Here is a 41,743-nt window from a genome sequence, read left to right as displayed (position 1 = left end):
CGGCGGGTGGTAGGGCCCGGCCGGCTGCTCGGGGCCGCGCTCACCGGGCAGCGGGGAGGCCGCCATGCCCTCGGTCGTACCGGCGTCGGCCCGCGCACCACGGGTGTCCGTCACGGTTCCCCCCTGGGAACTCGAAGAATCAGGTGTAGAAGCGGAAGAAGCATCGGCGGAGGCCGCCTGCGCGGCGGAGCCACGGCCGCCGTCCGTCTCCGTACCCTTGGAGGTACCGGCCGATCCGGCGCCCGTGGCTCCGCTCACGTGTTCACTCCTCGTACTACTCGGCCGAGGGCGCCTCACCCTCGTCCGTGGCGATCGTGGTGCCCTCGGCGGTCTCGTCGACGACGATCTCGCCGTCGACCTCCTCCGCCTCACGCCCCGCTTCGGCGTTGCGAGCGATGCCGACCACGGCATCGCGCTTGCCCAGGTTGATCAGTTGGACGCCCATGGTGTCACGGCCCGTCTCCCTGACCCCGCTGACGCGCGTACGAATCACACCGCCGCCGAGGGTGATGGCGAGGATCTCGTCGCTCTCCTCGACGATCAGCGCGCCGACGAGCGAGCCCCGGTCCTCCACGATCTTGGCAGCCTTGATGCCCAGACCGCCACGTCCCTGGACGCGGTACTCGTCCACGGCCGTCCGCTTGGCATAACCACCGTCGGTCGCGGTGAACACGAACGTACCCGGACGCACCACGTTCATCGACAGCAGCTCGTCGCCCTCGCGGAAGCTCATGCCCTTCACACCGGAGGTGGCACGGCCCATCGGGCGCAGCGTGTCGTCCGACGCGGTGAACCTGATGGACTGCGCCTTCCGGCTGACGAGGAGCAGGTCGTCGTCGGCGGATACCAGCTCCGCGCCGATCAGCTCGTCGTCCGTGCCGTCCTCGCCCGCCCGCAGGTTGATGGCGATGACACCGCCGGAGCGCGGCGAGTCGTAGTCCTTCAGCGGGGTCTTCTTGACCAGGCCGGCCTTCGTGGCCAGCACCAGGTACGGCGCGGCCTCGTAGTCGCGGATCGCCAGGATCTGCGCGATCGCCTCGTCCGGCTGGAAGGCGAGCAGGTTGGCCACGTGCTGGCCGCGCGCGTCCCGGCCGGCGTCGGGCAGCTCGTACGCCTTGGCCCGGTAGACACGGCCCTTGTTGGTGAAGAACAGCAGCCAGTGGTGCGTGGTGGAGACGAAGAAGTGGTCGACGATGTCGTCCTCCTTCAGCTTCGCGCCCCGCACCCCCTTCCCGCCGCGCTTCTGCGCCCGGTAGTCGTCCGTCTTGGTGCGCTTGATGTAGCCGCCGCGCGTGACGGTGACGACGATGTCCTCCTCGGCGATCAGGTCCTCGATGGACATGTCGCCGTCGTAGGGCACCAGCGTGCTGCGCCGGTCCTCGCCGAACCGCTCGACGATGGTGGCCAGCTCGTCGTGGACGATCTGCCGCTGCAGCTCCTCGGAGGCGAGGATGCGGTTGTACTCGTTGATCTTCGCCTGGAGCTCGTCGTGCTCCTGGACGATCTTCTGGCGCTCCAGGGCGGCCAGGCGGCGCAGCTGCATCTCGAGGATGGCGTTGGCCTGGATCTCGTCGATCGCGAGGAGGTCCATCAGGCCGCCGCGGGCGATCTCGACGGTCTCACTGCGCCGGATCAGCGCGATGACCTCGTCGATGGCGTCCAGGGCCTTCAGCAGACCGCGCAGGATGTGGGCGCGCTCCTCGGCCTTGCGCAGCCGGAACTTGGTCCGGCGGATGATGACCTCGATCTGGTGCGTCACCCAGTGCCGGATGAACGCGTCCAGCGACAGCGTGCGCGGCACCCCGTCGACCAGGGCCAGCATGTTGGCGCCGAAGTTCGTCTGCAGCTCGGTGTGCTTGTACAGGTTGTTCAGCACCACCTTGGCGACCGCGTCCCGCTTGAGGACGATCACCAGGCGCTGACCGGTGCGGGACGACGTCTCGTCGCGGACGTCGGCGATGCCGCCGATCTTGCCGTCCTTCACCAGGTCGGCGATCTTCTGCGCCAGGTTGTCGGGGTTCACCTGGTACGGCAGCTCGGTGACGACCAGGCACTGCCGGTTCTGGATCTCCTCGACCTCGACCACCGCGCGCATCGTGATGGAGCCGCGCCCGGTGCGGTACGCCTCCTCGATGCCCTTGCGGCCCACGACCAGCGCGCCGGTCGGGAAGTCCGGGCCCTTGATGCGCTCGATGAGGGCGTCCAGCAGCTCCTCCTGCGACGCCTCCGGGTGCTCCAGGTGCCACTGGGCGCCGGCCGCGACCTCGCGCAGGTTGTGCGGCGGGATGTTGGTCGCCATGCCGACCGCGATACCGGCGGAGCCGTTGATCAGCAGGTTGGGGAAGCGGGCGGGCAGGACGGTCGGCTCCTGGGAGCGGCCGTCGTAGTTGTCCTTGAAATCGACGGTGTCCTCGTCGATGTCGCGGACCATCTCCATCGACAGCGGCGCCAGCTTGCACTCGGTGTACCGCATGGCGGCCGCGGGGTCGTTGCCCGGCGAGCCGAAGTTGCCGTTGGAGTCGACGAGCGGCATGCGCATCGACCACGGCTGGGCGAGGCGGACCAGGGCGTCGTAGATCGAGCTGTCGCCGTGGGGGTGGTAGTTACCCATGACGTCACCGACGACGCGCGCGCACTTGTAGAAGCCGCGGTCGGGTCGGTAGCCGCCGTCGTACATCGCGTACAGCACACGGCGGTGGACGGGCTTGAGGCCGTCCCGGACGTCGGGCAGCGCGCGCGACACGATGACGGACATCGCGTAGTCGAGGTACGAGCGCTGCATCTCGGCGTCGAGGCCCACCGGCTCGATCCGGACGGTGACGGTCTCGCCCGTCTCCTCCGCCGGGGTCACCGGTTCGGGCATGAACTCGGGGGTTTCGTCGGTCATTGCTGGTGAAGATCCTTCCCTGGTGCGGTCAGCCGGGACCGACTCAGATGTCGAGGAAGCGGACGTCCTTGGCGTTGCGCTGGATGAAGAGGCGGCGGGCCTCGACGTCCTCGCCCATCAGGACCGAGAACAGGTCGTCGGCCTGGGCGGCGTCGTCGAGGGTCACCTGGCCGAGGACGCGGTGCTCCGGGTCCATCGTGGTCACGCGCAGCTCCTCCGCGTTCATCTCACCCAGACCCTTGAAGCGCTGGATGGAGTCCTCGCGGATGCGCTTGCCGCGCTGGCGGCCCATCTCGATCAGCGCGTCGCGCTCGCGGTCGGAGTACGCGTACTCCACGTCGTCCCGGCCCCACTTGATCTTGTACAGCGGTGGGCGGGAGAGGTACACGAACCCGGCCTCGACCAGCGGCCGCATGAAACGGAACAGGAAGGTCAGCAGCAGGGTGTTGATGTGCTGGCCGTCGACGTCGGCGTCCGCCATCAGGATGATCTTGTGATAGCGGAGCTTCTCGATGTCGAAGTCCTCGTGCACACCCGTGCCGAAGGCCGAGATCAGCGCCTGGATCTCCTGGTTCTGCAGGATCTTGTCGATCCGCGCCTTCTCGACGTTGAGGATCTTGCCTCGGATCGGGAGGATCGCCTGGTACTGCGGGTTGCGGCCGGACTTGGCCGAACCGCCGGCGGAGTCGCCCTCGACGATGAAGATCTCGCACTTGGACGGGTCGTTCGACTGGCAGTCGGACAGCTTGCCCGGCAGCGCGCCGGACTCCAGCAGACCCTTGCGCCGGGTGAGGTCACGGGCCTTGCGGGCCGCCACACGCGCGGTGGCCGCCTGGATGCCCTTGCGGATGATGTCCGCCGCCTCGACCGGGTTGCGGTCCAGCCAGTCGTTGAGGTGCTCGTAGACCGCGCGCTGCACGAAGGTCTTGGCCTCGGTGTTGCCCAGCTTGGTCTTGGTCTGGCCCTCGAACTGCGGCTCGCTCAGCTTGACCGAGATGATGGCGGTCAGGCCCTCGCGGATGTCGTCACCGGTGAGGTTGTCGTCCCGCTCGCGCAGCAGCTTCTTGTCGCGCGCGTACTTGTTGATCAGGGAGGTCAGCGCGGCCCGGAAGCCCTCCTCGTGGGTACCGCCCTCGTGGGTGTGGATGATGTTGGCGAAGGAGTAGACACCCTCGCTGTATCCGCCGTTCCACTGCATGGCGACCTCGAGGGACAGGCTCTTGTCCTTGTCCTCCGCCTCCAGCGAGACGACCGTGGGGTGCACGACATCGCCCTTGCGGGAGTTCAGGTACGTCACGAAGTCGACGATGCCGCCGTCGTAGCGGTACGTGACCGACTTGACCTCGGCCTTCTCGTCCGCACCCGCCTCGTCCGCACCGCTCGTGGCCTTCGCCGACTCGCGCTCGTCGGTGAGCCTGATCGTCAGGCCCTTGTTGAGGAACGCCATCTCCTGGAAACGCCGGGACAGCGTCTCGAAGGAGTACTCCGTGGTCTCGAAGATCTCCGGGTCGGCCCAGAAGGTGACCGACGTGCCGGTCTCCTCGGTCGCCTCGTTCTTCACCAGCGGCGCCGTGGGGACGCCCATCTTGTAGTCCTGCGTCCAGCGGTAGCCGTCCGTCTTCACCTCGACGGCGACCTTCATGGACAGCGCGTTCACCACGGACACGCCCACGCCGTGCAGACCGCCGGAGACGGCGTAGCCGCCGCCGCCGAACTTGCCGCCCGCGTGCAGCACGGTCAGCACGACCTCGAGGGCCGGCTTGCCCTCGGAGGCCACGATGCCGACCGGGATGCCGCGGCCGTTGTCCACCACGCGCACCCCGCCGTCGGGCAGGATCGTCACGTCGATGGTGTCCGCGTGACCGGCCAGCGCCTCGTCGACGGAGTTGTCGACGACCTCGTACACCAGGTGGTGCAGACCGCGCTCACCGGTGGAACCGATGTACATGCCGGGGCGCTTGCGGACCGCGTCCAGCCCTTCGAGCACGGTGATGGCGCTGGCGTCGTACGAGGCTGCGACTGCCTCGCCGAGGACGCCGGCGTCGGTGGAAGGAATGTTCTCGTTGGGGTTGCCGGAATCGGCCACGAAGCGCCCTTTCTGGCACAGCACGAGCGCTCCTTGCGGGTGCGCGCCCTCCGGAAGGAGGGTTGCCGGAGCGGCTGCGGCATGTTGCGTTGGTAAGCCCTGAATCAGCGTTGCTCAGCTTTTCCCGGACGGTCCCCACGAATGGGGCGGGATCGCCTTCCAGTCTACCGGTAGCACCGACAATGATGGGGGCTTGCGGGCACCTGAGTACGCATGTGCCGCCCTGAACCGGCCCCGACCGGGTCCCGATATGGGGAAGGGGGCTGCGAGGGGCTCACAGCGGCACTCAGGGCTTCGGGCCGTCAGCCCTTGTCCATCGGGGGGTCGGGCCATGATCGGCCGCTGATCCGTACACGCGTACGTCTGCGGAGTGCCCTCACGCCTCACTGGTCAGACGTGAGGTACGTCACCCGTAGGTGTCGCCCGGACCGGCGCTTCCAGGGGCCCTGAGAGGCCCATAACGGCGCACCGGGGCGCCCGGACCGTTCACCTTGATCATCCGGACCGTGCCGTGACCGAGGTCCTCGTTCAGCCGGGCCACGAGCGTCGGCGCCAGCAGGCGGAGCTGCGTCGCCCATGCCGTCGAGTCACAGGAGACGGACAGCACCCGCTCCTCCTCGTCGTACCGCTGCGGCACGCAGTGCTTCGCCAGGTCCTCGCCGACGATCTGCGGCCAGCGGCCCATGACACCGCCGACCGCCGCCGGGGCCTCCCAGCCGCGCTCGTTCAGCAGCCGGTTGATCGCCGCGCCCAGCGCCATCGGGTCCCGCCCGTCCGCCCGCGCGCCCGAGCGGAGGCCACCGCCGCGCCGCGCCTGCTTCTTCTGCCGCGCCGCGTCCCCACGCGCGCGTGCCTGCTCCTTGGCCGCCCGCAGCGCCACGCGCGCGAGGTCGACACCGGACGGCTCCGGCGCCTTGCGGTCCTCCCCGTCCCCGTCGCTCATACCGGCTCCACCGTGCCGTCGGACACCGCGTACCGGGCGCCCGCCAGGACGTGCGGCACGTCGTCGTCGACCGCGGCCGTCACCAGCACCTGCTCGCCGGGCGCCACCAGCTCGGCCAGCCGCTCCCGGCGGCGCGCGTCCAGCTCGGCGAAGACGTCGTCCAGGATCAGCACCGGCTCATTGCCCTCGGCGCGCAGCAGGTCGTAGGAGGCCAGGCGCAGGGCGAGCGCGTAGGACCAGGACTCGCCGTGCGAGGCGTACCCCTTGGCGGGGAGACGGCCCAGGCGCAGCACCAGGTCGTCGCGGTGCGGGCCGACCAGGGTCACGCCCCGCTCGATCTCCTGCTTGCGCGCCTCGGCGAGCGCGCCCAGCAGCTGTTCGGCCAGCTCCTCGCGGGTGTGCGCGGTGCCCGGCGCGGAGGACTTGTACTCCAGCGCGACGGGCCCGCCGCCGGGGGCGAGCTGCTCGTACGCCTTGTCGGCGAGCGGCTGGAGCACCCCGATGAGGTCCAGGCGCTGGGCCAGCAGCTCGGCGCCCGCGTGCGCGAGGTGCTGGTCCCACACGTCGAGCGTGGAGAGGTCCATCGAGCGGCCGCCGTGCCGGCGCGCGAGGGCGGCCGACTTCAGCAGGGTGTTGCGCTGCTTGAGCACCCGCTCGTAGTCGGAGCGGACGCCCGCCATGCGCGGGGCGCGCGCGGTGATCAGCTCGTCCAGGAAGCGGCGGCGCTCGCCGGGGTCGCCCTTGATCAGCGCGAGGTCCTCGGGCGCGAACAGCACGGTCCGCACGATGCCCAGCACGTCACGCGGCCTGACCTGCGAGGACCGGTTGATCCGGGCCCGGTTGGCGCGGCCGGGGTTCAGCTCCAGCTCGACCAGCTGCTGCCGCTCGCCCTGGCGGACCTGCGCCCGGACGACGGCACGCTCGGCGCCCATGCGGACCAGGGGGGCGTCGGCGGAGACCCGGTGGCTGCCGAGGGTGGCCAGATAGCCGACGGCCTCGACAAGGTTGGTCTTGCCCTGCCCGTTGGGGCCCACGAAGGCGGTGACGCCCGAGCCGAGCGGGACCTCGGCCCGGGCGTACGAGCGGAAGTCGGCCAGCGAAAGATGCGTGACGTGCATGGTCGTCCGCCGACCTCCCTCAACAGCCTGTGGATCGCCGGAACGACCCTGTGGACTACTTCTTCTGCCTGGTTACGGCTTCTTCTCGACCGCGTGGCCGCCGAACTGGTTGCGCAGCGCGGCGATCATCTTCATCTGCGGCGAGTCGTCCTGCCGCGAGGCGAACCGCGCGAACAGCGACGCGGTGATCGCGGGCAGCGGCACCGCGTTGTCGATCGCGGCCTCCACCGTCCAGCGTCCCTCACCGGAGTCCTGCGCGTAGCCGCGCAGGCCGTCCAGGTGCTCGTCGTCGTCCAGGGCGTTGACCGCGAGGTCGAGCAGCCAGGAACGGATGACCGTGCCCTCCTGCCAGGAGCGGAAGATCTCGCGGACGTTCTCCACGGAGTCGACCTTCTCCAGCAGCTCCCAGCCCTCGGCGTACGCCTGCATCATGGCGTACTCGATGCCGTTGTGGACCATCTTGGAGAAGTGGCCCGCGCCGACCTTGCCGGCGTGTACGGAGCCGAAGTCGCCCTCCGGCTTCAGCGCGTCGAGGACGGGCCGCACCTTGGCGACGTTCTCCTCGTCACCGCCGTACATCAGCGCGTAGCCGTTCGCCAGGCCGTGGACGCCGCCGGAGACGCCGCAGTCGACGAAGCCTATGCCCTTGGCCGCCAGCTCCTCGGCGTGCTTCTCGTCGTCCGTCCAGCGGGAGTTGCCGCCGTCCACGACCACGTCGCCGGGCTCCAGCAGCTCGCCGAGCCGGTCGACGGTCGCCTGCGTCGCCTCGCCCGCCGGAACCATCACCCAGACCACGCGCGGGGCGCTGAGCTTGCCCACAAGCTCTTCGAGGCTGTGGACGTCCGCGAGGTCCGCGTTGCGGTCGTATCCGATGACGGTGTGGCCTGCGCGGCGGATGCGCTCACGCATGTTGCCGCCCATCTTGCCGAGGCCGACGAGACCGAGCTCCATCAGTTGTTCCTTAGGTCGCTGTGTGGCGTGCCGGGCACGTGGGTGCCCGGCACCGAGCCTAACGGCGACCCGTCATGCACAACTGTGGGTATACGCGCTCATACGTACGCCCTCACCTGGGCTTTTGCCACCGGACCCGCACTCGGCCCGGTGCCGGGGAGGCCGGCTCAGCCGCTCAGGCGCACCGGCATGATCAGGTACTTGTAGGCGTCGTCCGCCTCCGCGTCCAGCGCGGGCTTGCCGCTGAGCAGCGCCGGCTTGGTCGAGGTGGTGAACGAGAGCTGGGCCACGGGGGAGTCGATCGCGCTCAGACCGTCCAGCAGGAAGGTCGGGTTGAAGGCGATCGAGATGTCGTCGCCGTCGAGCTGGGCGTCGACCCTTTCCACAGCCTGTGCGTCGTCGCTGGAGCCGGCCTCCAGGATCAGCACGCCCTGCTCGAAGCTCAGCCGCACCGGGGTGTTCCGCTTGGCGACCAGGGCGACGCGCTTGACGGCCTCCACGAAGGGGGCGGTCTCGATCACGGCGACCGAGTTGAACTCCGTCGGGAACAGCGTGCGGTACTTCGGCAGGTCGCCCTCGAGCAGCCGCGTGGTGGTGCGGCGGCCGGCGCCCTCGAAGCCGATGAGGCCCTCGCCCGAGCCGGAGCCGGAGAGCGCCAGGGTGACGCTGTCACCGGCGCCGAGCGACTTGGCGGTGTCCAGCAGCGTCTTGGCCGGGACCAGGGCCACCGCGGAGGCGTCGGGGTTCTCGGGCTTCCACAGGAACTCGCGGACCGCGAAGCGGTAGCGGTCGGTGGAGGCCAGGGTGACGGTGTCGCCCTCGATCTCGATGCGCACACCGGTGAGGACGGGCAGTGTGTCGTCGCGCCCGGCGGCGATGGCCACCTGGGACGCGGCGGCCGCGAAGACCTCGCCGGGGACGGTGCCCGTGGCGGTCGGCATCTGCGGCAGCGCCGGGTACTCCTCCACCGGCAGGGTGTGGAGGGTGAACCGCGAGGAGCCGCAAACCACGGTGGCCCGCACACCGTCGGTGGAGATCTCCACCGGGCGGTTGGGCAGCGCGCGGCAGATGTCGGCGAGCAGGCGGCCGGAGACCAGGACGGTGCCCTCCTCCTCGACCTCGGCCTCGACGCCCACCCGGGCGGAGACCTCGTAGTCGAAGCCCGACAGGCTGAGCTGGCCCTCCTCGGCCTTCAGCAGCAGGCCGGCGAGGACAGGCGCCGGCGGACGGGCCGGGAGGCTGCGTGCCGCCCACGCCACTGCCTCCGCGAGTACGTCGCGTTCCACCCGGATCTTCACCGTAAGCCGCCTCCTGCTGTTGCCTTCTGAGTCCTCCGACTCGGTGTCGCCTCCCGTTGCGAGGGGAAGGACACCGGTGACCAGTCTGACGCACCGCGCTGACAGCAGGTGCCGGTCGGGGTCAAGTCGGGCCGAGCGGCAGCCGAGGGCGAAACAGCGAGTTGTGCACAGGCCCCGCTTCGAAACGGATTCCTAGCTCTCTCTAGTCGGGAGTAGTAGTAGGGCCTGTGGATACCGTGGATAACCCCGTTTTCGCAGGTCAGGCCCCAAATTTTATCCACCGCCCCTGTGGGTGGAGCCCGTGGACAACTTGGCCCATCTGTGGAGAACAGAAAGTTCTGCACACACCGTCCCCAGGACAGGGTGAGTTCTCCCCAGCTGCGTCCCCAGGTTTGGCGCCGTTTCCCACAGGGGCTGTTGGCAGTTCCGTGTGACGGCTTTCACTCGACGCAGTGACCGGCCCCGTGATGTTGCCGAACAGTGGACAGTGATGTGGAGAAGCTGGCTTCCGCTGGGGACAACCGCCCTCAACCTGTGGGGCCAACCGTGGACAACGTTACGCACAGGGTGTGGACGGAGTCTTTGTCCACACCCTGTGGAGATCCTTCGTCCACGAATCCACAGCCCTCTGAGCTGGGCAGATGCCCAACCCCCAGCCTCCCTGTGGACGCAGCTTGGGACAACTTCGCAGTCCCCACCCTGTGGGCGAAAGAAAGTCGGGAAATCTGTGGAGGGAGGCCGTAACCCGCCGGGGAATCGAACACAAGGTTGCTGGTGGGACACGGGGCTGGGGGGTGGGAACGGGGCCAGCGGCTCGGATCGGAGGATTGGGCGGGGCTCCCGGTCCCCCTATGGGGTCCCACGCGCGTCGGCCGACGTGCTGTTCACCTCCGGCTCCTTTCGGCAGCCCCTCGCGCACACCCTCGCGGCTGCCAGACACTCCAGAAGCCCATGGCAACCGCCCCGTGGACGCTTCCCGCAAGAACGCCGAAGGGCGCCCCGGAGAACTCCCGGAGCGCCCTCATGGGCCCGTACGCGGCCGGCGTCAGCCGTTCTTGATGCGGTTCGTCAGCTCGGTGACCTGGTTGTAGATCGAGCGCCGCTCGGCCATCAGCGCCCGGATCTTGCGGTCCGCGTGCATGACGGTGGTGTGGTCGCGGCCGCCGAACTGCGCGCCGATCTTCGGCAGCGACAGGTCCGTCAGCTCCCGGCACAGGTACATGGCGATCTGCCGGGCGGTGACCAGCGCGCGGCCGCGCGATGTGCCGCAGAGGTCGTCCACCGTGAGCCCGAAGTAGTCAGCGGTGGCCGCCATGATGGCTGTGGCCGTGATCTCGGGCGCGGAGTCCTCGCCGCCGGGGATCAGGTCCTTGAGGACGATCTCGGTGAGCCCCAGGTCCACCGGCTGCCGGTTGAGCGAGGCGAAGGCCGTCACCCGGATCAGCGCGCCCTCCAGCTCACGGATGTTCCGCGAGATCCGGGAGGCGATGAACTCCAGCACCTCCGGCGGGGCGTTGAGCTGCTCCTGCACCGCCTTCTTGCGCAGGATCGCGATCCGCGTCTCCAGCTCGGGCGGCTGGACGTCGGTGATCAGACCCCATTCGAAGCGGTTGCGCAGCCGGTCCTCCAGGGTGACGAGCTGCTTGGGCGGCCGGTCGGAGGACAGCACGATCTGTTTGTTGGCGTTGTGCAGCGTGTTGAAGGTGTGGAAGAACTCCTCCTGCGTCGACTCCTTGTCCGCGAGGAACTGGATGTCGTCGACGAGCAGGATGTCCATCTCCCGGTACCGCTTGCGGAAGCTGTCGCCCTTGCCGTCGCGGATGGAGTTGATGAACTCGTTGGTGAACTCCTCCGAGCTGACGTACCGCACCCGCGTACCGGGGTACAGGCTGCGCGCGTAGTGCCCGATCGCGTGCAGCAGGTGCGTCTTGCCGAGCCCCGACTCCCCATAGATGAAGAGGGGGTTGTACGCCTTCGCCGGCGCCTCGGCGACGGCAACCGCGGCCGCGTGCGCGAAGCGGTTGGAGGCGCCGATCACGAAGGTGTCGAAGAGGTACTTCGGGTTCAGCCGTGCGGTCGGCTCACCGGGGCCCCCGGTGCTCGGCGACGGGGAGGAGGACGAGCCGGAGCCGCCGCGGCCGGTGGACGGCAGTTCGGGACGCCCGGTCCCGCCGCCGCGCCGCCCGGCACCGCTGTCGGAGGGCGGCTCGGGCCGTTCCCGCCGGACCGGGTCGCGCTGGTCGTACTCGGCACGGGGCGCGCCGTACTCCGGGCGCGGGGCGTCGTAGTCGGGACGCTGCTGCTCGTATCCCTGGCGCTCGCGGCCGGGCGCGCGGTAGTCCGGCGCGCCGCCGTAGGAGTCCTGGGACGGGGAGGCGTAGGGATCGCGCTCGGGGTAGCCGAGGCGGGGCTGCTGCCAGCCGTAGTCGTTCTGTCCGGAGCGCGGCCAGGCGCCCGGCTCGGGGCGCTGGTACTCGGACGGATAGGTGGGGCGGGCCGTCGGCATCCGCTCCTCGCGCGCGGTCGGCGGGCGTTCGCCGCGGCCGGCCTGGCCGTCGCCCGGGCGCTGCTGGTCGTCGGCGCGGTGGCGGCCGTAGCCCTCGTAGGGGCCGGTGGGCAGTTCCGGCTCCTCGTAGCGCGGCGGGGCGCCCTGTTCGCGCTGGTCACGCTGGTCGCGGTCACGGGAGTCGGGCTGCTCGTGGCCGCCGGACGGCTGGGGGGCCGGGGGGCCGCCGACGGAGTCGTCCACCGTGATGGCGATCCGGATGGGGCGGCCGCACTCACGGCTCAGGGTCTCGCTGACGACCGGGGCCAGGCGGCCCTCGAGTACGTTCTTGGCGAATTCGTTCGGCACGGCCAGCAGCGCGGTGTCCGCGACCAGGGCCAGCGGCTGGCAGCGCCTGATCCAGTGCTCGTCCTTGGTCTCGACACCCTGGCCCCGGCCCTCGCCCAGGAGTTCCTCCAGTACGCGTGGCCACACTGCGGCAAGATCGGCAGGTACGTCAGCCACAGGGCACGCTCTCTCACAGGTCCCACGAACGTGTGGTTGTGGGATGGGTCGGGATGAAAATCGGGTGGACGGGCCGGACTGGGCCGGGCAATCCCGGTCGTGCGGGGACAAGGGAACGAATCGGAGTCCAGCCACGGTAGTCAGCGCAGCCGGTAGGGTTCAAGTTGTTGTCCCCAGCCTGTGGACAGTCTCCCCCGACGGGCGCCGGTTTGACCGGATGGCGTAGCCGCGCGTACCGTAACCAGGTCGAGTTGTCGATGGCTGCTGCCGCCTGCCTCCGATGGGCACAGATCGCTTCAGGTGATCGGGAAGCGGTGCACTCGGGCGTGACGCGAGCTACTCGTGGGCGCACGGTGACAGCCAGGACGGCACCCCGCCACTACCGATTTCTTCTGGAGCCCCCGAGTGAGCAAGCGCACCTTCCAGCCGAACAACCGTCGTCGCGCGAAGACCCACGGCTTCCGGCTGCGTATGCGTACCCGTGCCGGCCGCGCCATCCTGGCGACCCGCCGCAGCAAGGGTCGCGCCCGTCTGTCCGCCTGATCCCGATCAGGTCATGACATCGTGCTGCCCCTCGAAAACCGGCTGAGGCGGCGCGAGGACTTCGCATCCGCGGTACGACGAGGACGCCGGGCCGGTCGCCCGACTCTCGTCGTCCACCTTCGTAGCGGTGTCACGGACCCGCACGCGCCTGGGGAGAGCGCTCCCCCGACGCGTGCGGGTTTCGTCGTGAGCAAGGCCGTGGGCAACGCGGTCGTCCGCAATACCGTCAAGCGCAGACTGCGTCACCTGATGCGTGACCGAGTCGCCCTGTTTCCCCCCGGTAGCCTGGTAGTCGTACGCGCGCTGCCCGGATCGGGCGACGCGGACCACGCACGGCTGGCCCAAGACCTGGACGCCGCTATCCAGCGGCTACTGGGAGGGGGCACGCGATGAAGTACCCGCTACTGGCTCTGATCAAGTTGTACCAGTGGACGATCAGTCCGCTGCTGGGGCCGGTGTGCAAGTACTACCCGTCGTGCTCCCACTACGGCTACACGGCCATCGACCGGCACGGTGCCATCAAGGGAACAGCTCTCACGGCCTGGCGCATTCTCCGCTGCAATCCGTGGTCGCTGGGCGGTGTGGACCATGTCCCGCCGCGCAAGCGCCCGCGGTGGCACGAAATGCTGCGCAACGCCTGGGGCGCACGCAAGGGCGGGAACTCCGCCGAACCGGCCACCGAGGCGAAGCTTTCTTCCGAGCCACCTTCGGGCCCGGCCGCAGAGACCTCGTCCCATGCCCAAGGAGCATGATTAGTGGACACGATTGCCAGCTTCTTCAGCTTCATCACGACACCCGTCTCCTGGGTCATCGTCCAGTTCCACACGGTGTACGGGTCCATTTTCGGCCCTGACACGGGTTGGGCCTGGGGCCTGTCCATCGTGTCCCTGGTGGTCCTGATCCGCATCTGCCTGATCCCGCTCTTCGTGAAGCAGATCAAGGCGACGCGCGCGATGCAGACGCTCCAGCCGGAGATGAAGAAGATCCAGGAGCGCTACAAGAACGACAAGCAGCGCCAGTCCGAAGAGATGATGAAGCTGTACAAGGAGTCGGGTACCAACCCGCTCTCCTCGTGCCTTCCCATCCTGGCGCAGTCGCCGTTCTTCTTCGCCCTGTACCACGTGCTCAACGGCATCGCGTCGGGCAAGACCATCGGCGTCATCAACGACTCGCTGCTGGAGAGCGCCCGTAAGGCACACATCTTCGGTGCCCCGCTCGCGGCGAAGTTCAAGGACAACGCGGACACCCTGCACGCCCTCGGTGACACCGTCACCGATGTGCGGGTCGTCACCGCCATCATGATCGTCCTGATGTCGGCGTCGCAGTTCTACACGCAGCGCCAGCTCATGACGAAGAACGTCGACACCTCGGTGAAGACCCCGTTCATGCAGCAGCAGAAGATGCTGATGTACGTCTTCCCGATCATGTTCGCCGTCTTCGGCATCAACTTCCCGGTCGGTGTCCTCGTCTACTGGCTGACCACCAACGTGTGGACCATGGGCCAGCAGATGTACGTCATCCGCAACAACCCGACTCCGGGCTCCAAGGCGCAGGCCGCCTACCTGGAGCGCCTGACCGGTCACGTCACGCACCACGGCAAGATCCGCAGCCGCAGCGCCCGGGTGATCGTCAAGGCGATCGTCGCCAAGGGCCGCGACCGCAACGAGGCCGAGCGGAAGTTCATCAACTCCCTCACCAAGGCCGGTCTGGTGGCCCAGGCCGACGGCAACGTGGTCAAGAGCGACAGCCAGGCCGTCGCCCAGACCGAGGACGGCACGCCCACCGCGGCCGTCGGCGCCCCGCGCCGTCAGCAGCCCAAGCGGCAGAGCAAGTCCCAGCGCCAGTCGGGGCTCAAGCAGCCGCACGAGGCCGAGCCGGCCGATGAGCCCGCCTCTTCGCCGTCGCTGACCAAGTCCGAGGAGCCGCAGGACGCCAAGCCCGCGCCTCCCAAGCAGACTCCGAAGCCCGGTTCCGGCACCCGCAGCAAGGCCCAGTCCGGGCAGCGCAAGGGTGGCCAGCGGCCCAAGTCCCCGTCCAAGAAGTAAGAAGGAGCCCATCCCGTGACGGAAGGCACCACCACCGCCGCCACCGAGGGTGCAGACACCCTCACCCGCCTGGAGCAGGAGGGTGAGATCGCTGCGGACTACCTCGAGGGTCTGCTGGACATCGCCGATCTCGACGGCGACATCGACATGGACGTGGAGGCCGACCGCGCCTCCGTCTCGATCATCAGCGACGCGCCGGGCCGCGACCTGCAGAAGCTGGTCGGCCGGGACGGTGAGGTGCTGGAGGCCCTTCAGGAGCTGACGCGCCTGGCCGTGCACCGCGAGACCGGTGACCGCAGCCGGCTGATGCTGGACATCGCGGGCTACCGGGCGCAGAAGCGCACCGAGCTGGCCGAGCTGGGCGCCAAGGCGGCCGCCGAGGTCAAGAGCACCGGCGAGCCGGTCAAGCTCAAGCCGATGACCCCGTTCGAGCGCAAGGTCGTCCACGACGCGATCAAGGGCGCGGGACTGCGCAGCGAGTCCGAGGGCGAGGAGCCCCAGCGGTTCGTCGTCGTACTGCCCGCCTGATCGGCCCCATGGTTCCATCGGCCCCGTCTGACCTACAGACGGGGCCGAACTTTGTCAGCCTGGTAGTTCTGAGGGCCGGTGCGTGAAGCACCGGCGCGGTACGGAAGGACGGTCCCCGTGACGGAGGCAGCGGAGCTTCCCCCCGCGCCCGAAGAGGCGCGGGAAGTGTTTGGCGATCGCTTCGATGACGCGGTCCGCTATGCGGAGCTGCTGGCCGAGGCAGGTGTCCAGCGTGGCCTGATCGGCCCGCGGGAGGTGCCCCGGCTGTGGGAGCGGCACCTGCTGAACTGTGCGGTGCTCTCCGAGGCCGTCCCCGAGGGGGTGACGGTGTGCGATGTCGGCTCGGGTGCGGGACTGCCGGGCATTCCGCTGGCCCTGGTGCGGGACGACCTCAACATCACCCTGCTGGAGCCCTTGCTGCGGCGGACCACGTTCCTCACCGAGGTCGTGGAGCTGCTGGGCCTGGACCACGTCACCGTGGTCCGCGGGCGTGCGGAAGAGATGCTGGGCAAGGTGCCGCCGGTCCATGTGGTGACCGCGCGCGCCGTGGCTCCACTGGACCGCCTGGCGACCTGGGGCATCCCGCTGCTGCGGCCCTACGGCGAGATGCTGGCGCTCAAGGGCGACACCGCCGAGGAGGAACTGAAGGCGGCGTCCACCGCGCTCAGCAAGCTCGGTGCGGTCTCCACCTCGGTGCTCCACGTCGGCGAGGGCGTGGTGGACCCGCCGTCCACGGTGGTCCGGGTGGAGGTCGGGCGGGAGTACGAGGCGGACGCGATCGTCGTCGGCTCCACGCACGGCATCGCGGGGCGGATCTTCGGCTCCGTGGCCGGACGCCTCACCAAACGGGCCCGGCGGCCCGTCATCGTGATCCCCTGAGACCTCGACTTCCCCTGGCGGCACACCCGTTCGCGCTCCGTGAAGCTACTCGCGCGTAAAAGTGTTCCCGCCCCCGTGCCGGGCATACAACAGCCGACGCCGCAGGTGACTCGTGCTGCCGGCCGGTGGGTGACGGCCACCGGCCGGGGCGCAGCGGCACAGAAACGGACCCCCACGACGGCTCGCGCGAGGGTCCGTTTTCTTTGACCTCCAGGGGTGGACCTACTCCACCGTCACCGACTTGGCCAGGTTCCGCGGCTTGTCGATGTCGCGGCCCAGCACCTTCGCCGCGTGGTAGGCGAGCAGCTGGAGCGGGATGCCCATGAGGATCGGGTCCAGCTCGTCCTCGTTCTTCGGGACCACGATGGTCCGGTCCGCCTTCTCCTGCTCCTGGTGCGCGACCGCGAGGATCTTGCCGCTGCGGGCCTTGATCTCCTCCAGCGCGGCGCGGTTCTTCTCCAGCAGGTCGTCGTCCGGGACGATGGCGACGGTCGGCAGGGCGGGCTCGATGAGGGCCAGCGGGCCGTGCTTGAGCTCGGAGGCGGGGTACGCCTCGGCGTGGATGTAGGTGATCTCCTTGAGCTTCAGGGAGGCCTCGCGGGCGACCGGGTAGCCCCGGACGCGGCCGATGAAGAGCATCGAGCGGCTCTCCGCGTACTCCTCGGCCAGCTCGCGGACCAGCTCCTCCTGCTTGAGGATCTCGGCGATCTGCGCGGGCAGCTTGCGCAGGCCCTCGATGATCCGCTTGCCGTCGCGCACCGACAGGTCGCGGGTGCGGCCCAGGTGCAGCGCGAGCAGCGCGAAGGCGACCGTGGTGTTGGTGAAGCACTTGGTGGAGACCACGCACACCTCGGGCCCGGCGTGCACGTAGATGCCGCCGTCCGCCTCGCGGGCGATGGCCGAGCCGACCACGTTGACCACACCGAGGACGCGGGCGCCCTTGCGCTTCAGCTCCTGCACGGCGGCCAGCACGTCGTACGTCTCACCGGACTGGGAGACCGCGATGTACAGGGTGTCGGGGTCGACGACCGCGTTGCGGTAGCGGAACTCGGACGCCGGCTCGGCGTCGGCGGGGATGCGGGCCAGCTCCTCGATCATCTGGGCGCCGATCATGCCCGCGTGGTACGAGGTGCCGCAGCCGAGGATCTTGACCCGGCGGATGCGGCGGGCCTCACGGGCGTCCAGGTTGAGGCCGCCCAGGTGCACGGTGGAGAAGCGGTCGTCGATGCGGCCGCGCAGCACGCGGTCCACGGCGTCGGCCTGCTCGTGGATCTCCTTGTGCATGTAGGTGTCGTGGCCGCCCATGTCGTAGGAGGCGGCCTCCCACTCCACGGTGGTGGGCTCGGCGCTGGTGCGGGTGCCCTCGGTGGTGTAGGTGCGGAAGTCGTCGGCCTTCAGGGTGGCCATCTCGCCGTCGTCCAGGGTGACGATCTGGCGGGTGTGGGTGACCAGCGCGGCGATGTCCGAGGCGACGAACATCTCCTTCTCGCCGATGCCGAGGACGACCGGGGAGCCGTTGCGGGCCACCACGATGCGGTCGGGGAAGTCGGCGTGCATCACGGCGATGCCGTAGGTGCCCTCGACCACGCGGAGCGCCTCGCGGACCTTGTCCTCCAGCTTCTCGGCGCCGGCGCGGGCCACGAGGTGGGTGAGGACCTCGGTGTCGGTGTCGGAGAGGAACTCGACCCCGTCCGCCTCCAGCTTGCGGCGCAGGTCGGAGGCGTTGTCGATGATGCCGTTGTGGACGACGGCGACCTTGTCGTCGGCCGACATGTGCGGGTGGGCGTTCACGTCGGAGGGGGCGCCGTGGGTGGCCCAGCGGGTGTGCGCTATGCCGGTGGTGCCCTTGAAGCGCGCGGGGACCTTGGCCTCCAGGTCACGGACCCGGCCCTTGGCCTTGACCATCTTCAGCGCGGCCGACTTCGGGGAGGAGACGACGATGCCCGCCGAGTCGTAGCCCCGGTACTCCAGCCGCTGGAGACCCTCCAGCAGCAGGGGAGCGACGTCCCGCTTACCGATGTATCCGACAATTCCGCACATGTATTAGCTCCCTCACCCTGGCTTCTCAGCCATAGACCATGCGGCGCAACTGCCGGAGCGTGAGCTCGGGCGGCGCCACCGCGCGGTATTTCAGGTCCGCATCGATCCGTTCGAAGATCGCCGCGTTCTGCAGGCCCTGGGCCTGCAGTTCTCGGTGTCGACGACGGACGTAGTCCTGGGTCGTCTCGTCGAAGAAGGCGAGCACGTCCTGTATCACTCGCAGCGCCTCGCCCCGGCTGAGCGGGGTCGAGCGCGTCAAATGATCGACAAGTTCCTCGTGCACCCGGTAGATCTTCGGGCACGGACGCCGGTTTCGCAAGAATCGTGCCCGATTCCGGGCAGGCACCTGTTGGTGCGCTCCTGGTTCGCTGTTCGCCCGGTGTCCACTTCCCGTCCTGGACGGCGTTGCCGTCGGCCACGAGTTTTGCTGGTCATGGACATTCCTCGTATGGGCGTACCCGAGAAGCTGGCCGAGCGGATGAGCATGGCCGAGCGGCACGAGTACCTGCGGAGCAGATTCTCCCGGCGCACCCTCATCAGGGGCGGCGCCGTCACTCTCGGCACCGTCGCGGGCGGCGCCTTCGTGCCCGGCGCCGTGACCCCGGCCGCCGCCGCGACCCCCACGGCCCCGGCACCGCGCGCTACCGAGCACGTGGACGGCGCGCTGGCCGCCCCCTTCGGCCGTCACCTGGCCTGGGGCAACGACCCGCGTACCGAGGTCACCGTCTCCTGGCAGGTGCCGGTCGCCGTGAAGCGCCCCTTCATCCGCGTCGGCGCCCACCCCTGGGACGTCTCCCGCAAGATCGAGGCCGAGGTCCGCACCCTGCACACCCCGGCCGGTGTCGGCGCGAGCGGCGACCACACCCAGTACTACGTACACGCGAGGCTGAGCCGTCTGCGCCCCGGCCAGACGTACTACTACGGCGTCGGCCACCAGGGCTTCGACCCCGCCGAGCCCCACCTGCTCGGCACCCTCGGCACCTTCACCACCGCCCCCGCCCACAAGGCGCCCTTCACCTTCACCGCCTTCGGTGACGAGGGCGTCGGCTACCACGGCCTGGCCAACAACGCCCTGATCCTCGGCCAGAACCCCGCCTTCCACCTGCACGCGGGCGACATCGCCTACGGCGACCCCTCCGGCGCCGGCAAGACCAGCGACACCGGCTTCGACTCGCGCACCTGGGACCAGTTCCTGCACCAGACCGAATCCGTCGCCAAGCAGATCCCCTGGATGCCCGCCTACGGCAACCACGACATGGAGGCCTGGTACTCGCCCAACGGCTACGGCGGCGAAGAGGCCCGCTGGTCCCTCCCGGACAACGGCCCCGACGCGGCCGACCTGCCCGGCGTCTACTCCTTCGTCTACGGCAACACCGCCGTCATCTCGCTCGACGCCAACGACATCTCCTACGAGATCCCGGCGAACCTCGGCATCTCCGGCGGCACCCAGACCACCTGGCTGGAGGCCCAGCTCAGGAAGTTCCGGGCCGCGCGGGACATCGACTTCGTCGTGGTCTTCTTCCACCACTGCGCCTACTGCACCTCAACCGCCCACGCCTCCGAGGGCGGGGTGCGCCAGGAGTGGGTGCCGCTGTTCGAGAAGTACACCGTGGACCTGGTCATCAACGGCCACAACCACCAGTACGAGCGCACCGACGTGATCAAGGGCGACACGGTCGTCAAGAAGCTCCCCGTCGGCGGCACCGCCTACCCCGAGACCGAGGGCGTCGTGTATGTCACCGCGGGCGCGGCCGGCCGCAGCCTGTACGCCTTCACCGCGCCCGACACCTACGAGGGGCACGAGCACGAGGTCGAGTCCGTCTCCTCCTTCGTCAACCTCAAGGACGGCAAGAAGCCCGAGACCGTCGCCTGGTCCCGCGTGCGCTACCTCGACTACTCGTTCCTCCGCGTGGACGTGACGCCCGCGCCGCGGGGCCGGCACACCACGCTGACCGTGTCCGGCATCGCCGAGACCGGTGAGCGCATCGACCACTTCACGGTGTCCCGCAGGGCGAAGTAGATCCACGCGCCCGCGCGGAAGGCCGGGGCGCGCCGCCGGCCGGAGCGGGCAGTCCTCACAGTCGACCGGGGGCCGCCCGCTCGGCCGGGGCGAACTCCGCGCCGGTCAGCACCTCTTCGCGGTGCGGCCCGCCCGGTTGCGTTCCTGTCCCGCCCCGGCGTCGACCGCGGGGCGTCGCCGTCGAGAACAACGGGCCCGTCCCGCCGGATGGTTGCCGCCACGGGCGGGAGCGTTTCGCCGGATCTGCGGGAGAGTGGTCCCGACCAAATCCGAAGGGAGCGCATGTGAGACGGCACCACGGCACCACTCCCCGAACGACCCGGATCCTCGGATCACTGCTGCTTGTCGCCGCGGCCGGTGTCTTCACCTTCGCCGCGAACCCCGCCGCGCAGGCGGCCGCCCCGCCCGCGCTGGACCGGGTGGTCCCCGCACCCGCCTCGGTCGAGCCGGGCGGAACCCCGTACCGCATCACCCGCACGACCCGCGTCCGGGTGGACGGCTCCGCCGAGGTCCGCCGGATCGGCGCCTACCTCGCCGGCATCCTGCGGCCCTCCACCGGCTATCCGCTGCCGCTCACCGACCACGGCGGCGGCGGAGGCATCCGACTCCGCCTCCAGAAGGGCCACTTCGGCGCCGAGGGGTACCGGCTGCACAGCGGAGCCGGTGGAGTCACCATCACCGCCGCCGCTCCCGCCGGCCTCTTCCACGGCGTACAGACCCTGCGCCAGCTGCTACCGGCGGCCGTCGAGAAGAAGACCGTCCAGCCCGGCCCCTGGCGGATCGCCGGCGGTACCGTCGAGGACCGCCCGCGCTACGCCTACCGGGGCGCCATGCTGGACGTCTCCCGGCACTTCCTCACCGTCGCCCAGGTCAAGCGCTACATCGACCAGCTGGCCCTCTACAAGATCAACGAGCTGCATCTGCACCTCAGCGACGACCAGGGCTGGCGCATCGCCGTCGACTCCTGGCCGCGCCTGGCCGGATATGGCGGCTCCACCGAGGTCGGCGGCGGCGAGGGCGGCCACTACAGCAAGGCCGACTACCGGGAGATCGTCCGGTACGCGGCCAGTCGCTATCTCGAGGTCGTCCCCGAGATCGACATGCCCGGCCACACCAACGCCGCCCTCGCCTCCTACGCCGAGCTGAACTGCGACGGCGTGGCGCCCCCGCTCTACACCGGCACCCAGGTCGGCTTCAGCTCGCTGTGCGTGCCCAAGCAGGTCACCTACGACTTCGTGGACGACGTGATCCGCGAGCTGGCCGCGCTCACCCCGGGCCGCTATCTGCACATCGGCGGTGACGAGGCGCACTCCACCAGCCACGCGGACTACGTGACGTTCATGGACCGTGTGCAGCCGGTCGTCGCCAAGTACGGCAAGACGGCCATCGGGTGGCACCAGCTCACCGGCGCCCATCCGGTCAAGGGCGCCCTCGCCCAGTACTGGGGCCTGGACCGCACCAGCGCGGCGGAGAAGGCGCAGGTCGCCGAGGCCGCGCGGAACGGCACCGGGCTGATCATGTCCCCGGCCGACCGGGTCTACCTCGACATGAAGTACACCAAGGACACCCCGCTCGGCCTGGACTGGGCGGGTCTGGTGGAGGTGCGGCGGTCCTACGACTGGGACCCGGGCGCCTATCTGGACGGAGTGCCCGCCTCGGCGGTCAGGGGCGTCGAGGCTCCCCTGTGGTCGGAGACGCTGAAGAAGTCCGCCGACCTCGAGTACATGGCGTTCCCGCGGCTGCCGGGCGCGGCGGAGCTGGGCTGGTCACCGGCCGCCACCCACGACTGGGACGCCTACCGGGTGCGGCTGGCCGCGCAGGCCCCGCGCTGGGACGCTCTCGGCATCAACTACTACCGCTCGCCGCAGGTCCCCTGGCCGGCGGACTGACGGGCTGACGGGCTGACGGTCCGGCGGACGGACCGGCCGGCCGAGGACGAGCCGACGAAAGGGCGACGGGCACCCCGGAGGACCGTACTCCGGGGTGCCCGTGCGCGGTGCGGGTTCAGAACCCGGCGAGGGGGTTCGCCAGGGTGCCGACGAGCTGCAGCGCGCCGGACGGGTCGGCGAGGTCCACCATCTGCCTGTTGTCGCGGAGCTGGAGCCGGTTGAGGCAGGACAGGGCGAACTCCGGCGCGAACATGTCGTACTGCTCGAACTTCTCCGCGAGCTGCGGGTTGGCCTCCTGGTACGCGCGGGTGACCTCCGCGACCGTGCGCCAGAAGCCGTCCTCCGCCAGCACGCCCTCGTCGGCCAGGTGGGCGGCGAGGAAGCGGAAGAAGCAGTCGAAGACGTCCGTGAAGATCGACAGCAGCTTCTTGTCCTCGGGCACCTCCACCCGGATGCGCCGCACCTCCGGCGGCAGGGCCGCGTCCGGGTCCATGACGGCGATCTCCTCGGCGATGTCCTTGTACACCGCGCGCCGGACCGCGCCGTCCTTCAGCACCAGGACGACGTTCTCGCCGTGCGGCATGAACACCAGGTCATAGGCGTAGAAGCTGTGCAGCAGCGGCACGTAGTAGGCCCGCAGGTAGTCGCGCAGCCAGTCGGTGGGCGGCTGCCCCGAGCGCTCGATCAGCGCGCCCGCGAACGAGGCGCCCTCGTGGTCGGTGTGCAGCAGCGAGGCCATCGTCGCCAGCGACTCGCCCTCGGCGAGGCGGGGCACCGGGGACTCGCGCCACAGGGCGGCCAGCATCTTGCGGTAGGGGGAGTAGCGGTCGGTGGCCCGCTCGTACTCCAGGTGCCGGTAGCCGACGGCGGCCTGCTCGCGGATGATCGTGAGGCCGGTCGCGGTGAGCACGGGGTCGTTCTCGATCAGCCGGGCCAGCCAGTCGTTGATCGCCGGGGTCGCCTCCATGTACGCGGCCGACAGACCGCGCATGAAGCCCATGTTGAGCACGGACAGCGCCGTCTTCACATAGTGCTTCTCTGGGTGCGTCCGGTTGAAGAACGTCCGGATGGACTGCTGGGCCAGGTACTCGTCGTCGCCCTCGCCCAGGCACACCAGGTTGCGGCGGGCCACCTCGGCGGCGAAGGTCACGCTGAGCTTGTTCCACCACTGCCAGGGGTGGACCGGGATCAGCAGATAGTCGTCCGGGTCCAGGCCCTGGTCGGTGAGCACGCCCCGGAACCGCTCCAGGGTGGCCTCGCCCAGCTCGCGGCGGAAGAACTCCTCGTACTCGACGCCGGCTCCGGCGGTGAAGGCGGCGCGCGAGCGGTGCGCGGCCAGCCAGACCAGTTTCACCGGGCTCGCCGTCTCCGGCGCGTACGCCAGGTACTCCTGGACGCCGAAGCCGAGCCGCCCGTTGTTGGCCACGAAGCAGGGGTGGCCCTCGGTCATCCCGGTCTCGATGTCCTGGAACGAGGCCCCCGCCAGTTCCTTCGCGCTCACCCGGGGCTTGGTCAGCTTGTAGCAGGTGCCGGACAGGGTGGAGGAGATCTCCTCCAGGTACACCGGCAGGATCTCCTCGCTCAGCCCCAGGGTCTCCTTCAGCTCGATGAAGAAGTCCAGCGCGGCGAGCGGCAGTTCGGCGCCCTCGCGGGTGCGGGTGATCGAGCCGGCGTCCACCTGCCAGTGGTCCAGGCCCCGGCGCACGGCTGAGAAGCGGTACGAGGTGAGCTTGTCGTCGCTGCGGACGACGTACTCCTCGCCCGCGGCCCCGTCCGGCTCAGGGACGAGCAGGCGCTCGTGCGCGAACTCGGCGAGAGCCTTGCGGATCAGCAGGCGGTTGGCCAGGTCCCAGCGCTCGGGGGAGAGGTGGGCCACGGAGTCGGCGAGGGTCATGCCGCCACCCCCGTCGCCGCCTCGAACCGTTCCCGCGTGCAGAAACTCAGCAGGGCGCGCTTCTCCGGCTTCTCTATCTCGCCCTCGGGCACGAACCCGACGGCCTCGTTCAGCGCGTGCACGGCGGTGTTGCGCACATCGGGCTCCACGACCACCCGCAGGGTGCGCGGGTCGGCGAACAGATGCGTCATCACGGCGGTGATGACCCGCCGGGTGAACCCGTGCACGGGGGTGTCGGTGGGCGCCACCAGGAAGTGCATGCCCACATCGCCCGGCTGGGCCTCGTACAGCCCGGCCAGCTCGCGGTGCGCGGGGTCGTAGCTCTCCATCAGGAACACCGGCACCCCGTCGTCCAGACCGAGGAAGGCGTGGTGGTGCTCGTCGGCCGCGATCTCCCTGTAGGCACGCTCGACGTCCACCGGCGTCGCGTCCTGCATCATCCAGAACACGGCCTTCGGATCGGTCACCCAGCCATGCACCAGGCTCGCGTCCTTCAGGGGGTCGAGCGGGCGGATCGTGAAGGTCATACGGCGAACTCCTGGAAGGCGATGGTCTTCTCGACCGGGTAGTACTCCGAGCCGAGCAGCTCGCGGATGATGCAGGCGTTGCGGTAGGCGCCCATGCCCAGGTCGGGGCTGGTGATGCTGTGGGTGTGGACGCCGGCGTTCTGGAGGAAGACGCCCCGGCCGGTGACGTCGATGGCGTAGTTGCGGCCCAGGTCGAAGTTGCCGTGGCCGTCGTAGCGCAGGCGGTCGCGGACCGGCTTCAGGAACTCCGGCTCGCGGTACCGGTAGCCGGTGGCCAGCACCAGGCCCTCGCTGTCCAGCTCGTAGTCCTTGCCCTGTTCCTCCTGGCGGAAGGAGAGGGTGTAGGTGCCGTCCCGGTAAGTGGCTCCTGTGAGCGCGGAGTTGGTGAGCAGCCGGGTCCGGACGGAGCCGCCGAGGTTCTTCTGGTAGAGCAGGTCGAAGATCTCGTTGATCAGCTCGCCGTCGATGCCCTTGAACAGGCCCTTCTGCTGGGCGGTGACCCGGTAGCGGGTGTCCTCGGGGAGCGCGTGGAAGTAGTCGATGTACTCCGGGGAGGTCATCTCCAGCGTGAGCTTGGTGTACTCCAGCGGGAAGAACCGCGGGGAGCGGGTGACCCAGTTGAGCCGGTAGCCGTGGACGTCGATCTCGCTGAGGAGGTCGTAGTAGATCTCGGCCGCCGACTGTCCGCTGCCGACCAGGGTGATGGAGCGCTTCTTCTGCAGCTCCGCCTTGCTGGAGAGATAGCGGGAGTTGTGGATGAAGTCGCCGCCCAGACCCTCGCACGCCTCCGGGACGTAGGGCGGGGTGCCGGTGCCGAGGACCAGGTGCTTGGCGCGGTAGGTGTCACCGGCGCCGGTGTGCACCGCGTACAGCCCGTCCTCGAAGGTGACCTCGGTGACCGTGGTGCCGAAGCGGACGCTGGTCAGCTTGTCGGCGGCCCAGCGGCAGTAGTCGTCGTACTCGACCCGCAGCGGGTAGAAGCTCTCCCGGATGTAGAACGAGTACAGCCTGCCCTTCTCCTTCAGGTAGTTGAGGAAGGAGTACAGCGAGGTCGGGTCGGCCAGGGTGACCAGGTCCGACATGAACGGCGTCTGGAGGTGGGCGCCGTCCAGGAACATCCCGGCGTGCCACTCGAAGCCGGGCTTGGAGTCGAGGAAGACGCCGGTCAGCTCCTCGATGGGCTCGGTGAGGCAGGCCAGGCCGAGGTTGAAGGGGCCGAGGCCGATCCCCACGAAGTCAAGGACGGGGCTGGCTTCAGGAAGCGCGGTCAAGGGACTCTCCCAGGTACTGCTCGGCGTGGCCGGCGATCAGATCGAGGACGGTGGCGATGTCGGCCGCGGTGGTCTCGGGGTTGAGCAGGGTGAACTTCAGGTAGTGGCGGCCGTCGGCCTTGGTGCCCGCGACCACGGCGTCGCCGGAGGCGAACAGGGCCTTGCGGGCGTACAGGTTGGCGCGGTCGATCTCGGCGGGGTCGGTGACGGCCGCCGGGACGTAGCGGAAGACCAGGGTGGACAGCGAGGGCGCCACGACCACCTCGTAGCGTGGGTCGGCGGCGAGCAGCCGCCAGCCCTCCTGCGCCAGCTCGCAGACCTCGTCGAAGAGTTCGCCGATGCCGTCGGCGCCCATCACGCGCAGGGTCATCCACAGCTTGAGCGCGTCGAAGCGGCGGGTGGTCTGGAGGGACTTGTCGACCTGGTTGGGGATGCGCTCCCGCACCATGCGGCGCGGGTTGAGGTATTCCGCGTGGTAGGTGGCGTGCCGCAGGGTGGCCGCGTCCCGGACCAGCACGGCGGAGGAACTCACCGGCTGGAAGAAGGACTTGTGGTAGTCGACGGTGACCGAGTCGGCGCGCTCGATGCCGTCGATGCGGTCGCGGTGCTTCAGTGAGGTGAGCAGTCCGCAGCCGTAGGCGGCGTCCACGTGCATCCACACCCCGAACTGCGCGCAGAGTTCCGCGATCTCGGGGAGCGGGTCGATGGAACCGAAGTCGGTGGTGCCCGCGGTGGCGACGACGGCCATCGGGGTGAGCCCGTCCCGGACGCAGCGCTCCAGCTCGTGGGCGAGCGCGAGGGTGTGCATCCGCTTGTCGTGGTCGACCGGGATGACGACGACCGCGTCCGGGCCGAGGCCGAGGAGTCTGGCGGACTTCTGCACGCTGAAGTGGCTGACCTCGGAGGTGAAGACGCGCAGTTGGCCGTACGACTCGGCCTTCGCCTCCTCGCGGGCCACCAGCAGCGCCTGGAGGTTGGACTGGGTGCCGCCGGAGGTGAACACACCGTCCGCGGCGGGTCCCAGCCCGATACGGGCGTTGGTCCAGTCGATCAGTTTCCGCTCGATGAGCGTGCCGCCGGCCGACTGGTCCCAGGTGTCCAGGGAGGAGTTGACCGCGGAGAGCACGGCTTCGCCGACCACCGCCGGAATGACGACCGGGCAGTTGAGGTGGGCGAGGTAGCGGGGGTGGTGGAAGTAGACGGCGTCCCGGAGGTAGACCTCCTCCAGCTCGTCCAGCGCGGCGGCGGTGTCGCCGAGCGGCTGGTCGAGGTCCACGGAGTCGACGCGGGGAGCGAGGCCGTCGACGGTCACTCCGGTGAACGGGCTTGCGGCGGTGGCGAGTTTGGCCGCCACCCGCTCTACTCCTTCGGTCACGGAGCGGCGGTACGTCTCCGCGGTGAGGCCATTGAGCAGGTGCGAGCGCATGAGGGGGTCCTCCGGGGGAAACACGAGGGGAAGCGAAGTTCCGCGGCTCCAACTTAGGTTAGCCTAACCTAAATAGCCGTCCGCTGAACACACCGCACCCGTGACGACGGTCCCTTGACGGGTTCCGGCGTCTACGCGGCGCTCGCGCGGAGCTGTTCCTCCGTCAGTCCGCGCCGCCAGTAACCGACGAAGGTCACCCGCCGCCGGTCGGTGCCGCGCTCCCCGACGAAGTGCCGGCGCAGCTCCCGCACCTGCCCGGCCTCGCCCGCGAGCCAGACGTACGGGCTGGTGTGTGCGGGCAGTCGGGCCGCGCGCAGGGCCTGGACCGCCGAGGGGGGCGCCGTCGTGCCGTACCAGCCAGGTGATCCGGGCGTCCGCCTCGGTGCGCACGTCCTGGACGTCCCCGGCGTGCGGCACCTCCAGCCAGGCGTGGACGCGGGTGGACGCCGGCAGCGACTCCAGTACGGCCGTCGCGGCCGGCACGGCGGTCTCGTCGCCCCAGATGACGACCAGGTCGGTGTCCTCCGGCGCCCGGAACCGGATGGCCCGGTTGTCGGCGATCGCCGGACCGAGCAGCAGCACCCGGTCGCCCCGGGCGGCACCGGCGGCCCAGCGGGAGGCGGGGCCGGCCGGGACCGGAGCGCCGGGCTCGGTGCCGTGCAGGGCGAAGTCGATGTCGATCTCGTCCGGGTCCCGGCGCAGCGCCCGCAGGGTGTACGAGCGCATCACCGCCCGCACGTCGTCCGGGAGTTCACGCCAGCCGTGCCACCAGTCGTCGCCCAGCTCCAGCGGGACCGCCGGCTCGCGCTGGCCGGGATGCGGCAGGAACAGCGAGAGGGACTGGTCGCGGCCCAGCGAGTGGAACCCGGCCAGCTCGGGGCCGGTGAAGGTGACCCGGAGCAGAGACGGACCGAGCCGCCTCGTCCGGGCCACCGAGAGGGCGAAGAAACGGAACGGGGCGGCTACGGCCGTCGTCATGCGGGGCTCCTGAACGTCAGGAAGGGCAGGGTTCAGCTGACCTTCTTGGCCGTCTCGATGGCCTTGGCCAGGTTCTCCAGCAGCGGGGCGCACTTGTCGTAGGACAGGATCGGCTCGGCGGAGCGGGGGATGACCTGGCCGGCCTTGACGGCGGGCAGCTTCTTCCAGGTGGCCTTGGTGATGTCGGCGGGCTGGATGGCCGAGGAGCGGTCGTCCATGATGATGATGTCGGCCGGGTGCTTGTCGACGTTCTCCCAGCTCAGCGTCTCGAACCAGCCGCCGGTGGGCTTCTTGGCCGCCTCCGAGGGCTCGACGAAGTTCACGCCGAGGGACTTGAAGTACTCGAGGTCCGCGGAGAGGTTGGTGCCGGAGACGTAGAACGCGTCCTGCGCGGCGGAGCCGGCCATCACCTTGATCTCCGGGCGGGACTTGGCCGCCTTGCGCAGCCGGGCCGCGGCCGCCTCGAAGCGCTTCTTGGCGTGGGTGATCTTCGCGGACCTGGTGTCGGCACCGAGGGACTCGGCCAGCTCCCACATGCGCTGGAGGGGGCCGGTGAGCGGGCGGTCGTAGACCGAGATCGCGACGCTGGGCGCCAGCTTGGCTATCTTCGCGGCGGACTCCAGGGGCACGTACCAGAGGGTGCCCTTGGGGTCGAAGGTGGTGGTGATGAGGACCTGGGGGCCGAAGGCCGCGTACTCCTCGACGTTGAACTGGTTGAAGACATTGCCGAAGACGGTCAGCTTGCTGACGTCCATGTCGCCGGCCTGCACATCGGCCTTGCCGTCCTTGGTCTTCGTCGGGCCGAAGACGCCCTTGACCTCGATGCCGTAGTCGTACAGCGCGGCGGCGACACCGGTGAAGGCGACGATCTTCGTGGGGACCGAGTCCAGCTTCACGGTCTGGCCGCGGTCGTCCTTGAAGCTCCACGCGCCGGACCTGCCGGGCTTGGCCTGCCCCCCGGAGCCACCGCTCTTCCCCTGGTCGTCACCACAGGCGGCGAGCACGGCGCCGAGACCGAGGGCGCCGCCCGCGGCGAGGATGCCGCGGCGAGTGAGGTGGGTGGCACGGGTGTGGGGCATGGGTGTGCTGCTTTCGACCAGGGCTGATCGCCCGCCGGACTGGTTTCAGCAAGGTTAGCCTAACCTTGCTCGTTGTCCAGGGCGGCGGACGATCGCGCTCGGTCTCAGAACTTGTAGTTCGTCAGCATGGCGTTGCCGTATACGTCGTAGACGGACGCGTACCCCTGGTCGGAGTCCTTCCAGGACGCGAACGCCTTGGCGATCGCGGTGGCCGCGCCCTGCGGGTCGGCCGCGGGCTTCTTGCCGCCGTTGATGTCGGTGGCGATGTAGGCGTTGCCCGTCTTGTCGTTCCACTCGCCGAGGATGCGGTCCACGCGGCCGGCCGCCGACTTCTGCTGGGCGGTACCGTGCTCCTCGACCCAGGACCTGAACTCCTGAGCGTTCTTCTTCGACTGGGCCTTGTCCGTGTCGTCGGGGAGCTTCTCCACGACACCGATCGCGTCCGGCTCGGCCGTCTTCTCGGTCGAGCAGGCGGTGGTCCCGGCAGCGATGACGGCACCGAGAGCGAGAACGGCGGTGATGCGGGGGGTGCGGGTCACGGGGTCTCCATCGGATGCGTGTGTCTGACGGCGGACATCACGGTACCGGCGCCCTGTTGCAGGGGTACCGGGACCGCAAGGATCGGGTCAGAACTTGATGGCGTCGGCCCGGTCGTTCCAGCTGCCGCCGTAGGTGTACTCGATGTTCTTGAAGTTCGGGTACAGGCTGTACCCCGCGCCCAGGAAGAGGTGCGGGTCGGGCAGGCCCGTGCGGAAGTCGTACACCTCGACGCCGCGCTGTGGGCGGTTCACGTAGGCCGAGCTCGCCTTGTCCTGGAAGGACGGCGAGTACTGGTCGAGGTGGCGCGTCTTGGACTCCGAGTACGTCGGCCACTGCAGGCGCCGACCCGCGTAGTTGGAGTCCTGCCACAGGCACACGTAGGAGTTGGGGCAGGAGGAGTAACCCTTGACGGCCGCGGTCTTCGCGGTCGCCGGTTGTCCGGACACCGCTTGCGCGGTCGTCGCCAGCCTCACCTGCCGGGTGCCCGCCAGTGCCTGCCTGGCCCCGGCGCGGGCCTGGGCGGTGGGCGCGTGGGTTGCGAGGAACCTGTTGGACTCGGTGTCGTTGTCGAAGCACTGCATCGTGCCGTCCTCCGACACCTCGACGCAGACGTTCGCACCCTGCCAGTCCGAGGCGGGGTCGATCTTCCGCCCCTCGTAGTACATGTCCACCTTCTTGGTGGAGCCCGGCGCGGTCTGGACCGCCGATTCCTCTTCCGGAGTCAGCACCCCGGTCACGATCTCGGCGGGATTGCCGGGTTCACCGTCGGCCGACGACGGCGAGGCGGCCAGGCCGGTCAGTGTCAGTGAGCCGATGGCGGCCGCGGTCAGCATCGTGCGGATACGCATACATCCCCCTTGGTGTCAGTTGGCACACAGCGGGATGGGGGCGCGCCGAAAGGCGTCGCGTACGTATGCCGTTCGCGACGAGTCTTCCCCCGTGTTCCCGCTCCGCGCCTGCGGCCTCCCGTGGTCAGCGGGATTGCCTTGAACAGACGTTCGGAACTGGTGTGCAACCTAACAGGAGGGTCAATTACCGTGCAACGAAATAGAATTGATGTGACATCAGACATGACGCGAGGCGCCGCATTGCGCCCCGCGCCGTGTCATGGCTCAGCCGGTAAGGCCCAACTCCCGTGCGATCAGCATGCGCTGGACCTCGCTGGTGCCCTCGCCGATTTCGAGAATCTTGGAGTCCCGCCACATGCGGGCGACCGGATACTCGTTCATGAAGCCGTAGCCGCCGTGGACCTGGGTGGCGTCACGGGCGTTGTCGACGGCGATGGTGGAGGAGTACAGCTTGGCGATGGCCGCCTCCTTCTTGAACGGCTCGCCGGCCACCAGGCGGGCCGCCGCGTCGCGCCAGGCGAGGCGGGCGGTGTGGGCCTTCATCTCCATGTCGGCCAGCTTGAACTGGATGGCCTGGTTGGTGCCGATGGGCCGGCCGAAGGCGTGCCGCTCCTTGGCGTAGCGCAGCGACTCGTCCACGCAGCCCTGCGCGAGCCCGGTGCCCAGCGCGGCGATCGCGATGCGGCCCTCGTCCAGGATGCGGAGGAACTGCGCGTAGCCGCGGCCCTCTTCGCCGAGCAGGTTGGCGGCCGGGACCCGGACGTCCTGGAAGGACAGCTCACGGGTGTCCGAGGCGTTCCAGCCGACCTTGGAGTAGGGAGCGGCGACCGTGAAGCCCGGCGTGCCCGAGGGCACGATGATGGCGGAGATCAGCGGCTTGCCGTCCGGCTTGCGCCCGGTGACCGCGGTGACCGTCACCAGGCCGGTGATGTCGGTGCCGGAGTTGGTGATGAAGCACTTGCTGCCGTTGATGACCCATTCGTCGGTGTCCGGGTCCAGCCGGGCCGTCGTACGGGTCGCGCCCGCGTCCGAGCCGCCGTCCGGCTCGGTCAGCCCGAACGCGCCCAGGATCTCGCCCGAGCACAGCCGCGGCAGCCACTCGGCCTTCTGCTCCTCGGTGCCGAAGAGGTGGATCGGCATGGCGCCCAGCGAGACGCCCGCCTCCAGGGTGATGGCCACCGAGGAGTCCACCCGGGCCAGCTCCTCCAGCGCGATGCCCAGCGCCAGATAGTCGCCGCCCATCCCGCCGTACTCCTCGGGGAAGGGCAGCCCGAACAGGCCCATCCGGCCCATCTCGCGGACGATCTCGTACGGGAACTCGTGCCGCTCGTAGAAGTCGCCGATCTTCGGCGCCACGACGTCGTGCGCGAACTCCTCCACCGTGCGGCGGAGTTCCTCCAGCTCGGGGCTGAGGCGGTGGTCCATGCTGATCACTGGTCCTTGTCGGGCTGGGTCGTGGTGCCGAGGGCGCGGACGGTGCGGGAGGGGCTCGGGCGGCCCAGGTGGCCCGCCATCCAGACGCTGGTGGCGGTCAGCGCCTCGAGGTCGACGCCGGTTTCGATGCCGAGGCCGCGCAGCATCCAGACCAGGTCCTCGGTGGCGAGGTTGCCGGTGGCGGACTTGGCGTACGGGCAGCCGCCGAGGCCGCCCGCGGAGGCGTCGACGGTGGTGACGCCGTGCTGGAGCGCCGCGTAGGTGTTGGCGAGGGCCTGGCCGTAGGTGTCGTGGAAATGGACGCCGAGTTCCGCCGTCGGCAGGCCCGCTTCGTTCAGCTGGGTGAGCAGGGCGCGGACCTGGCCCGGTGTGGCGACGCCGATGGTGTCGCCGAGGCTCAGCTCGTCGCAGCCCATGTCCTTCAGGGCCGCGCACACCCGGACCACCTGGGGGAGCGGTACCTCGCCCTCCCACGGGTCACCGAAACACATCGACACATAGCCGCGGACATGGGCGCCCGCGTCCTTGGCCTGCCGTACCACCGGCTCGAACACGGCCAGCGACTCGTCCACCGTGCGGTTGAGGTTGGCCTTGGCGAAGGACTCCGTGGCGCTGGCGAACACCGCGATCCGGCGCGCCCCGAGCGCGAGAGCCCGGTCCAGGCCGCGCTGGTTGGGGACCAGTACCGGGAGTTCGGCGTCCACGTCGGACACCTGCGGGAACAGCTCCTCGGCGTCGGCCAGTTGGGGCACCCACTTCGGGTGCACGAAGCTGGTCGCCTCGATCGTGGTCAGGCCCGCCGCGCGCAGCCGGCGGATGAACTCCGCCTTCACCTCGGTGGGTACGGCCGTCTTCTCGTTCTGGAGGCCGTCGCGCGCACCCACCTCGTGGATACGGACCCGCGTGGGCAGGCCGGGGTCGGGGACGACCATGGGCAGGGCGTTCATCTAAGCCTCCTCCCTCGGCGCGATGACGGCCAGCACCTGGTCCATGGCGACCGTGCTGCCGGGCGTCACGTCGAGTTCGGCGACCGTGCCCGCGTGCGGGGCGGAGACGACGTGCTCCATCTTCATCGCCTCCACCACCAGCAGGCTCTGTCCGGCCTCGACCTCGTCGCCCACGGCCACCTTCACCACCGTCACCGTGCCCGGCATGGGCGCGGTCAGCGAGTCGGCGCCCGCGTGCGCGGAGCGGCTCAGCGAGGCGGCGACCGGGTCGTGGTCCCGCACCTGCCAGGCGTCACCGTCCCGCCCGAGCCAGTCGGCCGCGCGGCGGAAGGTGTGGCGGACGCCGTCCAGGGTGACGCTCACCGTGTCGGGGGTGACGTGGGCGTCGGTGCCGCGCCGGGCGTGCGCCACCGGCTCCTCGCCGGGCACGCGCAGGGGGAACGGCACCGGCTTGGGCGTCCCGCTCAGCCGCCAGCCGTCCGGCACCGAGAAGGGGTTCACCCAGCCGCCGCCCCGGGGACGCAGCTCCTCCAGGCGGACGGCCGCCGCCGCCTCGTACACCTCCTCGGGGACGCCGGACGGGATCAGGTCGTCCACCGCGCGCTCCACCAGCCCGGTGTCCAGTTCGCCCGCCACCACCGCGGGGTGCGCGAGCAGCCGGCGCAGGAAGCCCGCGTTGGTCGGCACGCCCAGGGTGACCGTCTCCGCGAGGGCCGCGCGGAGCTTGCGCAGGGCGGTCGCGCGGTCGGGGCCGTAGGCGATCACCTTGGACAGCATCGGGTCGTACAGGCTGCCGACCTCGGTGCCCTCGCTGAGCCCGGAGTCGGTGCGGACTCCGTCACCCTGCGGCTCGGCCAGCAGCAGGACCGTTCCGCCCGAGGGGAGGAAGCCGCGGGCCGGGTCCTCGGCGCAGATGCGGGCCTCCACCGCGTGCCCGGTCAGCGTCACGTCCTCCTGGGCGAAACCCAGCGGCTCGCCGGACGCCACCCTCAGCTGCCACTCGACCAGGTCCAGGCCGGTGATCAGCTCGGTCACCGGGTGCTCGACCTGGAGGCGGGTGTTCATCTCCATGAAGTAGTACGAGGACGGGTCGCCCCCCGGCACGATGAACTCCACCGTGCCCGCGCCCCGGTACCCGCACGAGCGGGCCGCCTGCACGGCCGCCTCGCCCATCGCGGCACGGGTCGCCTCGTCGAGCAGGACGCTGGGCGCCTCCTCGATGATCTTCTGGTGGCGCCGCTGGAGCGAGCACTCGCGCTCGCCGAGGTGCACCACGTCGCCGTGGCCGTCGGCGAGCACCTGGATCTCGATGTGCCGGGGGCGGTCGATCCACCGCTCCACCAGCAGGGTGTCGTCGCCGAAGGAGGCGCGGGCCTCGCGGCGGGCGGCGGCGATCTCCTCGGCCAGCGCGGCCTCGTCCCGCACCAGGCGCATGCCCTTGCCGCCGCCGCCCGCCGAGGGCTTCAGCAGCACCGGCATGCCGATCTCGCGGGCGGCACCGGCCAGTTCGGCGTCGGTCAGCCCGCTGCCGCTGGAGCCCGGCACGACCGGCACCCCGGCCGCGCGCACCGTCTCCTTGGCGCGGATCTTGTCGCCCATCAGGGCGATGGCGTCGGCGGACGGCCCGATGAAGACGAGCCCCGCCTCCTCGCAGGCGCGCGCGAAGCCGGCGTTCTCGGCGAGGAAGCCGTAGCCGGGGTGGACGGCCTGGGCGCCGGTACGGGCGGCGGCCTCCAGCAGCCGCTCCACCGACAGATAGCTCTCCGAAGCCGGGGCCGGGCCGATCCGGACGGCCGTGTCGGCCTCCCGGACGTGCCGCGCGTCGGCGTCGGCGTCGGAGAAGACCGCCACCGAGCGCACGCCGAGCGCGCGGAGCGTACGGATGACCCGTACGGCGATCTCACCCCGGTTGGCGACCAGCACTGTGTCGAACACGAATTCCCCTCCCTCTCACATCCGGAAGACGCCGAACCGGGGCTCTCCCAGCGGCGCGTTGGCACAGGCGGTCAGGGCGAGTCCGAGCACCTGACGGGTCTGGAGCGGGTCGATCACGCCGTCGTCCCAGAGGCGGGCGGTGGCGTAGTAGGCGCTGCCCTGGCTCTCGTACTGCGCGCGGATCGGGGCCTTGAAGGCGTCCTCGTCCTCGGCGGGCCACTCCTCGCCGCGCGCCTCCATCTGGTCCCGCTTGACGGTGGCGAGCACCGAGGCGGCCTGTTCGCCGCCCATGACGGAGATCTTGGCGCCGGGCCACATCCACAGGAAGCGGGGGGAGTAGGCGCGGCCGCACATCGAGTAGTTGCCCGCGCCGTAGGAGCCGCCGACCACGACCGTCAGCTTCGGCACGCGGGTGCAGGCGACGGCGGTCACCATCTTGGCGCCGTGCTTGGCGATGCCGCCCGCCTCGTAGTCCTTGCCGACCATGAAGCCGGAGATGTTCTGGAGGAAGACCAGCGGGATGCCGCGCTGGTCGCACAGCTCGATGAAGTGCGCGCCCTTCTGGGCGGACTCGGAGAACAGGATGCCGTTGTTGGCGACGATGCCGACCGGGTGGCCGTGGATACGGGCGAAGCCGGTGACCAGGGTCTGGCCGAACTCGGACTTGAACTCGCTGAAGCGCGAGCCGTCCACCACCCGCGCGATGATCTCGCGGACGTCGTACGGGGTGCGCGAGTCGACGGGGACCGCGCCGTACAGCCCGAAGGGGTCGACCTTGGGCTCGACGGCCTGGGTCACCTCCCAGGGGGCGTCCTTGCGGGCGGGGAGGGTGGCGACGATGTTCCGCACGATCCTGAGCGCGTGCGCGTCGTCCTCCGCGAGGTGGTCGGTGACGCCCGAGACGCGGGAGTGGACCTCGCCGCCGCCCAGCTCCTCCGCCGTGACGACCTCGCCGGTGGCGGCCTTCACCAGCGGGGGGCCGCCGAGGAAGATCGTGCCCTGGTCGCGGACGATCACCGCCTCGTCGCTCATCGCCGGGACGTACGCGCCGCCGGCCGTGCAGGAGCCGAGGACGGCGGCGATCTGCGGGATGCCGGCCGCGGACATGCGGGCCTGGTTGTAGAAGATGCGGCCGAAGTGGTCGCGGTCGGGGAAGACCTCGTCCTGCATGGGCAGGAAGGCGCCGCCGGAGTCCACCAGGTAGACGCAGGGCAGGCGGTTGTCGAGGGCCACCTCCTGGGCGCGCAGGTGCTTCTTCACCGTCATCGGGTAGTAGGTGCCGCCCTTGACGGTCGCGTCGTTGGCGACGATCACGCACTCGCGTCCGCTGACCCGGCCGATGCCGGCGATCACCCCGGCCGCCGGGGCCTGTCCGTCGTACATCCCGTCGGCCGCGAGGGGGGCCAGCTCCAGAAAGGGGGAGCCGGGATCGAGCAGGGCGTCCACCCGGTCCCTCGGCAGCAGCTTGCCGCGCGCGGTGTGCCGGGCGCGCGCCTTCTCGCCCCCGCCGAGGGCCGCGGCCGCCAGCTTGGCGCGCAGCTCCTCGCCCAGGGCGAGATGGGCCTGTTCATTGGCCCGCCAGGCCTCCGACGCGGGGTCTGCCGCGCTCGTCAGCTCCGGTGCCTCGTGCATCCTGCGAACCCCTCACCTTGTTAATGAGCGTTAACGCATTTCCCTCAGGTTAACGACCGCTAACCTCGCTGTCTACAATGACCCGCATGGCCAGCAGAACCGACGCCCCGACCCGGCGCCAGCAGATCCTCAAGGAGGCCGCGCGCCTCTTCGCCGAGCGTGGGTTCCACGGCGTGGGCGTGGACGAGATAGGGGCGGCGGTCGGCATCAGCGGCCCCGGCCTCTACCGGCACTTCCCCGGCAAGGACGCGATGCTCGCGGAGCTGCTGGTGGGCATCAGCGGCCAGCTCCTCACCGGGGCGCGGCGCCGCCTGGCGGAGACGGACGGGCAGGCCGGCGCCTCCGCGGTGCTGGACTCCCTCATCGAGGGCCACATCGACTTCGCCCTGGACGACCGCCCGCTGATCACCCTCCACGACCGCGAGCTGGACCGGCTGCGCGACAGCGACCGCAAGCTCGTCCGCCAGCTCCAGCGCCAGTACGTCGAACTCTGGGTCGGCGTCGTCCGCGAGGCCCACCCCACCCTCACCGAACCCGCCGCCCGCTCCGCCGTCCACTCCGTCTTCGGCCTCCTCAACTCCACCCCCCACCTGGGCCGCTCCGGCACCCTCCCGGGCCGAGCGGTGACCGCGACCCTGCTGCACCGGATGGCACGGGGGGCATTCGCGGCGGCCGCCGTACCGGCGTGACGAGCGTTACGGTCGCCACCCCCTGGACGCCCTTCCTACCCGCCGGTAGGCTTGCCTGAGCAAGCGCTTAGACATGCCCTGTGTCATGCCGAGGTACGTGGAGGTGGCGGCGTGCGCCGTACGGTGTTCAACGAGGATCACGAGGCGTTCCGGGAGACTCTCCGGGACTTCATCGAGTCCGAGGTCGTGCCGGTCTACGACGAGTGGTTCGCCGCCGGTCAGGCTCCGCGCGACTTCTACTACAAGCTCGGCGAGCTGGGCATCTTCGGCATCAACGTGCCCGAGGAGTTCGGGGGCGCGGGGCTCGACAGCCACAAGTTCGAGGCGGTCCTCTACGAGGAGACCGCCCGCGCGGGCGTCCAGTTCGGCGGCTCCGGCGTGCACGTGCTGCTCGCCCTGCCCTACATCAAGATGCTGGCCACGGACGAGCAGAAGAAGCGTTTCCTGCCGAAGTTCGTCACCGGCGAGGAGATGTGGGCCATCGCGATGACCGAGCCCGGCACCGGCTCGGACCTCGCGGGCATGAAGACCACCGCCAAGCTCTCCGAGGACGGCACGCACTACGTCCTCAACGGCGCCAAGACCTTCATCACCGGCGGTGTGCACGCCGACAAGGTCATCGTCTGCGCCCGCACCTCCGCCCCGAAGGAGGACGACCGCCGGTTCGGCATCTCCCTCTTCGCCGTGGACACCAAGTCCGAGGGCTACTCCGTCGGCCGCAAGCTGGACAAGCTCGGCCTGAAGACCTCCGACACCGCCGAACTCGCCTTCGTGGACGTCAAGGTCCCCGTCGAGGACCTGCTCGGCGAGGAGAACAAGGGCTTCTACTACCTCGGCCACAACCTGGCCTCCGAGCGGTGGGGCATCGCCTTCGGCGCCTACGCCCAGGCCAAGGCCGCCGTCCGCTTCGCCAAGCAGTACGTGCAGGACCGCACGGTCTTCGGCAAGCCGGTCGCCCACTTCCAGAACACCAAGTTCGAGCTGGCCGCCTGCCAGGCCGAGGTGGACGCCGCCGAGGCCGTCGCCGACCGCGCCACCGAGGCGCTGGACGCCGGCGAGCTGACCCCCGCCGAGGCCGCCTCCGCCAAGCTGTTCTGCACCGAGGTCGCCCACCGCGTGATCGACCGCTGCCTCCAGCTCCACGGCGGCTACGGCTACATGAACGAGTACCCCATCGCCCGCCTGTACGCGGACAACCGCGTCAACCGCATCTACGGCGGCACCAGCGAGATCATGAAGTCGATCATCGCCAAGGACATGGGTCTGTAAGGCCCCCGCAATGACTGGCCGGTACAACCACACGACATGAGCCAGGCACTTCAGGACCTCCTCGATCTGCTCGATCTCGAGCGGATCGAGGAGGACATCTACCGCGGGCAGTCCCGCTCCGCCGTCGTCCCCCGCGTCTTCGGCGGCCAGGTCGCCGCTCAGGCGCTGGTCGCGGCGGGGCGTACGGTCCCCGCCGACCGCGCCGCCCACTCGCTGCACGCGTACTTCCTGCGCACCGGCGACCCCGGCGCGCCGATCGTCTACAGCGTCGACCGCATCCGCGACGGCCGCTCCTTCACCACCCGCCGCGTGGTCGCCGTCCAGCACGGCAAGCCGATCTTCCACCTCTCCGCCTCCTTCCAGGCGTACGAGGACGGCCTCGACCACCAGGCCCCCATGCCCGAAGCGCCCGACCCGGCCACCCTGCCGACGTCCCAGGAGCGCCTGCGCGGCTACGCCCACCTCGACCCCGAGGTCGTCGAGCGCTTCCTGGAGGCGCGCGAGGCGATCGATCTTCGGTACGTGGACGAGCCGCCGTACGGGGAGTTCGGCGCCCCGCGCGAGCCGCACAGCCAGGTCTGGTTCCGCGCCAACGGCAAGCTGGACGACGACCCCCTGCTGCACGTCGTCCTCGCCACCTACGTCTCCGACATGACCCTGCTCGACTCGGTGCTGCTCGCCCACGGGCGCGGCGGCTGGGCCGTCGGGGACGTGGTCGGGGCCTCCCTGGACCACGCGATGTGGTTCCACCGCCCCTTCCGCGCCGACGAGTGGCTCCTCTACGACCAGGAGTCCCCCTCCGCTCACGGTGGCCGGGGCCTGGGCCAGGCCCGGATCTACACCCGGGACGGAGAACTCGCCATCTCCGTCGTCCAGGAGGGCGTGGTCCGCGTACCGCGCTGAGGCGTCACATCCATGGTCCGGCGCCGGGGTTGCCCGCCCCGGCGCCCTCGGTTGCGAAGGCGCCCGCGCCGTGCGGGGGGCATCCGGGACACCCCGTCACTCAGTAGACCGCTCAACAGGACGCGCGACGCATCCGGGACTAGGCTTCATGAGTGAAAGCCGCAGCACACGGCATGCCCGGTGACGAGGTTTCCGGCTTCGGGATCTCAGCCGCAGCACCTGATGGCGTAGATGCGTACGGGTGGTCTGCAAGGCGTCGGCGGAGCACGACCGTGCCGTTCAGCGCACTGCGGTGACACCTGAAGACCGTGCCGCAATCTTCCTCTTCGCGGTGACGGCCATCCACCTCGCACCCAGATCGGGATCGCGAGAGACGATGGAGATGGAAGGTAATTTCTCATGCGATCAACGCGCGCGAGGCGTCTCGTCGCCCTGTCCGCCACTGGCCTTCTGCTGGCCGGCGGAGCAGCGGTGGGCGCCGCGGGCACCGCTTCGGCGACCCAGAACGGCAACCACAGCTCCTACGACCGGGACTACCGCGGCGGTCACAACAACGGCTACAACCACGACCGCGGCTGGTGGAACGATGACGACTGGGGTTGGGGTCGTCACAACAACTGGAACAACTGGGGTGACTACGACAACTACTGGGGTGGCTACGGCCACGGCGGCTACGGCCACGGCGGCTACGGCCACGGTGGCTACGGCCACGGCGGCTACGGTCACGGCGGTTACGGCCATGGCGGTGGCTACGGCGGCGGTCACGGTGGCGGCTACGGCGGCGGCCACGGCGGCGGTGGCTACGGTGGCGGCGGCCACGGCGGCGGTGGCTACGGTGGCGGCGGCCACGGCGGTGGCGGTCACGGTGGCGGCGGTCACGGCGGTGGCGGTCACGGTGGTGGCGGTCACTGACAACAGCACCGCGATCTGAGCGAGACGTGCGGCCCCCGTAGGGGTCGCACTCCCGCGTCAGGGGGCGGGATCAGACGAGTCCGGCCTGGTCGAGCAGATACGCCGTCATCGGGTCGTAATGGCGGGGGCTGACGACGTGGTCGTCCAGCGGGACCGCCACCTGCAGGGTGCCCTCCGCCTCGGCGAGGAACAGCGCCGGGTCGTTGCAGTCGGCGTATCCGGCCGCGTCGACGCCGTGCTGCGCCGCGTACCCGGCCCAGCCGTGGTCGGCCACGACGAGGTCCGGCAGCCGGCGGCCCTCGCGCTCGAGTCCGGTGAGGATGGCGCGCATCGGTTCCCCGGAGTGGGTGTGCCACAGGGTCGCGCCGTGCTCCAGGACGGCCACGTCGGCGAACTGCATGACGTACCCCTCGTCGGTCTGCAGCCGCTCCGGGATGACGACGATCTCGCAGCCGGCGGCGCGCAGCGCGGCGGCGGTGGCCCGGTGCACGTCCAGCAGGCCGCCCGGATGCCCGGTGGCGAACAGCACCCGCTGGCTGTCCTCGGCCGCCTTGCGCAGCCGCAGTGCGAGCCGCTCCAGCGCGGCGACGGTCAGCTCCGGGTCGATGGTGTCCTGCCCGTACCGGTGCTCGGCGTCGTCGTTCACGCCGACCCGCTCGGCCATCACCGCGAGCACGTCCTGCTCGTCGGACCAGCGGTCGCCCAGCTCCAGGCCGAGCCAGAAATGCCGGTCGCCGTTGGCCAGCCTGCGGTAGTGGGAGAGGTTGTTCTCGCGAGGCGTCGCCACGTCCCCCGCGATCCGCGTTCTCACCAGATGGTCGACGAGCTGAGCACGGCTGGGCGTCCCGGATATCGGCATGCCCCCCATTGTGGGGCAGCGGACGATCCGCCGTCCCCGGGACGCCCCTCTTCCGGGGGACCCCGGGGGATCAGTGGTGGCGCAGGGCGAACCACAGCTCCATGCGGACGTCCGGATCGTCCAGGTCCGTGTCGAGGAGGGCGGCGCAGCGGGTGATGCGCTGGCGGACGGTGTTGCGGTGCACGTCCAGCGCGACCGCCGTACGGTCCCAACTCCCGTGCAAGGACAGCCAGGTGCGCAGGGTCTCGGTGAGCGCCGGGCCCGCCGCGAGCGGGGCGAGGAGGGCCCGCGCGTGCTCCTCCGCGTCCGCGCGCGGCACCAGCTCACTCAGCCCCGGCCGGGCGCCGTGCCGGACCAGCGGGG

At 70.1% G+C, this 41,743-nt stretch carries 34 protein-coding genes and 2 pseudogenes; 12 read left to right on the top strand and 24 right to left on the bottom strand.

Features of this window, described 5'->3' with window-relative positions:
* The 8 genes and pseudogenes from GT030_RS36195 to dnaA all read right to left on the bottom strand — a co-directional run.
* Window positions 1–258: pseudogene (locus GT030_RS36195) on the bottom strand (hypothetical protein); the annotation flags it as partial.
* A 16-nt stretch (window positions 259–274) separates the two neighbouring features.
* Window positions 275–2,863, bottom strand: a complete 2,589-nt coding sequence (gyrA, locus tag GT030_RS06905) for a DNA gyrase subunit A (protein ID WP_161200311.1) — start codon at window positions 2,861–2,863, stop codon at window positions 275–277.
* A 67-nt stretch (window positions 2,864–2,930) separates the two neighbouring features.
* On the bottom strand, window positions 2,931–4,997 hold the full coding sequence (gene gyrB / locus GT030_RS06900; protein WP_161200310.1) for a DNA topoisomerase (ATP-hydrolyzing) subunit B: 2,067 nt from the start codon (window positions 4,995–4,997) through the stop codon (window positions 2,931–2,933).
* Window positions 4,998–5,379: 382 nt separating this feature from the next.
* On the bottom strand, window positions 5,380–5,916 hold the full coding sequence (locus GT030_RS06895; RefSeq protein WP_161200309.1) for a DciA family protein: 537 nt from the start codon (window positions 5,914–5,916) through the stop codon (window positions 5,380–5,382).
* Window positions 5,913–7,034 carry a DNA replication/repair protein RecF gene (gene recF, locus GT030_RS06890; protein WP_161200308.1) on the bottom strand — a complete coding sequence of 374 codons (1,122 nt, stop codon included), beginning with the start codon at window positions 7,032–7,034 and terminating at the stop codon, window positions 5,913–5,915. The genes GT030_RS06895 and recF overlap by 4 nt, the downstream gene beginning before the upstream one ends.
* Before the next feature lie 72 nt (window positions 7,035–7,106).
* Entirely contained in the window at window positions 7,107–7,985 is an 879-nt protein-coding gene (gnd, locus tag GT030_RS06885; RefSeq protein WP_086690353.1) for a phosphogluconate dehydrogenase (NAD(+)-dependent, decarboxylating), read from the bottom strand.
* Between the two features lie 167 nt (window positions 7,986–8,152).
* Window positions 8,153–9,283 (bottom strand): DNA polymerase III subunit beta, encoded by a 1,131-nt coding sequence (dnaN, locus tag GT030_RS06880; RefSeq protein WP_161200307.1) that lies wholly within the window; start codon window positions 9,281–9,283, stop codon window positions 8,153–8,155.
* A 1,045-nt stretch (window positions 9,284–10,328) separates the two neighbouring features.
* A complete protein-coding gene (gene dnaA / locus GT030_RS06875) occupies window positions 10,329–12,293 on the bottom strand; it encodes a chromosomal replication initiator protein DnaA (protein ID WP_161200306.1) in 1,965 nt (654 codons plus the stop codon).
* A 405-nt stretch (window positions 12,294–12,698) separates the two neighbouring features.
* Here dnaA and rpmH point away from each other — a divergent pair, with 405 nt between their 5' ends.
* From rpmH to rsmG, 6 genes are all read left to right on the top strand, one after another.
* Window positions 12,699–12,836 carry a 50S ribosomal protein L34 gene (gene rpmH, locus GT030_RS06870; RefSeq protein ID WP_003975051.1) on the top strand — a complete coding sequence of 46 codons (138 nt, stop codon included), beginning with the start codon at window positions 12,699–12,701 and terminating at the stop codon, window positions 12,834–12,836.
* A gap of 21 nt (window positions 12,837–12,857) precedes the next feature.
* The gene (gene rnpA, locus GT030_RS06865) at window positions 12,858–13,229 is read left to right on the top strand and encodes a ribonuclease P protein component (RefSeq protein WP_161200305.1); all 372 of its coding nucleotides are present in this window, start codon (window positions 12,858–12,860) and stop codon (window positions 13,227–13,229) included.
* Window positions 13,226–13,588 carry a membrane protein insertion efficiency factor YidD gene (yidD, locus tag GT030_RS06860; protein ID WP_086691980.1) on the top strand — a complete coding sequence of 121 codons (363 nt, stop codon included), beginning with the start codon at window positions 13,226–13,228 and terminating at the stop codon, window positions 13,586–13,588. Before rnpA ends, yidD begins: the two co-directional genes overlap by 4 nt.
* A 3-nt stretch (window positions 13,589–13,591) precedes the next feature.
* Complete coding sequence (gene yidC / locus GT030_RS06855) at window positions 13,592–14,881, top strand: membrane protein insertase YidC (protein ID WP_161200304.1); 1,290 nt, start codon at window positions 13,592–13,594, stop codon at window positions 14,879–14,881.
* Window positions 14,882–14,896: 15 nt separating this feature from the next.
* Window positions 14,897–15,409 carry a R3H domain-containing nucleic acid-binding protein gene (locus GT030_RS06850; RefSeq protein ID WP_161200303.1) on the top strand — a complete coding sequence of 171 codons (513 nt, stop codon included), beginning with the start codon at window positions 14,897–14,899 and terminating at the stop codon, window positions 15,407–15,409.
* A 117-nt stretch (window positions 15,410–15,526) separates the two neighbouring features.
* Window positions 15,527–16,288, top strand: a complete 762-nt coding sequence (rsmG, locus tag GT030_RS06845) for a 16S rRNA (guanine(527)-N(7))-methyltransferase RsmG (RefSeq protein ID WP_161200302.1) — start codon at window positions 15,527–15,529, stop codon at window positions 16,286–16,288.
* Between the two features lie 222 nt (window positions 16,289–16,510).
* Here rsmG and glmS read toward each other — a convergent pair whose 3' ends face one another.
* Together glmS and GT030_RS06835 are read right to left on the bottom strand one after the other, a co-directional pair.
* A complete protein-coding gene (gene glmS, locus GT030_RS06840; RefSeq protein WP_161200301.1) occupies window positions 16,511–18,328 on the bottom strand; it encodes a glutamine--fructose-6-phosphate transaminase (isomerizing) in 1,818 nt (605 codons plus the stop codon).
* A 25-nt stretch (window positions 18,329–18,353) separates the two neighbouring features.
* Window positions 18,354–18,611 carry a hypothetical protein gene (locus tag GT030_RS06835; RefSeq protein WP_030816599.1) on the bottom strand — a complete coding sequence of 86 codons (258 nt, stop codon included), beginning with the start codon at window positions 18,609–18,611 and terminating at the stop codon, window positions 18,354–18,356.
* Window positions 18,612–18,776: 165 nt separating this feature from the next.
* On the opposite strand from GT030_RS06835, the gene GT030_RS06830 reads away from it, so the two are divergent.
* Together GT030_RS06830 and GT030_RS06825 are read left to right on the top strand one after the other, a co-directional pair.
* The gene (locus GT030_RS06830; protein WP_202459778.1) at window positions 18,777–20,348 is read left to right on the top strand and encodes a metallophosphoesterase family protein; all 1,572 of its coding nucleotides are present in this window, start codon (window positions 18,777–18,779) and stop codon (window positions 20,346–20,348) included.
* Window positions 20,349–20,632: 284 nt separating this feature from the next.
* Window positions 20,633–22,237, top strand: coding sequence for a beta-N-acetylhexosaminidase (locus tag GT030_RS06825; RefSeq protein WP_161200299.1), 1,605 nt, complete (start codon window positions 20,633–20,635; stop codon window positions 22,235–22,237).
* A 115-nt stretch (window positions 22,238–22,352) separates the two neighbouring features.
* Here GT030_RS06825 and GT030_RS06820 read toward each other — a convergent pair whose 3' ends face one another.
* The 12 genes and pseudogenes from GT030_RS06820 to GT030_RS06765 all read right to left on the bottom strand — a co-directional run bounded on the left by GT030_RS06820 (window position 22,353) and on the right by GT030_RS06765 (window position 36,748).
* A complete protein-coding gene (locus GT030_RS06820) occupies window positions 22,353–24,131 on the bottom strand; it encodes an IucA/IucC family siderophore biosynthesis protein (RefSeq protein WP_161200298.1) in 1,779 nt (592 codons plus the stop codon).
* Entirely contained in the window at window positions 24,128–24,658 is a 531-nt protein-coding gene (locus GT030_RS06815) for a GNAT family N-acetyltransferase (RefSeq protein WP_161200297.1), read from the bottom strand. Before GT030_RS06815 ends, GT030_RS06820 begins: the two co-directional genes overlap by 4 nt.
* Entirely contained in the window at window positions 24,655–25,929 is a 1,275-nt protein-coding gene (locus tag GT030_RS06810; protein ID WP_161200296.1) for a SidA/IucD/PvdA family monooxygenase, read from the bottom strand. The genes GT030_RS06815 and GT030_RS06810 overlap by 4 nt, the downstream gene beginning before the upstream one ends.
* Window positions 25,913–27,355, bottom strand: a complete 1,443-nt coding sequence (gene desA / locus GT030_RS06805) for a lysine decarboxylase DesA (RefSeq protein WP_161200295.1) — start codon at window positions 27,353–27,355, stop codon at window positions 25,913–25,915. Before desA ends, GT030_RS06810 begins: the two co-directional genes overlap by 17 nt.
* Before the next feature lie 131 nt (window positions 27,356–27,486).
* Window positions 27,487–28,333 (bottom strand): annotated as a pseudogene (locus GT030_RS06800) (siderophore-interacting protein).
* A 32-nt stretch (window positions 28,334–28,365) separates the two neighbouring features.
* A complete protein-coding gene (locus tag GT030_RS06795) occupies window positions 28,366–29,412 on the bottom strand; it encodes an ABC transporter substrate-binding protein (protein ID WP_161200294.1) in 1,047 nt (348 codons plus the stop codon).
* Window positions 29,413–29,516: 104 nt separating this feature from the next.
* On the bottom strand, window positions 29,517–29,951 hold the full coding sequence (locus GT030_RS06790; protein WP_202459777.1) for a hypothetical protein: 435 nt from the start codon (window positions 29,949–29,951) through the stop codon (window positions 29,517–29,519).
* Between the two features lie 87 nt (window positions 29,952–30,038).
* Window positions 30,039–30,800, bottom strand: coding sequence for a peptidase inhibitor family I36 protein (locus GT030_RS06785; RefSeq protein ID WP_161200293.1), 762 nt, complete (start codon window positions 30,798–30,800; stop codon window positions 30,039–30,041).
* 264 nt (window positions 30,801–31,064) lie between these two features.
* Window positions 31,065–32,225, bottom strand: a complete 1,161-nt coding sequence (locus GT030_RS06780) for an acyl-CoA dehydrogenase family protein (protein WP_161200292.1) — start codon at window positions 32,223–32,225, stop codon at window positions 31,065–31,067.
* Window positions 32,226–32,230: 5 nt separating this feature from the next.
* Window positions 32,231–33,181 (bottom strand): hydroxymethylglutaryl-CoA lyase, encoded by a 951-nt coding sequence (locus GT030_RS06775; protein WP_161200291.1) that lies wholly within the window; start codon window positions 33,179–33,181, stop codon window positions 32,231–32,233.
* Window positions 33,182–35,116 carry an acetyl/propionyl/methylcrotonyl-CoA carboxylase subunit alpha gene (locus GT030_RS06770; RefSeq protein ID WP_161200290.1) on the bottom strand — a complete coding sequence of 645 codons (1,935 nt, stop codon included), beginning with the start codon at window positions 35,114–35,116 and terminating at the stop codon, window positions 33,182–33,184.
* 15 nt (window positions 35,117–35,131) lie between these two features.
* Window positions 35,132–36,748: a carboxyl transferase domain-containing protein gene (locus GT030_RS06765; protein WP_130333338.1), complete on the bottom strand. Its 1,617-nt coding sequence runs from the start codon at window positions 36,746–36,748 to the stop codon at window positions 35,132–35,134.
* An 86-nt stretch (window positions 36,749–36,834) separates the two neighbouring features.
* Between GT030_RS06765 and GT030_RS06760 the strand changes: the two genes are divergently transcribed.
* The 4 genes from GT030_RS06760 to GT030_RS35485 all read left to right on the top strand — a co-directional run bounded on the left by GT030_RS06760 (window position 36,835) and on the right by GT030_RS35485 (window position 40,521).
* Window positions 36,835–37,437 carry a TetR/AcrR family transcriptional regulator gene (locus tag GT030_RS06760; RefSeq protein WP_161200289.1) on the top strand — a complete coding sequence of 201 codons (603 nt, stop codon included), beginning with the start codon at window positions 36,835–36,837 and terminating at the stop codon, window positions 37,435–37,437.
* 111 nt (window positions 37,438–37,548) lie between these two features.
* Entirely contained in the window at window positions 37,549–38,706 is a 1,158-nt protein-coding gene (locus GT030_RS06755; RefSeq protein WP_161200288.1) for an acyl-CoA dehydrogenase family protein, read from the top strand.
* A 36-nt stretch (window positions 38,707–38,742) separates the two neighbouring features.
* Window positions 38,743–39,609, top strand: coding sequence for an acyl-CoA thioesterase II (tesB, locus tag GT030_RS06750; RefSeq protein WP_161200287.1), 867 nt, complete (start codon window positions 38,743–38,745; stop codon window positions 39,607–39,609).
* Between the two features lie 399 nt (window positions 39,610–40,008).
* Window positions 40,009–40,521 carry a hypothetical protein gene (locus GT030_RS35485; protein ID WP_202459787.1) on the top strand — a complete coding sequence of 171 codons (513 nt, stop codon included), beginning with the start codon at window positions 40,009–40,011 and terminating at the stop codon, window positions 40,519–40,521.
* A 70-nt stretch (window positions 40,522–40,591) separates the two neighbouring features.
* On the opposite strand, the gene GT030_RS06740 is transcribed toward GT030_RS35485, so the two are convergent.
* Window positions 40,592–41,380 carry a phosphatase gene (locus GT030_RS06740; protein WP_161200286.1) on the bottom strand — a complete coding sequence of 263 codons (789 nt, stop codon included), beginning with the start codon at window positions 41,378–41,380 and terminating at the stop codon, window positions 40,592–40,594.
* Window positions 41,381–41,450: 70 nt separating this feature from the next.
* The coding region (locus GT030_RS06735; protein WP_161200285.1) for a helix-turn-helix domain-containing protein at window positions 41,451–41,743 on the bottom strand (293 nt) is incomplete at its 5' end.

The organism is Streptomyces sp. SID1328, from assembly GCF_009865595.1.
Taxonomy (GTDB): domain Bacteria; phylum Actinomycetota; class Actinomycetes; order Streptomycetales; family Streptomycetaceae; genus Streptomyces; species Streptomyces griseoluteus.
The sequence above is the reverse complement of the archived record's forward strand: the minus strand, read 5'-3'. Positions and strand labels throughout refer to the sequence as shown.

Bases quoted from the DNA above. Each gene is read 5' to 3' on its own strand.
- gyrA (WP_161200311.1), bottom strand. From the start codon at position 2,863: ATGCCCGAACCGGTGACCCCGGCGGAGGAGACGGGCGAGACCGTCACC.
- GT030_RS06895 (WP_161200309.1), bottom strand. From the start codon at position 5,916: ATGAGCGACGGGGACGGGGAGGACCGCAAGGCGCCGGAGCCGTCCGGT.
- recF (WP_161200308.1), bottom strand. From the start codon at position 7,034: ATGCACGTCACGCATCTTTCGCTGGCCGACTTCCGCTCGTACGCCCGG.
- gnd (WP_086690353.1), bottom strand. From the start codon at position 7,985: ATGGAGCTCGGTCTCGTCGGCCTCGGCAAGATGGGCGGCAACATGCGT.
- yidD (WP_086691980.1), top strand. From the start codon at position 13,226: ATGAAGTACCCGCTACTGGCTCTGATCAAGTTGTACCAGTGGACGATC.
- glmS (WP_161200301.1), bottom strand. From the start codon at position 18,328: ATGTGCGGAATTGTCGGATACATCGGTAAGCGGGACGTCGCTCCCCTG.
- GT030_RS06830 (WP_202459778.1), top strand. From the start codon at position 18,777: ATGGGCGTACCCGAGAAGCTGGCCGAGCGGATGAGCATGGCCGAGCGG.
- GT030_RS06820 (WP_161200298.1), bottom strand. From the start codon at position 24,131: ATGACCCTCGCCGACTCCGTGGCCCACCTCTCCCCCGAGCGCTGGGAC.
- GT030_RS06815 (WP_161200297.1), bottom strand. From the start codon at position 24,658: ATGACCTTCACGATCCGCCCGCTCGACCCCCTGAAGGACGCGAGCCTG.
- desA (WP_161200295.1), bottom strand. From the start codon at position 27,355: ATGCGCTCGCACCTGCTCAATGGCCTCACCGCGGAGACGTACCGCCGC.
- GT030_RS06795 (WP_161200294.1), bottom strand. From the start codon at position 29,412: ATGCCCCACACCCGTGCCACCCACCTCACTCGCCGCGGCATCCTCGCC.
- GT030_RS06785 (WP_161200293.1), bottom strand. From the start codon at position 30,800: ATGCGTATCCGCACGATGCTGACCGCGGCCGCCATCGGCTCACTGACA.
- GT030_RS06780 (WP_161200292.1), bottom strand. From the start codon at position 32,225: ATGGACCACCGCCTCAGCCCCGAGCTGGAGGAACTCCGCCGCACGGTG.
- GT030_RS06775 (WP_161200291.1), bottom strand. From the start codon at position 33,181: ATGAACGCCCTGCCCATGGTCGTCCCCGACCCCGGCCTGCCCACGCGG.
- GT030_RS06765 (WP_130333338.1), bottom strand. From the start codon at position 36,748: ATGCACGAGGCACCGGAGCTGACGAGCGCGGCAGACCCCGCGTCGGAG.
- GT030_RS06760 (WP_161200289.1), top strand. From the start codon at position 36,835: ATGGCCAGCAGAACCGACGCCCCGACCCGGCGCCAGCAGATCCTCAAG.
- tesB (WP_161200287.1), top strand. From the start codon at position 38,743: ATGAGCCAGGCACTTCAGGACCTCCTCGATCTGCTCGATCTCGAGCGG.
- GT030_RS35485 (WP_202459787.1), top strand. From the start codon at position 40,009: ATGCGATCAACGCGCGCGAGGCGTCTCGTCGCCCTGTCCGCCACTGGC.
- GT030_RS06740 (WP_161200286.1), bottom strand. From the start codon at position 41,380: ATGCCGATATCCGGGACGCCCAGCCGTGCTCAGCTCGTCGACCATCTG.